This window comes from Mycobacterium kyogaense (assembly GCF_003254575.1).
In the GTDB taxonomy this organism is placed as follows: domain Bacteria; phylum Actinomycetota; class Actinomycetes; order Mycobacteriales; family Mycobacteriaceae; genus Mycobacterium; species Mycobacterium kyogaense.
Genome location: NZ_QJUA01000013.1, coordinates 1 through 57,671 on the forward strand (window position 1 = coordinate 1; position 57,671 = coordinate 57,671).

A 57,671-nucleotide genomic window follows, 5' to 3' on the forward strand; every position below is an offset into this window, starting at 1 on the left:
TCGGTGAGCTGGTCGAGGCGATCGAGGGGATAGCCGCCGGGTGCCGGCGGCAGGTACGTGACGGGTCCGCAGAGCAGTGCCGGCCGGTCCGTCCGTCGGTGCGCCGCGACGTATCGGCCGATCAGATCGGGACCGGGGATGCAGTCGACGTCGAGGAAGATCAGCAGCTCGGCGCCGCGGTCGAGCGCTGCTCGGGCGCCGAGATTGCGGGCGTGGGCGAGGGGGAGGGCGGCGGCGTCGGCCGCGCACGGGACGACAAGGGTGTCCGGGCCGGCCAGCGCGGCGATCACCGGGTCGGCCATCGCGACCACGATGCGGTCGTGCGGGCCCGGCCGACACTGCGCGAGCCCCGCCTGCTGGGTCTCGAAGTGTGCGTGCCGACCGTGGACGACCGTGATCACCGCCGTCCGCGGGGTCACGCGGCGATCACCTCTGCGGCACGGGCGGCAGCACCGCGGACCTGCAGTCGTGACCATTCCGACCGGTCCAGCGCCAGCGTTCCGGTGAGTAGACCCGGCCAGCGGTCGACGGACGGCCAGTCGGTCAGCTCAACGGTCAGCCCGGCGTGGGCCAGGGCTGCCGCGGTGGCGTGTTGTTCGGCGAAGGGGCGGTGCTGGGGGATGACGATCACCGCGGCATCGGTGAGTGCGACGTCGGCGACGGCGTTCTGGCCGGCGTGGGTGACCACGACGGCGGCGGTCTGCAGAACCGGCCATGGATCGTCGACCCATCCTGACGCGCCCAGCGCGATCCACGTGTACTGCGGAAGGGCGGCGCGGAGCTGTTCGAGGGCGTCCGCGGGCAGGTCGTTGCCGCCGGCTCCGCCGAGCAGGACGGCCAGCGGCTGGGCGTCCTGCGGTGTGGTGCGGGACCGGTGTTCGAACTGGCTGATGGAGCCGACGTAGTGGGTCCGATCTGCGTGCTCGCCGAGCCAGGGTGGCCGGTAGACGTCGGCGGACCACGGCGCGACGATCTGGTCGGCGATGTCGTAGGCCAGCCGGTGTGCGGGATCGGTGCGGTCGCCGGGCATCGCCATCACGGTGATCGGCAGGCCCGCCAGCCGGCCGAGCATCGCGATCTCGACCGAGACGTCGACGACCAGGCGGCGCAGCCCGGCGTCCGCGGCAACCCGTAGCAGCTCCGCGGAGCGCCGCGCGAGTCCTTCGACATGCGTTGGCGCCCAATGTAAGCGGCCGTGACTGTCCGGGTCGACGGGTGTCTCGCCGTCGGGCGGAACATCGAGGGGCAGCTGCACCCAGTTGTCCTGGCCGCGCATCTGGGCAGGGCGGGGCAGCGAGGAGAGGAACGTGACGGACTCGTCGAGGCGGGCGCAGATGGACCGGGCCCGAGCCGCGTGGCCGCGGCCGTGGTGGTGCACGTAGTAGCCGATCACGCCGAGACATCCTCGATCGCCGACATGTCCGGTGCACACAGCAGCTGCCGGTACTGATCGAGGTACTGCGACACCATCACGTCGTGCGAGCAACAGCGCTCGGCGCGGGCACGGGCGTCGGTCCTGCGCAGCGTCATCGCCTCGACCAGAGCCAGGCTCAGCCCGTCGATGTCTCCGGGCGCGGCCAGCCGGCCGCAGGATGCGTCGAGGATCTCGGGGATGCCGCCGCGCGAGAACGCGGCGACGGGCGTACCGGCGGCGAGCGCTTCGGCGACGACGCGGCCGTACGGCTCGTCCCAGTGCGGAGTCACCAACGCCACGGCGGCGCCGCCGACCAGGGTGTTCAAGTCCTCGCGATGCAGGTGGCCCTCGTAGACGGCGCCGTCGCCCAGCACGGGACGCACCGCCGCCTCGAAGTAGGCCCGGTCCCCGATCGGTCCGGCGAGGCGTAACGGGATACCCGCGGCGCGTGCGGCGGCGATCGCCGACGTGACGCCCTTCTCCGGCACCAACCGTCCCGTCCAGACGGCGTAGCGGCCGCCGGGTCCCATCGGCCGGTGCGCGATGTCCACGCCGTTGAGGATCACCGGGATGGGTCCACTGATCGGATTCCACTGTCGCGCAGTGAATTCACTGACCGCGACGAAGCGGCTGGCCACCCCGCCGGGCAGAGCCACCGCCTGTTCTTGCCACTTCAGCGGCGGGGTGTGCAGCGTGGTCAGCATCGGCGCGTCGACGGTGTGGGCCATGGCCAGCGGCAGGTAGTGCGGGCTGTGGTTGTGGATCACGTCGAATGCGCCGAGTTCCGCCCGGCCCAGGCTCACCATCACCGACAGGTAGGCGTGGGTCTCGGCCACCACCCACTCGGGCGTGGTGGGATCCAAGCGTCGGGTTGTCTCGCTCATGTCCAGGGTGCGCAGCGGCACCACGTTCCACGGCAACCCCATGTCGGAGTCCGGCGCGGCGAACACGGTCACATGGTGACCCGCGGCGGTGAGGCCGTGGGCGAGCTCGAACACGAACGCTTCCAGTCCGCCGGCGAACGGTTGCCGTACCGGGTAGCGCGACGAGCCGAGCAGTGCGATGCGTAGAGGGCGCGAGGTCATGCGGTTCTCGCGGTCTCGCGTAGGCGCCGATACAGCTCTGTGGTGTCCCGCCGCACCAGGTCGCGTTGCCGAGCACGTGCGCGCCGCCGGGCCAGATCGTCGTCGGGCCGCGCATCGATCTGCCGTGTCGCACCGTCGACGGCCGCGAGCAGGCTGGCGTCGTCGAACCGTCCGACGCCGAATCCGAAGGTGCGACAGGGCTGTTGGTGGTGAAACTGGCCACAGTCCGGGACGATCGGGACGACCCCGCTGTCGTGGCATATCTCGACCCAGCCCGAGTGCGTGCCGAAGCGGTACGGCAGCACCAGGATGTCGATGTCGCGGAGGTAGCTGACGAGTTGGTCGTCGGTGAACGGCGGATGAATCCGGACGTCGACACCGCGATCCCGGTAAGCGGCGAGCCGCCCGGGCAGATGAGCGCCGGCACGAGGAGAGCTCGGCGCGTTGTCGTCGAGGTCCAGGCGTAGTGAAACATGCTGCCCCGGCCGATGATTGGCAACCAGGGCATCCATCACCGGCCACGGGTCGATGTTCGCCCGCAGGGACTTCGCGTGCACGGCGACGACGGGCGAGGTGCGCTGCGTACGGGGTGGCCCGACCTCGTCGATCGGTAGGAGATGGGGGTGCGGCAACACCGTCGCGCTGACACCCCATCGGTCGCGGATCTGCCGCGCCGCACCGTCGGTGAGGGTGACGACGACATCCGCGCGGTGCACCAGCATCCCGAGTTTCTCGAGGTGGCCGGCCTGGTCATCGAGGTGCGGATTAGCCAGGTCGTGCACGGTGACCACGAGCGGCACGCCGTGCGCAGCGAGCACGTCGGTGACCCCGACGAGATCGTCGTACTCGATGCTCTCGAAGCCGAAATGCACGTGCAGCACGTCGATCTCGGTGATCCGCGCACGAACGTAGCGCGGATCGAGCCAGCGCGGTGGCCACCACTGTGCGGGCTGGCTCGCGCCCGGCGGAACCGGGTCGGGCAGCAGCGTCAGCAGCGTGGTGTCCACGGTGGCGGTGATGTACGGGTGTGCAGCCGGAACGGAGGCAACACGAATCAGATTCACACAATCCCTTCGACAGGGCGGATTTTCTCGCCGCTGTCTCGACGAATTGCTGTGACAGGTATACCACGCGGGGACGACACGTAACCTCGCGGAGTGGACTTCCTCAGCTCGCGCGACGAGCCGTCGGCGCACGACGAACGGCCCCTGTGGTTGGTGGTCGGCAATTGTCAAGCCGAAGCGCTGCGCCGAGTGCTCGACAGTGTACCGGCGCGGCCATATCGAACGGTGCGGATTCCGCCGGTTCACGAACTGACGCAACAGGATCTACCGCAGCTCGATGAGCTTCTCGGGCAGGCTGAAGTGCTGTTGAGCCAGCCGATCCGGCAGGACTACCGGGATCTGCCGGTGGGCACTCGTCAGCTCGCGGAGCGACTCAATTCGGCTGCGCGAGTAGTTCGTTGGCCGGTGATCCGGTATGCCGGGCTGTATCCGTTCCAGGTCATCGTGCGCAGGCCCGCGGACCGGTCGCTGACTCCGCCCGTGGTGCCGTATCACGACCTGCGGACCATCGCGGCGGCCCGGGCGGGCCGGTCACCGAACGATCCGTGGGATGTCGAGGTCAGTGCCGAGCAGATCCGGGCGGTGGCGGCCATCAGCCGCGACGAACTGGCGATGCGCGAGGCCAGGGACTGCGACGTCGGCATCTCGGATCTGTTGGCAGGCTTGGGTGCAGAGGCAGCGCACACGATCAACCACCCCGGCAATCCGGTGTTGATCGCCCTGGCTCAGCGCATCCTCGACCACCTGGGAGCGGGCCTGACGGCCGGCTCCGTCGACACCGTCCTGCTGTCGTCGGTGACCGCACCGCTGGAGGCTCGGGTACTCGACGCGCTGGGGCTGGCGGGGACACCGCGGCCTGACTGGTGTCAGCACGGCGCCCGCATCGCCGCCGACGATGTCCACACCGCACAGCTGCGGTGGTACGGCAGCAATCGCGACTTCCTCGAGCTGGCCGTGCAGCGTCACGGAAACGTCATGGATTCTCTCGGGCTGCTGACGAGCTCGAGATCGGTGTGACGCCGGCTGTGACGGTGACCCAGGCGCTCGTGGGCCCACGCCATCACGGCGTGGTCCGCTTCGGCCTCGCGCTGCACGACGCGATGCACGCGATCGGACTGCCTCTCGAGCACGCCTGGTCGCCCGATGTCGCTGGGACGGCGAGCGCCGGCGGGGCGGGTGGCGTGCACCTGCAGTTCACCGACCGGCTGTTCGGGGGCAGCCCCGGCGCTGCGGCCCGTGCTGTCGCAGACATCGCGAGTCGAATCCGCGTCACGGTCACGCTGCACGACCTGCCCCAAGCCTCCGATGGGCGCAGCGCGGACCAGCGTGCCGCGGCCTACGCCGACGTGGCCGCACGGTCAGCCGGGGTGGCGGTGAGCAGCGACCACGAGCGAGAACTGTTGCGCGACATAGGTGTCGACGTGGCCACCGTGACGGTGATTCCGCTGTCGATCGGGCCGCCCGCGCCCGTTCGCTGCCGACGCGCGGGGGTGCCCAGCATCGGTGTGTTCGGATTCCTCTACCCCGGCAAGGGGCACGAGGCGGTGATCGCGGCGAGTGCGGCGCTGCCGCCCGATGTCGAGATCCACGCCATCGGTGAACCCTCAGCCGGGCACGACGCCCTGGTGGACGACCTGACGGCCCGCGCCGGCGCGCAGGGCCGTCGCTTCCACGTGACAGGCCACGTCAGCGACGAGGCGCTGGTCGAGGTGCTGCAGCGGATCACGGTGCCGGTCGTCGCGCACACCCACGTCTCGGCGTCCGGGTCCCTCGGCTCGTGGCTGTCGGCAGGGCGCCGCCCGCTGGTGGTGGCGAACCGGTACAGCCGCGAGGTCGACGGCCGCAATCCCGGCATGCTCACGCTGTACTCGCCGCCGGACTTGCCGCAGGCCATCCGCGGCGCCTTCAATGACCCGCAATCCACCTGGCTGGCAAAGGGATTGGTGCCCCGGCCGACGCCGACCGACACCGCGAACGCCTACCACGCCTTCTTCGAGAGGTGGCACCGATGATCCCGGCCGCCTTCCCCCTGGGCGACGGGAGGTTCTGCGTACCCGGCAACCGGTGGGACGCGCTGGACGGTGTGCCCGGACGGGACGCGACCGTCGCCGTTGTCGTGCCGTTCTACGACCAGCAGGAGGAGCTCGACCGGCTGCTCGCCGCGCTGGAGCTGCAGGACTATCCGGCCCACCTCATCGCCGTCGCCGTGGCCGACGACGGCTCGCCGACACCGCCCGACATCTCGTCATCGGCGCTGCGATGCACCGTGGTGCGGCAGCCCGACCGCGGGTTCCGCGCGGCCGCGGCGCGCAACCTCGGTGCCGCCGCCACCGCCGGGGAGATCCTCTGCTTCCTCGACGCCGATACGGTGCCCGAACCCGGCTATCTGCGACACATCTCACGGCTGCCGTCGTTGCTGCCCGATGCGTTGGTCGTCGGGCGGCGCCGGCACGCCGATCTCGCCGGCTGGCAGGCGGCCGACGTGGCGCTCTGGTGGGCGGGGGAGTGCCGCCCCACAGTGCTCGACGAACCGCAGTGGCTCACCGATGCCTATGCCCGCACGGGCGATCTCGCGGTCGCCGACCACACCGCGTACCGCTATGTGATCAGCTCCGTGATGTGTTGCAGCCGAGAGCTGTTCGACTACTGCGGGGGCTTCGACGAGTCGTTCGACCAGTACGGCGGCGAGGACTGGGAGTTCGCGCACCGGGCGGCGGTCTGCGGTGCGGTGTTCCATCACGCCCGTGAGGCGGTGGCGTGGCACGACGGCCCGGACTGGGCGGGGCGAGAAGTGCAGGACCGGGTGGCGGTCAAGAACGCCGAGGCTCTCGCGTTGGCGCGGCTGATCACCGATCCGGCAGCACGCACACACGGCCTGCGCTACGACATCCCCCATGTGGCAGTCGAACTCGACGCCGAGGGACATGACTTGGGGTCGTTCGTCTCGACTGTCGGCGGCTTCCTCGCGCACGACGTGGGCGTCTGGGTCGTCGGAGCGGACGCGGAGTCTCTGTGTGCCCGAGCGCACCTGCAGGATGGCCGCATCCGCGTCGGCCCGGTGCCCCACCACATCCGGCGCCGGACCCCGTTCGTGGTCACCGTGACGGGGCGGGCGGTGCTGCCCGCACAGGGCGTCGCCGACCTCGTCCACGCCTGTGCGCAGCCCGACGTCGCCGAGGTGCGACTGAGCGGACACACCGCCGAGGTGGTGTGCCGCGCCTCGTGGGCCCTGCATCGGCAGGCGCGGTGGCCACACTCGATGACGTTCGGTGCCACGCAGTGCTTCTCGGGTGCCGAGTTCGGGATGAGCGAGAGCGACGCCGAACCCGACCTGTCCTGGTGACCGCCTGTCCGGGGGCGGGCGTAGCTTGGGGGAATGGCCGACATCGACGCCGCCCGCGAGCTCCTGCGTGATTCGTTCACCCGCCTGATCGAGCACGCTGACGATCTGACCGACGGGCTCACCGACGAGGTGGCCTACTACCGGCCGACGCCGGAGGCCAACACGATCACGTGGCTGCTCTGGCACAGCGCCCGCATCCAGGACGCGCAGCTGTGTGACATCGCCGGCATCGAGCAGGTGTGGTTCCGCGAGGGCTGGGTGGACCGGTTCGCGCTCGACCTGCCGCGCGACGCCCACGGCTACGGCCACACCGCCGAGGACGTCGCCAAGGTGCGTGCGTCGGCGGACCTGCTCGCCGGCTACTACCACGCCGTGCACCGCGAGAGCCTGTCCTACGTCGCGTCGGTGTCGGACGGGGACCTGGGCCGGGTGATCGACAAGCGCTGGACACCGCCGGTGACGGCAAGCGCACGTCTGGTCAGCATCATCGACGATGCTGCCCAGCATCTCGGGCAGGCGGCCTACATCCGGGGCATCGTCCCGCAAAGTTGACACCTGTCAACCCCGCGTGCGACGTGCGTCACACCGCTCGTTAGAGTGGGGGTCATGACTGCGACTTCCGACGTCACGCCCTTCACCGGCACCGGCACGATCACCAACCCCGCCACCGGCGCTCTCGCTGGTCAGGTGCGGTGGACCGACGCCGCCGACGTACCCCGCATCGCCGGCGCACTGCGCGAGGCGCAGCGCGAATGGGAAGCCCGCGGCGCTGCCGGCCGGGCCAAGGTGCTGGCCCGCTACGGCGTGTGGCTGGGCCGCCACCGCGCCGAGATCGAAGAGCTGCTGATCGCCGAGACCGGCAAATCCGCGACGGACGCGGCGCAGGAGGTGCCGCTGATCCTGATGATCCTGTCCTACTACGTGCGCACCATGGAGAAGGCCCTCGCGCCGGACCCCCGCCCGGCGGCCCTGCCGTTCCTGTCGATCAAGAAGATCGAGGTGCACTACCGGCCCCGCGCGGTCGTCGGCATCATCGCGCCGTGGAACTACCCCGTCGCCAACGCGCTGATGGACGCCATCGGTGCGCTCGCCGCCGGCTGCGCCGTGCTGCTCAAGCCCTCGGAGCGCACCCCGCTGACCGCCGAACTGCTGTTGCGCGGCTGGCTCGACTCCGGCGCCCCTGACGTGCTGGCCCTGGCGCAGGGCGCCCGTGAGGTGTCCGAGGCCGTCATCGACAATTCCGACTACGTCCAGTTCACCGGCTCCAGTGCCACCGGCGCCAAGGTGGCCGAGCGGGCCGCCCGCCGGCTGATCCCCGTCAGCCTGGAGCTCGGCGGCAAGGACCCGATGATCGTGCTCGAGGACGCCGACGTCGAGCTCGCCGCCCACGCCGCGGTGTGGGGTGCGATGTTCAACGCCGGGCAGACCTGCGTGTCGGTCGAGCGCGTGTACGTGCTCGAGCCGGTCTACGACCAATTCGTCGACGCCGTGGTCCGCGACGTGAAGAACCTGCAGATGGGTGCCGGCGACGGCCATCACTTCGGCGCGATGATCGACGACAGCCAGGTCGCGGTCACCGAACGGCACGTCGCCGACGCGCTGGCCAAGGGTGCGCGGGCGTTGACCGGCGGCACGCGCCGGCCCGGTCCCGGAAGCTTCTACGAGCCCACCGTGCTGGTCGACGTCGACCACTCGATGGCGGCCATGACCGAGGAGACGTTCGGTCCGACACTGCCGATCATGAAGGTCTCGTCGGTGGCCGAGGCGGTCCGGCTGGCCAACGACAGCCCGTACGGCCTGTCCGCGGCGGTGTTCTCCCGCGATGTCGAACGAGCCAAAGAGGTTGCCCTGCAACTGGATTGCGGCGGGGTCAACATCAACGACGTGATCTCGAACCTGATGTGCACCACCGCGCCGATGGGCGGCTGGAAGACCTCGGGCATCGGCGCCCGCTTCGGTGGACCCGAGGGGCTGCGCAAGTACTGCCGCATCGAGACCGTGGTCAGCCCGCGCACCGCGGTCGGCGCCGGCGGCAACTACTACAACAACTCTGCGCGCGCGCTCAAGCGGATGAACACGATGATGACCAAGCTGGCACTCATCCGGCCCAAGCGCATCGCCAAATAGTCCACCGGGCGTTCACCCCGCCGTCACCGTCCCGACGGCGGGGCTGGTTAGCGTCGCCCGGTGACTCTGGACAGCTCTGGCTACCACGTGATCGACGATGACGACGACGATCCTGTGCTGGTTCTCCAACCCAGCGGCGAACCCGTCGACACGTGGCGGGAGAACTACCCGTACGACGACCGCATGTCGCGCGCGGAGTACGAAGAGCAGAAGCGGCTGCTGCAGATCGAGCTGCTGAAGTTGCAGAAGTGGAGCCAGGCCCACGGCCATCGGCACGTGATCGTCTTCGAGGGTCGCGACGCCGCGGGCAAGGGCGGCACGATCAAGCGCTTCATGGAGCATCTCAACCCGCGCGGCGCTCGCGTGGTCGCGCTGGAGAAGCCCACCGAGAAGGAACAGACGCAGTGGTACTTCCAGCGCTACGTCACCCACCTGCCCGCCGCCGGGGAGATCGTGCTGTTCGACCGGTCCTGGTACAACCGTGCCGGCGTCGAACGCGTCATGGGCTACTGCTCACCCAAGCAGCATGCCGAGTTCATCCGGCAGGCCCCGCTGTTCGAGCAGATGCTGGTCAACGACGGTGTCAGCCTGACCAAGCTGTGGTTCTCGGTGACACAGTCCGAGCAGCGCACCCGGTTCACGATCCGGCAGGTCGATCCGGTGCGGCAGTGGAAGCTCTCGCCGACGGACCTGGCCTCGCTGGACAAGTGGGACGACTACACCGCGGCCAAAGAGGACATGTTCGCCTGGACCGACACCGAGATCGCGCCGTGGATGGTGGTCAAGAGCAACGACAAGAAGCGCGCCCGCATCAACGCGATGCGCTACGTGCTGAGTAAATTCGACTACGACAACAAGGACCACGAGGTGGTCGGCCGGCCCGACCCGCTGATCGTGGGACGCGCGCTGGGCGACTAGTTTTCCGGGCGTCCCGACAGGAAGGACGCCGGAGTGCGTTTTCTCGCCACGCTGATGCTGTGGCTGCTGACCACGCTCGCGCTGGCGGTCGCGGTCCCCGCCGGGTGGGCGCAGCGCGACATCGTCGACGAGGACGGGTACGCCGCGCTGGCCGCTCGCGCGGCCGGTGACTCCCGGCTCCAGGACGCGATGGCCGGTGAGCTGACGACGCAGCTCGTCGCCCTCGGCGGTGACAACGGCTACCAGCTCAACCCGCAGCTGGTCCGCACGGTCGCCGATTCCTACACCCGCAACGACGGATTCCCCGGACAGTTCGCCCAGGCCAACCGCATCGCGCACCGCTGGATGTTCACCGGCGCGGTGCCCGAGGGCAACTCGACCGACCGGTGGCTGATCGACATCGCGCCGATGCTGTCGGACCCGTCGTTTCGCGCCACACTGGGCAACCTCGACCTCGCGGTTCCGCCGACGCTGACCGTGCCCATCACCGTCGAATCACCCGATCTGCGCCCCGGCAAGCTGCGACCGCTGGCCACCTGGGGCCCGTGGGCGAGCATCGGAGCGGCGGTGCTGACCGGCCTGCTGGTGCTGCTCACCCTGGCCGCTGCCCGGTCGAAAGGCCGTGCGTTCTGCGCGCTCGGGGTGTCGGCACTGCTGGTCGGTGCCGCCGGCTGGGCGGGCATCGAAATGGGCCGGCGCTTCGTCGACGCGGCGGTGGACCGCACCACCGGAGACATCCGCACCGTGGCCGAGGTGATGGTGCGCACCGCCGAGAACAGCGCGCACCACTGGCTCAACATCACGCTGGTCAGCGGCATCGGCCTCGTCGTGGTCGGCGTGCTGGGCGCGACTGCGGGTGCGGCGCTGCGCAGACCTAGAGGTGGTCCATCATCCGCGACATCGACGCCGTCTCGATGAACGCCTGATGGTGCGGGTGCAGGTGCACGTCCCAGTCTGACTTGACGCGTTTCGGGTGCTTGCCCCGCCAGCTCTTCAGTGCCGTCGCCGGGTGTGGCAAGTGGATTGTCATCAGAGTCCCCCTTCGTTCGATGAACTAGGGGAAATCGTCGCCCGCGTCAACGATCTCACTCTCAGTGGTGCGGTACTGATTTCTGCGACGCCCCGAGATGCTATTCCTGAGTACGTGGACGAGCGCACGATGCGAGCCCTCATTGATCGGCATATCGAGGCCGAGGGCCGCGGTGACATCGATGCGGCACTCGCGGTCTATACCGACGACGTCGAGCACGACGTCGTTGGGTTCCCCGACGGTGTGCACCACGGCCGGGACGGGGCCCGGAAGTTCTATGTCGAGTTGACGGCAAACTTTCGGTCCGAGACATGGACAGAGCGGCGCACCTTCGTCACCGATAACGCGATGATTCTCGAACAGGACATGACCGGAACCGTGATCGGTTCGATGTTCGGATTCGCCGGACGAGGACGGCGCATCACCTTTCGCATGCTGCACGTCTTCGAGTTCCGGGACGGGTTGATCAGCCGGGAGAACGTGTGGATCGACGATACGGCGGTCATTGCTCAGTTGAGCTGACCGCACCGTCGTCTAGGAGCATCCCAAGCTCCTCCCGGCTCGTCGCGCCGGTCTTCGCCATCGCGTTGTAGATGTGGCTCTCGACCGTACGCACAGATACCCCGAGCCGGGAAGCGATGTCGCGGTTGGAGTTCGAAGCGCCGAGAAGTTTGACGATCTCACGCTCACGAGACGTCAACGGAAGCGTGTCGGCGCACCGCAGCAGAGCAGGCGTCCGAGCCCCCCCGCAGGCGGACGCCAACGCTTCGGCCCGTCGGGAACACCGCAGCGCGGAACCGCGTAAACCCTTGGCGCGATAGCACAGCGCGGCCTGTGCGGCCACATCGATCGCGGCGACGAGGTCCCCTATCTGCTCGAAACACAATGAGCTGGCTTCGAGTTGGCTGCCGTCCGAGGACTGCAGCGCATCGGCATATCGTGCGGCGATCCCCGCGCGCGGCCCGTCGACGCGGCCGTGCAGCTGATGTAACCGTGCGGCGGTGCAGGTGTCACCGAACTGTGTGGCCGTCTGCAGGCACATCACCTCGGCGGCGTATTGGCCACGCTCACCGGCATTCTCGGCTGCCTCGCGGACGACCGTGATCGCTTCGCTGACGGCCCCCTGAGCCGCGGCCACCCAGCCGCGGGCGATCGCGCGAGAGTAATCCAGATGACGCAAGCCGGGATGTCGATCCGCCTCCATCGAGGCCTGGGCGCGGCATGCCTCGTGACTGCGGCCGCGGATGGCGAGCGCGGTGGTCATCAGGATCTCGTACCGGTACCGGAATCCGGTGGCGGTGTTCCAGGCCGTGACGCGCTGTAGGGCCGTGGAAAGATGGGCGCACGCCTTGTCTAGGTGACCCGCGCCCAGTTCGGCCTGCCCGGTCACGGCGATGGCAATCTGTCCGAACGGCGCACCGCGCGATGCCATGGCGCGGCCGCGCATCATCTCCGCGACCTCGAGGGCTCTCGCTGTCTCGCCGGCCAGCAGCAGGGCGTTGGTATGCGCGTCCGCGATGACGATGTAAGCCCGCAGAGGTATCGGATAGCCGGCGTGGGCGGCGGCGGAGGCCTCTGCTGCAGCGCCGGATTCACCGCACGCGACCGTCACCGCCCATGCCGCCAGTCGCCGCTCGAGATGGTCGGGAAGTGTGGTCGGATCGAACGACCGCGCCAGCGTCCGTGCTGTGTCGGGCGCGCCGAGGGCGGCGGCGGCGACACACCGAAAAGCGTCCATGCAGTGACGCTCGGGTGACCCGGTGACGTCTGCCTGATCGACAACCGACTGAGCAGCCTCGGGATCGGCCAGCATGAAGAACAGGTTGGTTGCGCGCAGAAAGGTCAGTCGAGCCTGGTCGATCGGTGACAGAGATCCGAAGTCGACGTCGGCGAGCAGGGCCTCGGCGGCGCCCCCGTCGCCTAGCCAGGACAGCACGAACGCGCGAATCAGGCTTGCCTCGACCTGCGCACCCGCCGCGATTGCGGCCTCGGCCAGCCGGTTGGCGAGCGGTAGGTCGAGCATCCACGCCGCCCCACGCGCCGCGTCGAGCAGCAGTTCCACTTCCGGAGCGACATCAGAGTCCAGGCTGAGTGCAGCCCGGCGAACGACAGCGTGGACGTCTTTACGGTGATCGCTCGTCGCAAGCTCGGTGGCGACGACGCCTCTGAGTCGGCGTAGCGTCGTGACTGGTGCGCGCCGGCGACGGACTTCGCCGTACAGCGGATGTGCCAGGCGCACGAATACGTAACCGTCCGTGGACTCGCAGGTGATCAATCCCCGGCGGTCCGCCTCCTCGACAGCCGTGCTGCCGGTAATACGGGACAGGGACCGTAGGTCGAGGGGTTCCCCGACTGCGAGCACGTCGATGACATCACTGACCGGCTCGGGCAACCCACCGGTGCGGGACTCGACGAGCTCGATCAAACCGGGAGGGACCACCGGATCGCCAGTCCACTTCCACACCTCGTCTCGGCGGGCGAGCCGGCCGTCGGCGACCTCCTTCTCCACAATCAGGCGGAGGTACAGCGGATTACCCTCTGTCAAGTTCCACAGTTGTTGCGCAGCAGCGGAATCGATCGGACCACCGACGACACGACACACCAGCTCCTCGGCGTCTTCCGGTGTCAACGGTTGGACATCGAGCCGGTCGAAGTCGCCGGCCTTCCACAGCTCCCGTGTCGCCTCCGCCAGTGGTTCGCCACTCCGTAGTGTCAGCACCACTTTTGCGAGCCGGCGTTGGATGATCTGGAGCACGACAACAGTCGAAAGATCGTCGAGCAACGGGACATCGTCAACCGCCACCACCACCGGTGTGCCGTCCCGGGACACCGTCAACGTGTGGATGATCGTGTGGACCAGCTCCAGACTGTCGTCGCCACCGGTGGACGTCCACGGTGTCAGGGCGCCGAAGGGAAGATTCCGTGCAGCCGAGGTGCCCGCGACCCACCGGAGCTGCCATCCGCGTGAGGTGAACGTGTTCAACGTCTCCCGGACGATTCGGCTCTTTCCCACGCCCGCTTGGCCGCTGACGACGATTCCTGCGGAACCAGGATCGAGCAGCGCGGCCTCTATGAGCCGTGTCTCCTGGGTGCGACCGGTGAGCGGCCACGTCAACCGCACTCCTCAAGACTAGGAGTGGAGCAGCGCCAGGGGAACACTTGCGCCGAAGGTCGTGGGCTTCCTGTGTGGCGTTTGCTCGATTCGCACTGTCGGACCATGGAAGTCACGACACCTGCAGCTAACGACCACGGCGTGACGGTTTTTCACTGTCGCTGTCGCATCGCTGCCTCATCACCCGTGTAGCGGATCTGCATCGCCTTGCGTACGTCCATGTCAGCGCTTCGCCCGACGGATAGTGCGAGATGGTTTGTGCGCGAGCACCCTCGTCTGCTCGCGGTCGGAACTGGCTACATCGTGCTGCGTAGCTATGACTTGATCCGTTCCGCGCGAGGGGATCTGCGGTGTCGCGCATCTGCACGGAATGTCCTTGCGATCGCCAGCAGTGACAACCGATCCTGGTCATCGAGTTACTTTCCGTGGCCTGAGTGTCGGGTCCCGATCACCGATCCGGCAGTCTGGTGTCACCATGACAACTGCCCGACCGCTCCCGACGCCCGCCGCGGGCGCCGACCCCGACGAGCTGTTCACCTCATTCGCGGCGTGGGCCGAGGGCAGCGGGACCCCGCTCTACCCCGCGCAGGAAGAGGCGCTGATCGAGTTCGTCAGCGGTGCCAACGTCGTGCTGGCGACCCCCACCGGGTCGGGGAAGTCACTCGTCGCGACCGGGGCGCAGTTCGCCGCGCTGGCGGCAGGACGGCGCAGCTACTACACCGCGCCGATCAAGGCGCTGGTGAGCGAGAAGTTCTTCGCGCTGTGCGGGGTTTTCGGGGCCGAGAACGTCGGCATGCTCACCGGCGACGCGGCGGTCAACGCGCAGGCACCGATCATCGTGTGCACGGCGGAGGTGTTGGCGAACACGGCCCTGCGTGAAGGCGCAGGCTCCGACATCGGCGTGGTCGTCATGGATGAGTTCCACTTCTACGGCGACCCCGACCGCGGCTGGGCCTGGCAGGTACCGCTGCTGGAACTGCCTGCCGCACAGTTCCTCCTGATGTCGGCGACGCTGGGCGACGTCACGTTCCTGCGCGAGGATCTGACCCGGCGCACGGGCCGGCCGACGGCTCTGGTCGCGCACGCCGAACGCCCGGTGCCCCTGTTCTATTCGTACGCGACGACGCCGATACACGAGACCGTCGGTGACTTGCTCGACACTCGCCAGGCGCCGATCTACATCGTGCACTTCACCCAGGCGTCGGCGCTGGAACGGGCGCAGGCACTGATGAGCGTCAACGTCAGTACCAAAGCCGAAAAGGCGGCCATAGCAGAGCATCTCGGCGCATTCCGCTTCTCCACCGCTTTCGGTTCGACGCTGTCGCGGCTGGTCCGCCACGGCATCGGGGTGCACCACGCGGGCATGTTGCCCAAGTATCGGCGGCTGGTCGAACAGCTCGCCCAGGCCGGCCTGCTGAAGATCATCTGCGGCACCGACACGCTGGGCGTCGGCATCAACGTGCCAATCCGCACCGTGGTGTTCACCGCGCTGTCCAAGTATGACGGCATCCGCACCCGGCTGCTCACCGCGCGGGAGTTCCACCAGATTGCCGGGCGTGCGGGCCGGGCCGGTTACGACACCGCGGGCACCGTGGTGGTGCAGGCGCCCGACCACGAAGTGGAGAACCTCAAGCAGTTCGCCAAAGTCGCCGACGACCCGAAGAAGCGGCGAAAGCTGGTGCGGCGCAAAGTGCCAGAAGGCATGGTGCCGTGGAGCGAGAAGACGATGACGCGGCTGGTCGAGGCTGCGCCCGAGCCGCTGACCAGCAACATGCGGGTGTCCACCGCGATGATCCTCGACGTCGTCGACCGCCCGGGCAACCCGTTCGAGGCGATGCGCCGCCTGCTCACCGACAATCACGAGCCACGCAAGCGGCAGCTCCGGCTGATCCGGGAAGCGGTGGGCATCGCCCGCTCGCTGCTGCAGGCAGGGGTGATCGAACGACTTCCGGTGCCCGAGGCCGACGGCCGCCGCTATCGGCTGACCGTCGACCTGCCCCGCGACTTCGCGCTGAACCAGCCGCTGTCCACGTTCGCGCTGGCCGCCATCGACGTGTTGGATTCATCCGCGGAAAGTTATGCACGCGATGTGGTTTCGGTGATCGAGGCGACGCTGGAAGACCCTCGGCAGATCCTGGCGGCCCAGCTGAAGAAGGCCAGGGGCGAGGCGGTGGCGGCGATGAAGGCCGAGGGCATCGAGTACGAGGAACGCATCGAACTGCTCGACGATGTCACCTACCCCAAGCCGCTCGACGAACTGCTGCACGGGGTGTTCGAGATCTATCTGCAGACCAATCCGTGGGCCGCCGACGGAGCACTCTCGCCGAAGTCGGTGGTGCGCGAGATGTGGGAGGGCGCGTTCACGTTCCGGGAGTACGTCAGCGTCTACGGGCTGACCCGGTCGGAGGGCGCCGTGCTGCGTTACCTCTCCGACGCCGTCAAGGCGCTGCGCTCCGGTGTGCCCGCCGCGGCCCGCACCGACGAGCTGACCGACATCACCGAGTGGCTCGCCGAGCTCGTGCGGCAGGTGGATTCGAGCCTGCTCGACGAGTGGGAGCAGCTCACCAGTCCCGACCAGCCGCTGGACGCGCCGGTGGCGGTGCCGGTGCGGCCGCGGCCGGTCACCGGAAACGAGCGGGCGTTCACCGCGATGGTGCGCAACGCGCTGTTCCGCCGCGTCGAGCTGTTCGCCCGGGAACGCTGGGATGAGTTGGGCGCGTTGGACAGTGGCTCAGGCTGGCCGGCACACCGCTGGCGCGACGCCGGCGACGACTACTACGCCGAGCACGACGACGTCGGGATCGGGCCGAACGCGCGGGGCCCCGCGATGCTGATCATCGAGCGCGGCGTCGACGTGTGGCGGGTGCGTCAGATCCTCGACGACCCCGCCGGCGACCACGACTGGGGTATCGACGGGGAAGTGGATCTGGGGATGAGTGACGACGAGGGCGTGGCCGTGCTGCGCGTGGTGAGCGTGGGAAGGATGGATTAGGGCTCGATCACGTTGTCGGGATTCGGCCGTCGCTCTGTCGGTGCCTGGCTGTAGTCGCCCCAGGGGCCGTCGCGCTGCTCGACGGCGGCGCGTACCCCGTCCCGCTCGGCAGTCGCGACGAAGCGCAATGCGTCGGGGGTGTTGCGCATCAGCCCGTCGAGAATGCCGCCGAGGGTCTGCGTCGACGCCAGCCCCATGTTCTCGTACGCCTGGTTGACGATCAGCTTCTGCGCCTGCAGTTGCGACAGCGGGATCGTCGCGAGCTTGGCTGCGATCTCGGCCACCCGCGCCTCGAGCCGCTCGAACGGCACCGACTCGTTGATCAATTCGACTGCCGCAGCTTCCTTTCCGGTCAGCGGCTCGCCGGTCAGCGAATGCCACTTCACCTTCGCGAGACTGAGCCGGTACAGCCACATGCCGGTCAGGTAGGCACCCCACATGCGCGCATACGGCGTTCCGATCACCGCGTCGTCGCTGGCGATCACCAGATCGGCACACAACGCATAATCGCTGGCCCCGCCGACACACCAGCCGTGCACCTGCGCGATCACCGGCTTGGACGCCCGCCAGATCGCCATGAACTTCTGCGTCGGGCCGGTCTCGCGTGCGCTCACCATCGCGAAATCCTTGCCCGGGTCCCAGCGCCCGTCGGTGTTCATCGCCTCGCCCCAGTGCTCGAAGCCTCCGCCGAAGTCGTAGCCGCCCGAGAACGCGCGTCCGGCTCCGCGCAGCACGATCACCTTCACCGACGCGTCGCGTTCGGCGAGCCCGATCGCGGCCTCGATCTCGTCGGGCATCGGCGGCACGATCGTGTTGAGCCGATCGGGGCGGTTGAGCGTGATGGTGGCGACGGGCGGTTCGGCGCGGTAGAGGATCGTCTGGAACTGGCTCATCTGAGCAGTTCTAGTGCCAGTCGCGGAAGGCGTCCAGCAACCGGTCGCGCAGCTGCGGCGCCACGTCGTCGTCGCACAGAGCGCTCAGGGTGCGCACCGTGGTGCGGAACTGCTGCAGGTAGGTCATGCAGCCGTCACAGCCGATCAGGTGCTGTTCGAATCGCTGGTGCGTGACTGTGTCGAGTGCGCCGTCGAAGTAGGCGGTGATCAACTCGACGAGCTCGTAACAGTCCATCGGTCGGCGCTCGGTCACGTCACGTCCCTCACGTAATCCTCGAGGACCTGCCGGATCGCCGTCCGTCCGCGGTGCAACAGCACGCGCTGATTGGCCAGTGTGATGCCGAGCAGCCGGCTCACTTCGGCGGAGTCGACGTCGAGCACGTCGCGCAACGTGACGACGAGGCGCTGGCGCTCGGGCAGCGTGTCGAGCGCCTTGCGGGTGAGGTCCAGCAACTCCGAACTCAGCGCGGAACCCTCGGGGGACTCCGGGAACGGCACCGGTTCTTCACCGTCTCGCCAATGACCCGCCCAACGTTCGTCGCCGTCGTGGAACCGCGCCGGGTGTACGGCGCCACCGGTGTAGGCGGCGATCTGGGCATCGGACTCGCGGCGATCCCGTATACCGCGCTTCTTGGCGATGTTGATCAGCACGGTGAACAGCCAGGTGCGCAGCGAGGACCGGCCCTCGAAACCGTCGATGCCCTTGAGCAGCGCGATCCAGGCTTCCTGCACGACGTCCTCGGCGACCTCCCGGGACGACACGTAACCCTGGGCGATCCGCAGCATGGCCGGGGTGTGCCTGTCGACCAGCGCGGCGAATGCGGCCTCGTCGCGGGCCCGCAGCGCCGCGACGATGGCGGCCTCGTCCGCGGAAGTGGCGGTCATGTCCGCGAGATCGTAACCCAGCACGTCACACCGCGGCGGCTCGAAGCACACCCGCTCCTCTCGTCTTTCGGGTAGTGCCTGCCGATGCCACCGGCGTTACGTCCGGACCTTCACGGACCCTGGTCTCGCAGTGTCGGGTCGGCCGACCGCACCCGGCCGCCGATCACGATGTTCGGCGTCCGGAAGTAGGCCCAGCCCAGCGTCAACACCGATGCGGCCGCGGCCAGGGCCAGCGCGCTCTGCAGGTCGGGCAGGCCAGAGAGGAACAGCACGACGATGCCCGCACCGGTGCCCGCCCAGTAGATGCGGCGTTTGACCGCCCGCCGATCCAGACGTGCGGTGTCCCAGCCGGGTGCCGCGATTCCTGCCAGCACCAGTGCCGCACCGACGATCAGCAGGATCTCCGAGAACGTCATGGCAGCAGCAACTGGAAGCCGTCCACGATCTCCTTCGAATCGCGCACGTAGGTGGGATTCGCCGGGTCGGTGGTCTGCACCGTCAGCGTCGCGAGGTAGGTGGCCGACGGGCCCTGCGCCACCACGGCGTGCATGATGATGGGCCGCTCCGGTGCCGGACCCATCGCCGGCGCAGTGTATGTCGTTGTCTCCGAGGGCAATCCGCAGGTGGTGTTGCTTTCGGTCTGCAGGTCGAAGGCGCCCATCATCGAGGTCAGGTTGGACCGGTTCTGCTCGAACACGGTGTCGGGATCGGCGCTGCCGCGCACGGACTCGAGGGTGACCACCGCGTTGGGGGCGAACTGGTTGGCGATCAGATCCTGCGCGACGATCGCGAACCGGATGATCTGGTTGTCCATCATCGTGTTGCGCTCCCAGCCCGAGGGCTGCGGGACGCGCAACTGCGGCTCGCGGGGATTCTTCTGCGGGATGTCGATTAACGGCGCGGACACGCTGGCGCACTGCGAATCGTCACCGCCGGGACCTCCACCGGAGCCACCGGCGCTGGGAGCGGGTCCGGCGGCCGTCACCGCGGTGCCGCTGATCTCCCGGCCGCAGCCGGTCAGCAGCCCCGGGATTGCCAAGGCCGCCAGCACCACCGCACCAGCCGATCGGGCGATCGTCACGTCACTTCCCTCTCAGGTTCGTCAACAGGAACTCGTAGACCAGTGCGGCACGGAACGCGATCTGCGGATTGTCCGACGCCCCCGCGTGTCCGCCCTCGATGTTCTCGTAGTACCGGACCGGATGGCCCGCCTCCTCCAGTGCCGCCGTCATCTTCCTGGCGTGGCCCGGATGTACGCGGTCGTCGCGTGTCGAGGTGGTGATCAGCACCGGCGGATAGCTGCGCTCGGCCGAGATGTTCTGGTACGGCGAGTATTTCGAGATGAACTGCCAATCGTCCGGATCGTCTGGGTCGCCGTACTCGGCCACCCAGGAGGCGCCGGCGAGGAGTAGGTGGAAGCGCTTCATGTCGAGCAGCGGCACACTGCACACGAGTGCGCCGAACAGTTCCGGATACTGCGTCAGCATGATGCCCATCAGCAGTCCGCCGTTGCTGCCTCCCTGGGCGCCCAGCTGATCCACCGTGGTGATGCCGCGGGACACGAGATCGGCTGCCACGGCCGCGAAATCCTTGGCGACCAGATGTCTTCCCTCGCGCATCGCCTGGGTGTGCCATGTCGGCCCGTACTCGCCACCGCCGCGAATGTTGGCCAGCACGTAGGTGCCACCGCGGGAGAGCCAGAGCCTGCCGAGCACGCCGTCGTAGTACGGGGTACGTGCCACCTCGAACCCGCCGTACCCGCCGAGCAGTGTCGGGCCGGCGCTCTGCACGTGCCGATGACGGACCACGAAATACGGTACGGCGGTGCCGTCGTCGGACGTCGCGAAATACTGCTGAACCTCGAGATCAGCCGCGTCGAAGAACGACGGTGCCCGCTTGATCTCGGTGAGGGCGCCGCCCGCCGGCCCGTGCAGCAGCCGCGACGGTGTGACGAAACCCGAACAATCACAGAAGATCTCGTCGCCCAGCGGATCGACCGCGACCAGCGACACGGTGGTGTTGTCCGGCAGCCCGGCGACCGGTTCGCTGGTCCATGAGCCGGGGGTGACCACCTCGACGTGGCTGGCGACGTCGGCGAGTGTGACGATCACCAGTCGATCGCGGGTCCAGGCGTAGTGGTGCAGGCTGGTGTGCCGGTCCGGAGTGAACACGGCAGTCAGTTCGGCGCTGCCGGAGAGGAACTCGTCGTAGTCGGCGGCCAACAGCGCTCCGGCGGGGTAGTGCTGGGTGCCCGTCCCGTAGCTGTAGTGCCAGTCGCTGCGCAACTCGATCACCAGCCAGTTGCGGTGAATCGAGACGCCTGCGTCGGTCGGTGCGTCGATGCGGACGAGTTCCGGTCCGCGCAGTTCGTAGACGTCGTCGTTGAAGAAGTCGAGGGCACGGCTGATCAGCGTGCGCTCGAAGCCCGGGGTGCGGTCCACCGACGCCGCGACGAGGACGTCGGCGGCGTCGCCCTCGAAGATCGTCTCCGCCTCCGCCAGGGGCGTGCCGCGCGACCAGCGCTTCACCACCCGCGGATATCCCGACTCGGTGAGCGATCCCTCCCCGAAATCGGTGCCGACGAGCAGGGTGTCCTCGTCGAGCCAGGTGACCTGAGACTTCGCCTCCGCCAGCTCGAAGCCGCCGTCGACGAAGGAGCGCGTCGTCATGTCGAATTCCCGCACCACCGCGGCATCGGACCCGCCGCGGGAGAGGCTGATCAGGGCGCGCTCGTGGCCGGGTTCGATCACGTCGGCGCCGGCCCACACCCAGTTCTCGCCTTCGGTGCGCGCCAACTCGTCGACGTCGACGACGACGTCCCACTCGGGCGTCTCGGTCCGGTAGCTCTCGAGCGTGGTGCGCCGCCACAGGCCCTTGGGATTCGTCGCGTCTCGCCAGAAGTTGTAGAGGAACTCGCCGCGCCGGCGCACATACGGGATCCGGGTGTCGGTGTCGAGGACCTCGAGAGCGTCGGCGCGCATCTGCTCGAAGCGCTCGCCGCCGAGCTCGGCGATCGTCGGATCGTTGTGCGCGCGCACCCAGGCCAGCGCGTCGTCGCCGGTGATGTCCTCGAGCCAGAGGAACGGATCGTCCGCCTGCGGGGGGTTCGTCACGCCCCCATTCTGCGCATCGGTGCGCGCGGTGTTCGAATCGGCTGCGGGAACGGGGGTGGTCGGTACGATCACCCCAGCTGAGCATCGGGGGCCGCGGTGGACCACATTCGAGGGTGGTGGCAACAGCCGGACCGCTACGACTGGCTGGCGCGCTACCTGGCGAAGCGCCGGCTGCTGCGCATCTCCTCAGCGGCGATGGCCACGATCATGGCGGTGCTCGCCGTTGCCGTGGCGTTGACGACCATGAGCCCCGCGGGACCCGAGGGCAGCGCCCGCCCCGTGGTGTGGGTGATCGCGGCGGGATTCGTCGGCGTCGCCGCGGCGTACGCGCGGCGGTGGCCGACCCGGCGCCAGTCCGCGGTGTTCTCGATCTGCGGCTGTGCCGCTCTGGCCGTCGTCGCGGTGCTCCAGTCCGATCCCCACGCCGGCCTGCTGACCTGCTGGGCCTTCGTCGGGCTGGCGGCCTACGTCGCGTCGACGCACAGCCCGCGTCTGCTCGTCCTCACCGTCACCATCGCGCTCGGCACCGCGGCCGCGTGCGCGGTGCGGATGGGGGTGGACGGTGACGTGCCCCTGGGCGTGGCCACCCTGCTGATGTCGATCGGAGGGTTGTTGACGGTGCCGTTCGGCGGACACATCCTGACGCGGTTGCTGTGGAACGACGCCGTGTCGACCGACCCGCTGACCGGGTTGACCAACCGGCGGGGGTTCCGGCGATCGGCGCACGCTCTGATCACCGAGGCCGCCCGGCGCGGTTCCGGGAGCTTCAGCGTCGTGATGATCGACCTCGACGGTTTCAAGCGCCTCAACGACACATTGGGCCACGCGGTCGGGGATCGGGTCCTCGTCGACGTGGCAGGCAGGCTGCGCGCCGCGTGTGGCTCAGGCATGATCTCGGCGCGCGTGGGCGGCGAGGAGTTCGTGGTCGCCCAGGCGTGCCCGCCGCGGGAGATGGAGATGGTGGCGCGGCGGCTGTGCGCGGCGATTGCCTCGAATCCGTGGCACGTCACCGCGAGCCTGGGGGTCGCCGGTGTCGCCGTGCAGGATCTGGCCGCCGGTACCCGCACGCTGATCGACCGGGCCATCGCCGCCGCCGACATGGCCATGTACGAAGCGAAACGGGCCGGCGGCAATCAGATCCGGCAGTCCGACGCCGCCTGACTCAGCTCAGGTGGTGAACCTCCTGTAGGCCGTACACCGGGGTGGGCATGCCCTCGTACCGGGCCTTGAGTTGCAGCGCCAGATACAGCGAGTAGTGCCGGGACTGGTGCAGGTTGCCGCCGTGGAACCACAGGTTGGGCTGCTGCGTGGGCTTCCACATGTTGCGCTGCTCGCCCTCCCACGGCCCGGGATCCTTGGGGGTGTCGCTGCCCAGGCCCCACACCTTGCCGACCTTGTCGGCGACGTCCTGGCCGATCAAGTCGGCGGCCCAGCCGTTCATCGAGCCGTACCCGGTCGCGTAGACCACGACGTCGGCGGGCAGCTCGGTTCCGTCGGCGAGCACCACCGAGTCCTCGGTCAGACGGTCGACCTGGCCGTGGGCAAGCTTGATCCGGCCGTCGGCGACCATGTCGCAGGCACCGACGTCGATGTAGTAGCCCGAGCCGCGGCGCAGGTACTTCATGAACAGTCCGGAACCGTCGGCGCCCCAATCCAATTCGAATCCGGCAGCTTCGAGCCGGTCGTAGAACTCCTTGTCGCGCTCCCGCATCTGGTCGTACAGCGGGATCTGGAATTCGTGCATGATCCGGTACGGCAGGGAGGCGAACGTCAGGTCGGCCTTCTCGGTCGTCATCCCCGCGGCCAGCGCCCGCTCCGAGTACAGGTCGCCCAGGCCGATGTCCATCAGGGTGTCGGATTTGACGATGTGGGTGGAGGACCGCTGCACCATCGTGACGTCGACGCCGTTCTCGTAGAGCGCCTTGCAGATGTCGTGGGCGGAGTTGTTCGAGCCGATGACGACCGCCTTCTTGCCGGCGTAGGCGTCCGGGCCGGGATGCTGCGACGAGTGGTGCTGGTCGCCGCGGAACACGTCCTGGCCGGGCAGCGTGGGCACGTAGGGCTTGCCCGACATGCCGGTGGCGAGCACCAGCTGCGTCGGGTGCAGCGTGAGGCGTTCCCCGTCGCGGTCCACCTCGACGGTCCAGCGGCCCTGGGCCTCGTCAAAGGTGGCGGACAGGCACGTCGTCTTCGACCAGTACGGCACCTCCATCACGCGGGTGTAGAACTCCAGCCAGTCGCCGATCTTGTCCTTGGGGGCGAACACCGGCCAGTTCTGCGGGAACGGCAGGTAGGGCAGGTGGTCGTACCAGACCGGGTCGTGCAGGCACAGCGACTTGTACCGCTTGCGCCACTGGTCGCCGGGACGCTCGTGCTTGTCGACGACGATGGCCGGTACGCCGAGCTGGCGCAGCCGCGCGCCGAGCGCGATGCCGCCCTGACCGCCGCCGATGATCAGCGTGTACGGCTGGGTGCTGCGCCCCAGTTCGGCGTCTTCGGCGGCCTTGCGCTCGGCCCAGGAGCGCGGGTCCGGGTCGTTGCCGTGCACGGCGCCGAGTACCCGCGTCGCGCCCTTGCGCTCCTCGTGGCCCTTGAGTTCCTGCAGCGCGGTCAGCATGGTCCAGGCCCGATCGGTGCCGTCCTCGCTGCGGATCCGCAGGTGCCCGGTGCCGCGGCCCGCGGCGGTCTCGAACTGGATGAACGCCGAGACGACGTCCCCGTCCTGGGTGGGTTCCTCGCGCGTGGAAAAGCCCGACGGGTCGGTCTCGGCGAGGCGCGTGGTCAGCATGTCGGTGATCTGGTCGCGGCCCTCCAATGTCTTGAGGTTCCAGGTGAAGGACACCAGGTCACGCCAGAAGCCGTCGACGGCGAACATGGCGACGGCGCGCTCGATGTCGCGGACGGCCAGCGCCGCCTCGAAGTCGGCCAGCCAGGCGTCGACGCGCTGCTGCGGGGTCAGGGTGGTGGTTAGGGGGTCGAGAGTGGAAGTCATGTGAGCCAGACCACACCGCGGTGCGCAGGGCTGACAAGAGTTGCGAAGCGTTGCAACCCCCGAGACTGTCGGCCTGCAACCCCCTGCAACTCTTTCGTCGTGTGGCCGCCGTCACATAGAACTGGCCGCATGAGAGCAGCTGTCTACTACGGCCCGAACAAACTCGAGATCGACGACGTCGCCGAGCCGGAGGTCCGCCCCGGCACCGTCAAGCTGCAGGTCGGCTTCAACGGCATCTGCGGCACCGATCTGCACGAGTACTACGCCGGCCCGATCTTCGTGCCGACCTCGCCGCACCCGCTGACCGGGGCGCAGCTGCCGCTGACGATGGGCCACGAGTTCTCCGGCACCATCACCGCCGTCGGCGAGGGCGTGACCGGCTGGAGTGAAGGCGACCGCGTCGCCGTCGAGCCGATCTACAAATGCGACCACTGCGGACCGTGTCGGGCCGGCAACTACAACGTCTGCCAGCAGATCGGCTTCCACGGGTTGATGTCCGACGGCGGCATGGCCGAGTCGACCGTGGTGCCGACGTCGATGCTGCACCGGCTGCCCGACAGCGTCTCGCTGGAATTGGGCGCCCTCGTCGAGCCCATGTCGGTGGCCTATCACGCCGCCACCCTCGGCGACGTCACAGACGGTGACACCGCGATGGTGTTCGGTGCCGGACCGATCGGCATCGGGCTGTGGTTCGCGTTGCGCGGCAAGGGACTCGAGGATGTCTTCGTCGTGGAGCCATCGCCCACCCGGCGCGCGGCCATCGAGGCGCTCGGCGCGCAGACCCTCGATCCGACGGCCACCGACGTGCCCGCGTTCATCGCCGAGCACACCTCCGGCGCGGGTGCCGACGCGGTGTTCGACGCGGCAGGCGTGGCACCCGCGGTCAGCACGGCGCTGGCTTGCATCGGCTCCCGCCGGCCGATGGTCAGCGTGGCGATCTATGAAAAGCCGCTGGAGACACCACTTCTCAACCTGGTGATGAACGAGTCTCGCATCCAGGGCTCGCTCTGCTACACCGGTGCGGATTTCGAGGCGGTGATCGCGCTGATGGCCGACGGCCGCTACGACACCACCGGCTGGGTGACCCGCATCCCGCTCGACGACGTCGTCGACGAGGGATTCGAGGCACTGCACGCCGGAACCAAGATGAAGGTACTCGTCGACCCGAACGGAGCGAACTGACATGGCAATCAACGGAAAAGTCGCCCTGGTGACCGGGGCCGGGCGCGGTATCGGGCGCGGTATCGCACTGCGGCTGGCGCGCGACGGCGCCGATGTGGCGCTGGTCGACGTGACGGCCGACGGTATCGAGACGGTCGCCGACGAGATGGCCGAGATCGGCTCGAAATCAACCACATTCGTCGCCGACGTCAGCGATCGCGACCAGGTGTTCGCGGCCGTCGACCACACCGCGAGTGCGCTCGGCGGCCTGGACATCATGGTCAACAACGCCGGCATCGCACTGGTCGGACCGCTCGTCGACGTCACGCCCGACGAGCTGAAGAAACTCTGGGCCATCAACGTCGACGGCGTGCTGTGGGGCATCCAAGCCGCGGTAGCGCAGTTCAAGAAAGCCGGCACCAAAGGCAAGATCATTAATGCCTCGTCGATCGCCGGCCACGACGGCTTCGCGATGCTCGGCCCCTACAGCGCGACCAAATTCGCGGTCCGGGCGCTGACCCAGGCTGCGGCCAAGGAGCACGCCGCCGACGGCATCACCGTCAACGCGTACTGCCCCGGGGTGGTCGGCACCGACATGTGGGTGGAGATCGACAAGCGCTTCGCCGAGCTGACCGGCGCCGCCGAGGGCGAGACCTACGACAAGTTCGTCGGCGGGATCGCGCTCGGACGTGCCGAGACACCCGACGATGTCGCCGGTTTCGTGTCCTACCTCGCCGGCCCCGACGCCGACTACATGACCGGCCAGGCCGGGCTGATCGACGGCGGCCTGGTCTACCGCTGAGATGGGGAGCACAATCGCAGGTGATGCCAGGGTCGTCCGTGCCTGAACCCGCCGTCGCCGTCGGGGAGGATCCGCGCAGCTATGCGCGGCTGATGTCGGCTGTCTACGACGCGACCATGGCCGGGCATCGCGCACCGGCCCGTCCCCGGGAGGTGATCGGCGACTCCTGGCAGCGCCTGCTGGCCAGCGGCGTCGAACCGAGTGACACCCCGGTGGTCGAAACCGGCGGGCTCGAGTCGCTGCGCCGCGCGTCGGGCCTGATGGACGTGCTCGACGAGATCTCCCACGGCCTCGAGTCGCTGGTCGCCGACGGCGAGAACATCCTCGTCGTCGCCGACGCGACCGGGCGGGTGCTGTGGCGCTCGGGCTCACCGTCGGTGCTCAGCAACGCCGACAGGCTCGGCTTCGTCGAGGGCGCGCACTGGGGTGAAGGCGCCGTCGGCACCAACGCGATCGGCACCGCACTCGCCGCGCAGCGCGCCGTCCAGGTGTTCTCCGCCGAGCACTTCCTGCGCAGCCATCACGCGTGGACGTGCGCCGGTGCCCCGATCCGGGACCCGCGGACCGGCCAGGTGCTGGGCGTCGTCGACGTCTCCGGACCAGCAGCCACCGTGCACCCGACCACCATCGCGCTCGTCGACGCCGTCGCCCGGCTCGCCGAATCGCACCTGCGCTCCGAGCACGACCGCACTCTGAACCGGCTGCGCACCGTGGCGGCGCCGATCCTGGCGCGCATGGGTACTCCGGCGTTGGCCGTCGACACCGAGGGCTGGGTCGCTGCGGTCGACGCGATGCCGCTGCACAACCGCATCCTGCTGCCCGACCAGATGGGGCCGGGTCGGGTGTGGTTTGCGACGTTGGGACTGTGCGCGGTCGAGCCGCTCCCCGGCGGCTGGCTGGTGCGGCTGGCCGGCAGCGATGACGACGGGGCTGCCAAGGTCTCGCAGGTGACGCTGGACTTCGCCGATGCCGACAAGCCCGCGCTGCGGCTGGTCGGGGAGTTCGGCAGCTGGTGTCATGACCTGTCGCTGCGGCACGCCGAGATCCTCTGTGCGCTGGCGCGCTCCCCGCAGGGCCGCACCGCGCCGGAACTCGCCGAGGATCTCTATGGCGACCGCACCCGCGTGGTCACCGTGCGGGCCGAGATGTCACGGCTGCGCAAACAGTTCTCCGGACTGCTCGCCGCCCAGCCGTACCGCTTCGCATCGTCGGTCGGGCTGACGGTCCGCTACCCGACGGACCGGCGCACGCTGCTGCCGCCGTCGACCGCGCCGGCCATCCGGGCCGCGCGACTGGGGCAGGATGGTTGACGTGCCCGCACCGAACAGAGCCCTGATCACCGCCGCCGCGGCCGACCTGCTGCGCACCCTGCAGGAACGCCACGGCGCGCTGATGTTCCACCAGTCCGGCGGCTGCTGCGACGGGTCGTCGCCGATGTGCTACCCCGACGGCGATTTCGTCGTCGGCGACCGCGATGTGCTGCTCGCGGTGTTCGATGTCGGCGACGGGGTCCCGGTGTGGATCTCGGGGCCGCAGTTCGACGTCTGGAAACACACCCAGCTGGTGATCGACGTGGTGCCCGGCCGCGGCGGCGGGTTCAGCCTCGAAGCACCCGAAGGCAAGCGGTTCCTCAGTCGCGGCAGAGCCTTCACCGACGACGAGAACGGCGCGCTGGCCGACGAGCCGGTGATCACCGGGGCGGCCTACGAACGCGGCGAACGACCCGCGGTGAACGGCACGCACATCGTCGCCGCAGCCGTCGACGCGTGCCCGGTGCCGCAGCGCTAACCGGACGCGGACGCCACGATCTCGCGCAGCTCCTTCGCGAAGCCGTAGACCACGTCGTCGGTGGTTTCATGTGAGCACATCCACCGCACCTCGCGGGTCGCCGGATTCCAGGTCTGGAAGTCGGCGATCGCCCGCACCTCGTCCTCGACGCCCGGCGGCAGGATGGCGAACACAGCGTTGGCCTGGGTCGGCTGGGTGAGTGTCAGGCCCGGGATGTCCTCCACCAGCGAACGCAGCAGCGTCGCCTGCTCGTTGGCGTGACGCGCACCGTGGCGCCACAGCTCACCCTCCAACAGTGCGATGAACTGCGCCGAGATGTACCGCATCTTCGATGCCAGCTGCATCGTGTACTTACGGATGTACTCGATCCCCGTCACCCGATCGGGCTCGAGCACCACCACGAGTTCGCCGAACATCAGTCCGCTCTTGGTGCCGCCCAACGAGATCACGTCGACACCGACATCGGTCGCCAGCGCACCCAGCGGCACGTCCAGCGCCGCCGCGGCATTGGTCAGGCGCGCACCGTCGAGATGCACACCCATGCCGTAGCCGTGCGCCACCTCGGCGACGGCCGCGATCTCCTCGGGGGTGTACAGCGTGCCCAGCTCGGTGCTCTGCGTCAACGACACCACTGACGGTTGCGCGTGGTGGACGATTCCGAAGTTGTGCGCCAGCGCCGTCACGTGATCGACGGTGAGCTTGCCGTCGATACTGTTGGCCTGCAGCATCTTCAGGCCGGCCACTCGCTCCGGCGCCCCGCCCTCATCGGTGTTGATGTGTGCCGTGTGCGCGCAGATCACTCCACCCCAGGTCGGCTGCATCGCCTGCAGTGCGACCACATTCGCGCCCGTCCCGTTGAACACCGGGTAGGCGGTGGCTCGACCGCCGAACTCGTCGCGGACGATGTCCTGCAGCCGTGCCGTGTATCGGTCACGGCCGTAACTCATCTCGTCGCCGGTGTTGGCCGCCATCACCGCCTCGAGCACGGCTGGCAGCGCCGGCGCCCAGTTGTCGGAGGCTAGGTGATAGCGCATGGCGTCACCGAGGACGGCGTCGGGGGAGGCGATGTCGGACTCACTCTCGGTCGGGTTGGACGGGGATCGGCCCACTGCAGGCCCAGGGAGGCCAGGGTGATCGAGGTCGGGACGCCCTCGGCGTCCCAGCCGGCCAGCGCGTAGTACTGCGCCAGCGCGCCGGAGAACGCGTCACGGTCGAGAACCGCACCGGCGTGCCGCCCACTGTCGACGGGCTCGATGAAGAACCGCTCAGGCAGCGTGTCCTGCTCGGGGCCGATACCTTCGCGAATGTTGTAGAGCCGCAGCAGGTTCCATCGGCGCCTGCCCCACAGCATGATCTCGTGATCGCTGGTCAGCCACCCCGTGACCGCCGCTACGATCTCGGCGACGCGCGCCTGGGTGAGCAGCCTCATCGGCGGCCCCGCGAACAGGCACACCCCGAGCGCGTCCAGACCGCTCCACAGATCCAGCAGCACGGCCGTGCGAGCCACTCGTGCCGCATCGAGGTGCGTCATGTCGGCCCATTCGTCCACGCCCAGCGTCCGCATCTGCGCCAGCCCGTGCGCCGGACCGTCATCGGGGTCGAAGTCGAGGTCGTGTTCGACGATCTCGTAGCGTGGCCCCAGCGGGCTCACCGCATAGGCGAGCGCCTGACCGGCCGAGGTCCTCGGGTCGTACCGGCAGAACTCGAGTCCTTTGACGTGCATCGCCGGCTCGGGCCGGCCCCGCGCCTCGGCGAGGAGGCGCACACCCTCGCCCAGGAACCAGTCGTCGCCGTGACGCGCGGCGACGTCGTCGATCATGGCTGCGGGCGGCCGCTCCGCGCGGTCGATCTCGGTGAGGTACGCCCACACCGCGGCGAACGACACGGGGTCCAGGCCCACGGCGTGGCATCGTGCGACCAGATCGAGCGCGTCGCCGACGTCGGTGACGCCGCAGCCGAGAACGAACGCCGCCAGATTCTCCTCGTCGAGTCCGCCGAGGCGGGGGTCGATCCCGTTGTCGTAGCTCGTGATGCAGTCGTTCGGACACCCCGGACACGCTCCGGAGCCGTCTCGTCGGCGGTCGGCGAGCAGCTGAGCGGACTCCGCCGGCACCGACGGCACGGCGGCCGTCTGGAAGTTCCCGACGCCGGCGTAGCCGGTCAGACCCGGGTCCAGGAACCAGCCGCCGAAGCCAGTTGCCGAGGCTTGTGCCGAGGTGAGCGGGTTCGCGCCGATGTGGTCGCGGTAGTGCGCGGTGAGGCGCTCGAGCGTCGCGTCGTCGTGTGCCGCGGGCATGGCGCCCGGCACCACGACGACGGCCTTGAGATTCTTCGCCCCCATCACCGCGCCGAGCCCCATCCGCGCTGCTGCATGGGTGAACTCGGTGACGATTCCCGCGTACCGCACCAGGTTCTCGCCCGCGGGGCCGATGACCGCGACTGCCGTGTCGTCGCCGTGACGTGCTTTGAGAACATCAGTGGCGCAATGAGTCTCGAGGCCCCAGAGGTCAGCGGCGTCCTCGAGGCGCAGCGCTCCGCCCTGGATGACCACGTAGCACGGCGCGGCGGCTCGGCCGGTCACCAGCACCCCGTCGCACCCCGACGCCTTGAGCGCCGTGCCGAACGGGCCCCGCCCGCGGGCCTCCCCGACGCCGCCGGTCAGCGGTGACTTGCCGACGACGGTGAACGTGGGCAACCCGACGGCGCGGTGACCGGCGACCACACTCGACATCAGCATCAACACCGACGCCGGCGCGAAGGGGTCCAGGCCGGCGGCGGTGTCCGTCAGCAGCCGACGCACGCCGAGCAGACCGCCACCGGGGTAGCGCCGCCACTCCTGCGCGGTGGGTTCCTCGACGTGGCTGCGGCCCGCGCCGAGGTCGAGATGCAGCAAGCACCCGGAGTGACCGGTGGGCAGCGTGGTCACGGCGAGACGAGCCCGATACCGCACTCTGCGGCCAGCTCCGCCCAGAGTTCCTCGGGCACCGGTGTGTCGAACAGGGCGACGTTCTCACTGATCTCCGCTGCGGTGCGGGCGCCGGTGACCACGGCGGCCACCGCAGGGCCGCGAAACGGGAACTGCAGGGCAGCGGCGCGCAGGGGGACGCCGTGGCGCGCGCACACCCCGGCGATCGTTCTCGCCCGGACGACGACGTCGTGCGGGCTGGGCACGTAGTCGTAGGTGGCGGTCGCCGCACCGGGGTTGGCGAGCACGCCGCTGTTGTAGACCCCCGCCGCGATCACGGCGACGCCGCGCTCGGCGGCCAGCGGCAGCAGCTCCCGGCCCGCAGCCTGGTCCAGCAATGTCCACCGTCCCGCGATCAGGACGCAGTCGAGGTCGACGGCCCGCAGGATCTCGACCGCCGGTTCGGCGTAATCGATTCCGAGTCCGACCGCCCCGATCACCCCTTCGTCGCGTAGCCGAACGAGAGCCCGGTATGCGCCGTCGACCGCCTGCCGCACATGCCGTTCGGGATCGTGGACGTGCACGATGTCCACGCGATCGAGGCCGAGCCGGGTCAGGCTCTCCTCCAGGGACCGCATCGCACCGTCGTAGGAGAAATCGAAGACCGGCACGGCGGGCCCGGTGTCTTTGTAGAACGGTTGACCCGCGTGCTCCTGGGTGGTGTCGAGCTCCCACGCGGCGCCCGGCGATGGTTCGCGCAGCAGCCGCCCGACCTTTGTCGCGACGGCGAACTCGGCCCGCGGCCGGGTGCACAACCCGCCGCCGAGGCGCTGCTCCGCGCGGCCGTAGCCGTACAGCGGGGCGGTGTCGAACAGCCGCAGCCCGAGATCCCACGCCGCCTCGACCGTCGCGGCCGCATCCTCGTCGCGGACCGGTCGGAACAGCCCGCCGAGCGGAGCGGTCCCGAGCCCGAGGCGCGTGACGGTGACGTCGCGAATGCCGACGGTGTCGGTGGCTCTCACGGCGTCGGTCCGGGACCAGACGAATCGGCGATGGCAATCACCCGGGCGGGACTGCCGTCACCTCCGACGATGCGCAGCGGGCTGACGATCAGCTCGAACACGTCGGGCAACGCCGCGGTGTTGGCGAGATTCTCGACGATGATCACGCCGTGGCCCAGCAGGACCTGGTGCACGGCGTCGACACCGGGTGCGTCGACCGAGGGGCTGTCGATGCCGACCAGGCGAACACCGTTGCGCACCAATTGCTGTGCGGCCTCGACGTCGAGGTGGGTGTAGTCGGTGATGTAGGAGGGACGGTCGCTGTGCTCGCTGCAGCCGGTGTGGACGACGACGCGCGCGGCCTGTGTGCCGGCCACCTGCTCGGCGCTCACGACGGGCCCACGAACGTCGATCCTTTGCGCGGTTCCGACGAGGGTCTCGAGCGGGATCTCGTCGACGCCGATCTCCCCGGCCACGAAGTGCGACGGCGCATCGACGTGGGTGCCGCAGTGCGAGTCGATCGTGATCGTGCTGCCGGCCCAGCCCTGGGAGGCGATGTCGGCGTACGGGGTGATCCGCGGGGGGAAGTGATCGGGCTCGTTGGTCGGCATCGCCGGGGAGATCGGCATGCTCAGATCGATGTAGCGGCTCATCGGCCGGCGGCCTCCGGCGCGATGAACGTGTCGGCGTCCGGGCGCATCACCTCGGGGCGCGTGCGACGTACGACCATCACCCAGCACACGCCGAGCAGCAGCCAGATCAGGACGGCGATCTGGACACTGCGGCCGAACGTCCAGCCCGCGTTCCACAGTGATGCGAGATACGACTTGTAGATCACGAAGCACACCACCGCGATGCCGACGACCGGCACCACGCCGTGCATGAAGACATGGAACTTCGTGGCGCGGTTGCGGACGTGGTAGACGATGTTCGCGATGTTGACCGCCAGATAGGTCAGCAGCGCCAGCGACGAGGACATGGTGGCCGACCAGTTGTACTGGCTCGCCGTCCCCAGGAGCGCGCCCAGCAGCAGCGTCACGAGCACCGTCACCACCAGCCCGAGGGTCATCGCGTTGCCGGGCACCCGGGCGCCCGGCTTGAGGCGGGCGAGGAACGCCGGGGCGGTACCCGCGCGGCCCATGGCGTAGAGCGCGCGACTGCTCGCGACGTTCTGTGCGAGGTAGATCGCGGTGATCGAGGTGAAGGCGATCACCGAGATGAGCAGTTGGCCTGCGCCACCCCAGAACTGGTGCGCCATCGCAGACACCGGGGTGCCGCCGTCGGCGGCCACCGTGGCGACCTGCTCGACGGGGAAGGCGGCGACGAAGCCGATGGCGGTGATCACCCAGAAGGCGCCGACGGCCAGCACTGCGACCACGGTGGCGATGGGGATGTACTTGCGCGGCGTGTGGGTCTCCTCGGCCAGGGTGGAGACCGCGTCGAAGCCGACGTTGGCCTGGATGCCGAAGACCAGCGCCGCGAAGATCGACGCCGTGCCGCCGAGGGCGGCCGACGGGGTGAAGGTCTGGCCGACGTCGGCGACGGTGAACGAGCCGTTGCTGGACTGGACGATGAAGATGGTGAGCATCAACGCGAAGACGACGACGGACTCGAGCACCATGAAGATGACGGTGCCTTTGAGGCTGAGGTCGATGCCGCGGAAGTTGATGGCGGCCACCACGACCGTCATCAGCAGGACGCCGATGGCCCAGGTGAGGTAGCCCGTGGGGACGCCGACCTGATTGAGGATGTCGTTGAAGAACAGCGCGCCGATGCCGGGGAGCACGATCTGGGCCAGCAGGTAGAAGCCCGTTGAGGATCCAGCCCGCGAAGACGCCGGCGCCTGGGCCCATGGCTTCGCGAACCCAGGTGTAGGCGCTGCCGGCGCTGGGCAGCGACCGCGAGAGGGCGGCGTAGGACAGCGCCGTCGGCAGGGTCACGACGATGGCGATGAGGAAGATCAGCGGGACGACGCTACCGGCGGTGGCTTCGGTCGGCGTGAAGTTGAAGTAGAGACCGCTCGCGGGCGACATGATGATCGCGCCGAGCAGTGCCGCCCCGACCCACGTCATGGAGTTGCGCCGGAGTCCGCCCGCCGCGACGTCGTCGGCCTGTTCAACAGTGCGCGGTTCGGTGTTCATCGGGGTCTGCCCTTCCTCGTTCAGATGCCGGGTCGTCCGGTGCTGGATTGCGACAGACGTTAGGGACCCGGCGGCCAGGGCGCTCACCAACTAGCATGATGATTTGTGAAGCAATCCTTCACCAAACATGAACTCTCCGATCCTCGCCTGCTGGTCAGCTTTGCCAAGGTGGCGCGGCTGGGCTCGATAACCAGGGCGGCCGAGGAACTCGGTTACGTGCCGTCGGCCGTGTCGCAACACATCACCACGCTGGAGCACCGGCTCGGTGGCGTGCTGCTGTTCACCCGCAAACCCGGCAGTCGCATCGTGCTCACGGCTGCCGGCCGCGCGCTGGCCGCCGCGGCCGACGACATGCTCTCGGCCGCAGCCACATTCGGTGATGTCGCGCGGGGTATCTCTCGTGGCGACGGCGTCGTCCTGCGGATCGGCGCCTACGGCACGGCACTGAGCTTCCTGCTGCCCGCTGCGTTGGCTTCCCTGCGTGAGACCGATCCCACCGCTCGAGTCGACACAGTCGAGATCGAACCGATCGAAGGGGTGACTCTGATCGACACCGGAGAGCTCGACATCCTGATAGCTCACCGCTACCTCGCCGAAGAGCAACCGCCCTCGGGGGACAACCTCGATGCCCGGCTCGTCGGCCGCGAACCGCTGGTGGCGGTGACCGCCGCCGCGCATCCGCGCGCTCTCACCGAGTGCCTCGACGCCGACTGGGTCGCGGGGTCGCCGCGCGACGTCGACCGCCAGCAACTCATCCGGTGGGCGGCGGACGTCGGGTTCGCGCCCCGAGTCAGCCACGTGACCCGCGACTACCTCACCGCCGTGGAACTGATCGTCAGCGACCTGGCGGTCGGGATGCTGCCCGCCTCGGTGGTCAACGCGCCGCACAACCGGCACCGGCTGGCACTGGTCGACAACGACGCGGCGACGCCCTATCCGTTCCGCGATGTGCTGACCGTGACCCGGGCGGGGTTCCGGACTGTGCTCGGCAACGCCCTGCTGTCCGAGATCGCCGCCGCGGGCCGCGAATCGTTCGATGCGGCGGCCGCGAGGGTGCAGGACCCGTCCTGATCGGCCGGGCGCGCCTGCCCCGCGGCGCCACCCGCCGGCGTTACCGTCGCAGGCGTGATCCCGCTGCCCCGCGCGTCGGTGCTGGCCGGGGTGATGCTCGTCGGCGTCACCCTCGGGATGACCGGCGCCCTGCTGGCCGCCGGCGAGATCACCACCGCGCTCAAGCCCGCTGCCGTCATCGCACTCGCGGTCGGCATCCCCAGCGTGCTCGGCACCCTGGTGATCCTGCTGTCCGGCCGGCGCTGGACCACTGCCGTCGGCGCGCTGGTGGTCGCCATCGGACCCGGCTGCCTCGGTGCGCTGACCGCGCTGCAGGTGGCCGCCGGTGTCTGAGCAGCTCGTCGCCGAACACCTCAGCCGGTGGAAGTTCGCGCTGGTCACGGTCTCGGTGTGGATCGTCGCCGGCGCGGCCGGAGCGGGGCTCTATCACTGGTGGGCCGCATCGCCCGACAAGGCCGTCCCGGTGTTCGCCGTGCTGGTCTATCTGGTCGCGAGCATCGTCGGAAGCCTCCTCACGGCGCTGGTGCAGGACCGCCCGGCGGTCACCGCGCTGGCGATCGCGTTCATGTCGGCGCCGTTGGCCGCGGCCATGGGTGCTGCGCTGCTCCGCGGCCACTAGGGTGGTAAGGCGTGACCCACTATGACGTCGTCGTTCTCGGAGCCGGCCCCGGCGGGTACGTCGCGGCTATCCGCGCTGCTCAGCTCGGACTCAACACAGCCATCATCGAACCCAAGTACTGGGGCGGCGTCTGCCTGAACGTCGGGTGCATCCCGTCGAAGGCGCTGCTGCGCAACGCCGAGCTGGCGCACATGTTCACCAAGGAAGCCAAGACGTTCGGCATCAGCGGTGACGTCAGCTTCGACTACGGCGCCGCGTTCGACCGCAGCCGTAAGGTCGCCGACGGCCGCGTCGCCGGTGTGCACTTCCTGATGAAGAAGAACAAGATCACCGAGATCCACGGGTACGGCAAGTTCACCGACGACCACACGATCGTCGTCGAACCGACCGGGGATGACGTAAAAGACCCTGTGACGGTCACGTTCGACAACGCGATCATCGCGACCGGCGCGCACACCAAGCTGGTGCCCGGCACCAAGCTCTCCAAGAATGTCATCACCTACGAAGAGCAGATCATGGAGCGCGAGCTGCCCGGCTCGATCGTCATCGCCGGCGCCGGCGCGATCGGCATGGAGTTCGCGTACGTGATGAAGAACTACGGCGTCGACGTCACGATCGTGGAGTTCCTGCCGCGCGCCCTGCCCAACGAGGACGCCGAGGTCTCCAAGGAGATCGAGAAGCAGTACAAGAAGCTGGGCGTCAAGATCCTCACCGGCACCAAGGTCGAGTCGATCAACGATGATGGCTCGTCGGTGACCGTCAAGATCAGCAAGGACGGCAAAGAGGACGAGATCAAGACCGACAAGGTCATGCAGGCCATCGGCTTCGTCCCCAACGTCGACGGCTACGACCTGAAGAAGGCCGGCGTCGAGCTGACCGACCGCGGCGGCATCGGCATCGACGACTACATGCGCACCAACAAGCCGCACATCTACGCGATCGGCGACGTCACCGGCAAGCTGCAGCTCGCCCATGTCGCCGAGGCGATGGGCGTCGTCGCCGCCGAGACCATCGCCGGGGCCGAGACGCTGGCCCTCGGTGACTACCGCATGATGCCGCGCGCCACGTTCTGTCAGCCGCAGGTCGCCAGCTTCGGGTTGACCGAGCAGCAGGCCAAGGACGAGGGCCACGACATCGTCGTGGCGAAGTTCCCGTTCACCGCCAACGGCAAGGCGCACGGGCTGGCCGATCCCACCGGCTTCGTCAAGCTGATCGCCGACAAGAAGTACGGCGAACTGCTCGGTGGCCACCTGATCGGTCCCGACGTCTCCGAACTGCTGCCGGAGCTGACCCTGGCGCAGAAGTGGGACCTGACCGCCAACGAGCTGGCCCGCAACGTGCACACCCACCCGACCCTGTCCGAGGCGCTGCAAGAGTGCTTCCACGGACTGGTCGGCCACATGATCAACTTCTAATTGAGGGCGATCTGGGTCGCCGGTATCGGCGGTGTGGTGATCGGCCACATGCTGTGGCTGGCCGGAATCTCTGCAGCCATCGGCTCGACTGATGTCCCGGTGTGGGTGCTCGTCGTCGCGGCGGTGTCGTTCCTCGTCGCGATCGCGTCGGGTTACCTCGGGTGGCGGCAGTGGCAGAAGAAGTCGCCGAAGGCCGAGGCGTGGGCGGTGTTCTGCTGGGCGCTGCCGGTGTCGCCGGTGCTGTTCTCCCTGGCTGTATTGGGTGTGACGTACCTGTAGCGGTGCCATGATGTGCCGGTGGGGGATGGCGGCGTCAGGGGTTTGCTGCGCCAGTGGTGGCATCAGCGCGATGACTACGACTGGCGCATCGACTTCCTGCGCACCCGGGGCCTGCTGCCCATCCTGCGATACCTGATTGCCGGCATAGGCGCGGTGCTCGGAGTTCTCGGCGCGATCAACGCGGTGGCGCCGCCGATGGCCGACAGCGCGCTGGTGCGCGTGGGCTGGGCGGTGGTGTCGGTCGGTTCTCTGGTGTGGGCGGCGCGCTGGGCGCTGCGACCCTGGCCGACCATGCGCGAGTCGACGGCGCTGCTGATCTACGTCGACATCCTGATCACGCTGTCTACGCTGCTGTTCGGCGATCCGAACCTGGCGGTGTCGGGGATGCCGCTGCTGCTGTGCGCCGGCGCCTATGTGGTGTTCTTCCACGGCCCGCGGCTGCACCTCGTGCACATCGGCTGGTGTGTGCTGGCCGTCGGCGGGGTGGCGGTGTGGCTGGCTGCGACGACGCCGGTCGGCGGGCTGCAGGTGGCGGTGTCGCGGGCCGTCATCGCGCTGGTCGTGACCGCGTGCATCCTGCCTGCGCTGCAGTTCGGGTTCTGGTTGCTGCAGGGCAGTTCCCAGCAGTCCCTGACCGATCCGCTGACCGAGTTGACGAACCGGCGCGGGTTGTCGGTGTCGATGAAGAGGCTCAACGAGAGGGCGCCGGCCACCGCGGACCTGTGTGCGTTGCTGATCGACGTCGACGGGTTCAAGGCGGTCAACGACACGCTCGGTCACGCCGTGGGGGACGAGGTGCTGATCCGCACCGCCCGCAGGATCCGCGAGAGCGTGCGCGGCGACGCGGTGGTCGTCCGGTGGGGCGGTGAGGAGTTCCTCGTGGTGGACCGGATACCGGCGGCTCAGGCGAGTGCAGTGGCCGAGCGCGTTCGCGCGGCCGTGGCGGCGCCCGCGCAGCCCACGGTGACGGCGAGCATCGGCGTCGCAGCCCGGGCGCCGTCCGGAACCGACCTCTACGACGTGATCACGGCCGCTGACGCAGCGATGTACGAGGCGAAGGCCCGCGGCGGTGACCGGGTCGCTTCGGCGGGAGTTCTCACGGACTTGTGAACGCGTGCGGTGTGTCGCCGTCCGTCGACCGGCCGGACGGTACGTTGCACGAGAACAGAAAGACAGGCAGTACCTTCGTGGCAACACTGCCGATGGCCCCGCGGGGAGGCTGGCGCGGTGTCGTTGGCACCGGGGGTGGATTCATCAACGTGTCCTCCTGCAGCGCCCTATCCCCAACAGTGAGGCGACGAGCACCATGGCCGATCAACTCCAACATGCCACGGAAGCGCTGCGCAAAGCGCTGCTTCAGATCGAGCGGCTGAAGACCAAGAACCGTGAGCTGATGCAGCGGTCCGGGGAGCCCATCGCCATCGTCGGCATGTCCTGCCGCTACCCCGGGGGCGTCCATTCGCCGGAAGACCTGTGGGCGATGGTGGCCGACGGGCGGGACGTCATCTCCGACTTCCCGACCGATCGCGGCTGGGACCTGCCCGGTCTCTACGATGCCGACCCTGATGCGCCGGGCAAGGCGTACGCCCGCACGGGTGGTTTCGTCGACGGCGCGGCCGACTTCGACGCCGCGTTCTTCGGCATCGCCCCGAGCGAGGCACTCGCGATGGATCCGCAGCAGCGCATGCTGCTCGAGCTGTCCTGGGAGGCGCTGGAACGCGCCGGCCTGGACCCGAACTCGTTGCGGGGCAGCGCGACCGGTGTGTTCGCCGGGGTCATCGCGGGGGGCTACGGCATGGCCGCCGACAGCATCGAGGGATACCGCTTGACCGGCATGACCTCCAGCGTCACCTCGGGCCGCGTCTCCTATGTGCTGGGGCTGGAGGGGCCTGCCGTCTCCGTCGACACCGCCTGCTCGTCGTCACTGGTCGCGCTGCACATGGCGGTTCAGTCACTGCGGTCCGGGGAGTGCGACCTCGCGCTGGCGGGCGGGGTCACCGTCAACGCGTCGCCGACGATCTTCGTCGAGTTCAGCCGGCACCGGGGCCTGGCGCCCGACGGCCGGTGCAAGCCCTACGCGGGTGCGGCCGACGGTGTCGGATGGGCCGAGGGAGGCGGCGTGCTGACGCTGGAGCGGCTCTCCGATGCACAGCGGCTCGGGCATCCCGTCCTCGCTGTGGTGCGAGGCATCGCCGTCAACCAGGACGGTGCGTCCAACGGTTTGACCGCGCCCAACGGCCCGTCCCAACAGCGGGTGGTGCTGGCTGCGCTCGCCAACGCGGGCGTCGGAGCGGCCGACGTGGACGCCGTCGAGGGACACGGCACCGGCACCATGCTGGGAGACCCGATCGAAGCTCAGGCGTTGCTTGCCACCTACGGCCAGGGCCGCGAGTCCGGCAGGCCGCTGTGGCTCGGGTCGGTCAAGTCGAACATGGGGCACACCCAGGCCGCCGCCGGCGTGGCCGGCGTCATCAAGATGGTGATGGCGATGCGGCACGGCGTGCTGCCCGCCTCGCTGCACGTCGACGCGCCCAGTCCGCACGTCGACTGGACGGCCGGTGAGGTCGCACTCCTGACCGACAGCCACGAGTGGCCCGACATGGGGCGACCCCGCCGTGCCGGGGTGTCCTCGTTCGGCATCAGTGGCACCAACTCGCACGTCATCATCGAGGAGGCACCGGAGTCTTCCGCGGCTGCCGCGGAGCCCGTGCCTGCGTCCGGTCCCCTCCCGTGGGTGCTGTCGGGACGCACGGCCGCGACGGTGTCGGCGCAGGCGGCTCGCCTGGTGGACTACCTGGAAAGCCATCCCGACCTCCATCCGGTCGACATCGCGTGGACGCTGGCCGGCCGTGCCACATTCGCTCATCGCGCCGTGGCGCTCGGTGCCGATCGCGACAGCCTGCTCACCGAACTGGTCGCGTTGGCGTCCGGCGAGCAGGGCGCGGCGACCGTCCGCGGCGAGCTCGCCGCGGCGGGCAAGACCGCCTTCGTGTTCCCGGGGCAGGGTTCGCAGTGGATCGGCATGGGCATCGAAATGCTCGACGCCTCAGCGGTTTTCGCGGAGTCGATCGCCGCGTGCGAGGCCGCGCTGTCGGAGTTCGTGGACTGGTCGCTCACCGACGTCCTGCGCGGCGCCCCGGGTGCGCCCGGATACGACCGGGTGGACGTGGTCCAGCCCGTGCTGTTCGCGGTGATGGTGTCGCTGGCCGCGGTGTGGCGCTCGGTGGGTGTCCATCCGGATGCCGTGATCGGACACTCACAGGGTGAGATCGCCGCCGCGCACGTGGCCGGCGCGCTGCCCCTGCGCGACGCGGCACGCATCGTGGCGCTGCGCAGCCGGATGCTGGTGGCGCTGACCGGACCTGCCGGCATGGTCTCGGTGGCCGCGAGCGCCGAGACCGTGCGAGAGTTGCTGGCGCACTACGGTGATCAGCTCGGTGTCGCGGTGGTGAACGGTCCTGCCGCAGTGGTCATCTCAGGTGATCGCGGCGCCCTGTCCGAATTCGTCCAGCAGGCCGAATCGACGGGTCTGCGTACCCGGTGGATCGATGTCGACTACGCCTCGCACTCGGCGCAGGTGGAGGTGATCCGCGCCGAACTGCTCGACGCACTCGCCGACATCGCGCCGCAACGCACCCGTACCGCCTTCTTCTCCACCGTCACCGGAAGCCTGTTCGACACAACATCTCTGGACGCCGACTACTGGTTCCGCAACATCCGGCAGACCGTCGAGTTCGAGCAGGCCGTGCGCAGCGCACACGCCGCGGGCTACCGCTTCTTCGTCGAGTCCAGTCCGCATCCGGCCCTGATCGCAGCGGTCGAGAGCACGGTGGCCGCCGCTGACACGTCGAGCACGTCCGTGCCGGCGGTGATTCCGTCCCTCGGCCGCGACGACGGCGGGATCGACCGGTTCCGGACGTCGGCCGCCTACGCCTACGTCTGCGGCGCGGCGGTCGACTGGCGCACGATGTGTGCCGGTGGCCGGCTGGTCGACCTGCCGACCTACGCCTTCGACCGGCGCCGCTTCTGGCTGACCGACGAGAGCGCCCCGTCGTCAGATGCGCTGGGACTCGGCGACACCGGCCATGCGCTGCTGCGCGCCGTCGTGGACCTGCCAGACTCCGGCGGCGTGGTGCTGACGGGCCGCCTCGCGCTGTCCGACCAGCCCTGGCTCGCCGACCACGCCGTCGCCGGCACCGTGCTGTTCCCGGGCACGGGTTTCGTCGAATTGGCGGTCCGCGCAGGTGATCACGTCGACTGCACCACCGTCGACGAACTGACTCTGCATGCACCCCTGGTGCTGACCCCGGGCGTCCCGGTGCGTCTGCAGGTCGTGGTCGACAGCGCACCCTCGGCGGGCGGGGGACGCGCCGTGTCCGTCTTCTCCAAGCCCTGCTCCGACGACGCCACCGTGTGGACCCCGCACGCCGACGGTGTGCTCAGCCCGCAGGCCGTCGAGCCCTCGGCAGATCTGACGCAGTGGCCACCCGCCGGGGCCCGCCCGATCGAGATCTCAGAAGCCTACGAGGACATGGCGTCCCGTGGCTTCGAGTACGGCCCGGCGTTCCGGGGTCTGACGGCGGTCTGGCGCCGCGGTGACGAGGTGTTCGCCGAAGTCGTTGCGCCCCAGGAGCTGAAGACCGAAGACTTCGGTGTGCACCCGGCGCTGCTCGACAGCGCGCTCCACGCACTGCTCGCGGCCGCCGATGACAGCGACCTCGCACTGCCGTTCGCGTGGCGCGGTGTCGCGCTGCACGCCGCGGGAGCCTCGGCGGCCCGGGTCCGGATCGCCCCGGCGGGCCCACGTGCGGTGTCGATCGAACTGGCGGACACGCTGGGTCTGCCGGTGCTGTCGGTGGCGTCGATGAGCGTGCGCCCCGTCACCGCCGAGCAGTTGCAGGCGGCTCGGGGTGCCGACAGCGGCGGGGAACTGTTCACGCTGGAGTGGGCGCCGGTGACGGCCCCGGAAGGTGCGGCCGCCGGATCAGCTGACATTCTCGACATCCGTTCTGCAGCAACGGTATCCGACACCATCGGGCAGGCGCATACGACGGTGCACAACGTGCTGGATCGGCTGCAGTCGCACCTGGCCGACCCGTCACCTAACCCGCTGATCGTCGTCACCCGCGGCGCAGTGCCTCTTCCGGGCGAGGACGTCACGGACATGGCGGGGGCGGCTGCCTGGGGTTTGGTCCGTTCGGCGCAGACAGAGAATCCCGGCCGGATCGTGCTGCTGGACACCGACACCGACGATATCGACACGGCAGCGCTGCTGGCGCTCGGCGAGTCGCAGGTCGTGCTCCGCGGCGGTGTGCTGCATCGGGCACGGGTGGTTCCCAGCGCGGTGAACCGCGGACTGCTGACCCCGCCCACCGACGGTCCGTGGCGGTTGGGCATCGCGGAGGCGGGCACCTTCGACAACCTTCGCCTCGAACCGGTGCCGCTGGCTGGAGAACCCCTGGCGCCCGGCTACATTCGCGTACAGGTCCGCGCTGTGGCCGCCAACTTCCGCGATGTCATGATCACGCTCGGGATGTTCACCCACGACGCGCTGCTCGGCAGCGAAGCGGCCGGCGTCGTCACCGAGGTGGGCCCCGGCGTCACCCGCTTCGCCGTCGGCGACCGCGTGATGGGACTCTTCCCGGACGGCACCGGCACCCTCGTGCACGCCGACGAGAGGCTCGTCGCGCCGCTACCCGCGGGCTGGACCGACGCCCAGGGCGCGGCGGTACTGGTCGTCTTCACCACCGCCTTCTATGGGTTGCGGGAGTTGGCGCAGGTGCGGCCGGGGCAGTCGGTGTTGATTCATGCCGCGACCGGTGGGGTGGGGTTGGCTGCGGTGCAGTTGGCTCGGTATTGGGGGTTGGAGGTGTTTGCGACGGCGTCTCGGGGGAAGTGGGAGACGTTGCGGGCGTTGGGTTTCGATGATGATCACATCGGTGATTCGCGGTCGTTGGAGTTCGAGGGGCGGTTCTTGGCGGCCACGGGTGGTCGTGGTGTGGATGTGGTGTTGGATTCGTTGGCCGGGGATTTCGTGGATGCGTCGTTGCGGTTGTTGCCGCGTGGCGGGGTGTTCTTGGAGATGGGGAAGACCGACATCCGGGATGCCGATGCGGTGGCTGCGGCCCATCCGGGGGTGACCTACCGCGCCTTCGACCTCTTCGAGCCCGGCCGCCCCCGCATGGCCGAATACCTCGTCGAGCTCTCCGCGCTGTTCGACGCCGGTGTGCTGCAACCACTTCCGGTGACCACGTTCGACATCCGCCGGGCGCCGGCGGCCCTGCGCTACCTCAGCCAGGCTCGCCAGATCGGCAAGGTCGTCATGACGATGCCCGACGCGTGGGCGGCGGGCACCGTGCTGATCACGGGCGGTACCGGGATGGCCGGTGCGACGGTGGCACGGCATGTGGTGGCGCACCACGGGGTTCGCGATCTTCTGCTGGTGTCTCGGCGCGGCCCGGCGGCGCCGGGCGCCGACGGGCTGGTGGCAGACCTGGAGGCGGTGGGTGCGCACGTGCGCGTCGTGGCCGCCGACGTCGCCGACCGCGAGCAGCTCGCAGGTCTGCTGGCGGGTGTGGACGGACCACTGACCGCGGTGATCCACGCCGGCGGCGTGCTCGACGACGCGGTGATCGGCTCCCTGACCCCCGAGCGCGTCGACACCGTGCTGCGTGCCAAGGTCGACGCCGCTTGGAATCTGCACGAGCTGACGCTCGGCTCTGATGTCGCTGCGTTCGTGCTGTTCTCGTCGCTGGCCGGTGTGGTGGGGTCTCCCGGGCAGGGCAACTACGCAGCGGGCAACACGTTCTGCGACGCGCTGGCCGCGCACCGGCGCGCCTCTGGCCTGCCGGCGATCTCCCTTGCCTGGGGGCTCTGGGACCAGGCCAGCGACATGACCGGGCACCTCGAGACCGCCGCACTGGAGCGGCTCGGTCGCGACGGCGTGCTCGCCCTGAGCGCCGCGGACGCGATGGCGCTGTTCGACGCGGCGCTCACCGCCGAGGAGGCACTTCTGGCCCCGGCGCGGCTGGACCGCGCCGCGCTGCGGGCACGGTCCGCGCAGGGGCTGCTCCCGCCCATGTTCGCCGAACTGGCCAGCGTCCGCTCCCGCCGCCGCGTCGACGACTCGGTGGCGGCCGCCACCTCGCAGTCGGCCCTGGCGAAACGGCTGACCGGTAAGTCCGAGGCGGAGCAGCAGGCGCTAGTGCTCGACGTGCTCCGCAACCACATGGCCACGGTGCTCGGCACCACCGAGCCGGAAAGGATCGACGGCGCACTGGCCTTCGCCGAGCACGGCTTCGACTCGCTGACCGCCGTCGAGTTGCGCAACCGGCTCAAGGCCGCAACGGGATTGGCGCTCTCACCCACGCTCATCTTCGACTACCCCACCCCGGACGCGCTGGCCGGCTACATCCGGACCGAGCTGGCCGGGGCCGCGCCGACGGTATCTGTCGAGGCGCCCACGGTGAGATCCGTGATCGACGAGCCCATCGCCGTCGTCGGGATGGCCTGCCGCTACCCCGGCGGGGTGGCCTCACCGGAAGACCTGTGGCGGATGGTCGCCGACGGGCGCGACGTGCTCTCGGACTTCCCCGCCGACCGCGGGTGGGACATCGCCGAGCTGTTCGACGCGGACCCCGACGCACCCGGCAAGACGTATTCGCGCACGGGTGGCTTCCTGGCCGAGGCAGCGGATTTCGACGCCGGCTTCTTCGGTGTCTCTCCCAGCGAGGCGCTGGCAATGGACCCGCAGCAGCGGCTGTTCCTCGAATTGTCCTGGGAGGCATTGGAACGCGGCGGCTTCGATCCGGCGGCTCTGCGCGGCAGCGCCACCGGAGTGTTCACCGGCATCATCGCCCAGGGCTACGGCGTGGTCGCCGGCGCGGCCGCTGCGGACACCGAGGGGTTCCGCCTGACCGGCCAGGCGGCCAGCGTCGCCTCCGGACGTGTCGCCTACGTGCTCGGCCTCGAGGGTCCGGCCGTCTCGGTCGACACCGCCTGCTCCTCGTCGCTGACCGCGTTGCACATGGCGGTGCAGGCGCTCCGGCTCGGCGAGTGCGAGCTCGCGCTGGCCGGCGGCGTCACGATCAACGCCACGCCGGACATCTTCGTCGAGTTCAGCAGGCAGCGCGGACTGTCGCCCGACGGCCGCTGCAAAGCCTTCGCCGGTGCAGCCGACGGCACCGGATTCGCCGACGGCGGTGGCGTTCTCGTCGTCGAACGGCTCTCGGACGCGCAGCGCCTCGGACATCCGGTGCTCGCGGTGGTCGCCGGTTCGGCGGTCAATCAGGACGGTGCGTCGAACGGGCTGACCGCACCCAACGGTCCCTCGCAGCAACGCGTGGTGCGCGCCGCGCTCGCCAACGCGGGCCTGGGAGCGGCGGACGTCGACGTCATCGAGGGCCACGGCACCGGCACGACGCTGGGCGATCCCATCGAGGCGCAGGCCCTGCTGGCCACCTACGGGCAGGGCCGCCCTGTCGACTCGCCGGTCTGGCTGGGCTCGATCAAGTCGAACATGGGCCACACGCAGGCCGCGGCCGGCGTGGCCGGGGTCATCAAGATGATCATGGCGATGCGGAACGAGACGATGCCGCCCACGCTGCACGTCGATGCTCCGAGCCCTCACGTCGACTGGTCGACGGGTGCGGTCGCACTCCTCACCGAGCCGCGGCCCTGGCCCGCCGATCACGTTCGCCGTGCCGGGGTGTCGTCGTTCGGTATCAGCGGCACCAACGCCCACGTCATCGTCGAATCGGCACCCGACGCGAGCACAGACCGAGCACCCCAGTCCGAGCCGTCCCGGCCGCCTGTCGTGCCCTGGGTGCTCTCCGGGAAAACCTCTGAGGCGCTGACCTGCCAGGCCACCCGGCTGGCCGACTTCCTGCGCGCGCATCCCGACGCCGATCCGCTCGACGTGAGCTGGACCCTCGGCGGGCGCACCGCGTTCGGCCAGCGTGCCGTCGTCGTGGGTGCCGACCGCGACGAGCTGCTCAGCGCCCTCTCCGACCTGGGCACATGCGGCTCGGCGCGGCCAGGGGCCAAGACGGCGTTCGTCTTTCCGGGGCAAGGTGCCCAGGTACTGGGCATGGGGCGCGAGCTGCACGCGGCCTATCCGGTGTTCGCCGCGGCGCTGGACGCCGTGATCGTGGAGCTCGATCGGCATCTGCTGCGGCCGCTGCGTGAGGTCATGTGGGGTACCAACGACGAGCTGCTGCACAGCACCGAATATGCGCAACCCGCGCTCTTCGCCGTCGAGGTCGCACTGTATCGGCTCCTGGCGAGCTGGGGCATGACTCCCGATGCGGTGCTGGGACATTCGGTCGGAGAGATCTCGGCGGCGCACGTCGCCGGCGTGCTCTCCCTGGAGAACGCGGCGGTCCTCGTCGTCGCCCGAGGGCGGCTCATGCAACGGCTGCCCGCGGGTGGCGCGATGGTCGCCGTCGCCGCCAGCGAGGCTGAGATCGGGGCTGTGCTGCCCGATGGGGTGGACATCGCCGCGGTGAACGGTCCGGACTCGGTGGTGCTGTCCGGACCCGAGGATTCGGTGACTGCGCTGGCCGAACGCCTGCGTGCCGATGGCAGGCGGGTGCACCGACTGGCCGTCTCACATGCCTTCCACTCGGCGCTGATGGAGCCGATGCTGCCCGAATTCGCCACCGTTGCACAGGGAATACCGGTGTCGGCACCGAACATCGACATCATCTCCAATCTCACCGGAATGCTGGCCGAGGACGACTTCGGCACGAGCGCGTACTGGCTGCGGCACGTCCGCCAACCCGTCCGATTCGCCGACAGCGTGCGTTCCCTCGCCGAGTCCGGGGTCGTCCACTTCCTGGAGGTGGGGCCTGCCAGCGGGCTCACCGCGTCGATCGTCGCGACCCTCGCCGACAGCGAGCCCGTCACGGCCTCGGTGATGCGCAAGGACCGCGCCGAAGCGAGGTCGCTGATGCACGCATTGGCCGAGGTGTTCGTCTCCGGCACCGCCGTCGACTGGCGTGCCGTCTGCGACGGAGGACAGTTGACCGAGCTACCGACGTATGCGTTCCAGCGTCGCCGGTTCTGGCTGTCCGGCAGCGGAAGTGCCTCCGACGCTGTGGGTCTGGGCCAGACCCGAGCCGACCACGCCCTGCTGGGCGCAGTGGTCGAGCTACCCGACAGCGGTGGCGTGGTGTTGACCGGCCGGCTGGCGGTGTCCACCCACCCGTGGCTGGCCGACCACGCTGTCGGGGGCACGGTGCTGTTCCCCGGCGCCGGCTTCGTCGAACTCGCCATCCGCGCCGGTGACGAGGTCGGGTGCACCGTCGTCGACGAGCTGACGCTGCACGCGCCGTTGATGCTGCCGGCCGCGGGCGCGGCGGTGCGGGTGGTGGTCGGCAGCGACACCGACGGCGTTTGTGAGGTGTCGCTGTACTCCCATGACGGCGTCGAGGGTGCCGACTGGATGCTGCATGCCGAGGGCATCCTGAGCTCGGGGACCGTCGAACCGGCCGTCGAGCTGTCGGCCTGGCCGCCACCGGCGGCCACGAGTGTCGACGTCGCGCAGACATATCCGGATCTCGCCGAACGCGGATACCAGTACGGACCGGCGTTCCACGGGCTGCGGGCGATGTGGCGCCGGGGCGAGGAGATCTTCGCCGAGGTCGCACTGCCGAACGAGCTGTCCGCCACCGGGTTCGGCGTACACCCCGTGCTGCTGGACAGTGCGCTCCACGCGGTGCTGGTGGCCGCCGATCGTGATGAGTTGGCACTGCCCTTCTCCTGGCAGAAGGTGAGACTGTTCGCCTCGGGTGCCTCCGCACTGCGAGTGCGGATCGCGCCGAGCGGCCCCAACGCCGTGTCGATCGACCTCGCGGACGGCCTCGGTCTGCCGGTGCTGTCGGTGCAGTCGATGGTGGCGCGGCCCGTCACCGCCGAGCAATTGGCCGCCGCGGTCGGCGGCAGTCGCGGCGCTGAACTGTTCGAGGTCGTCTGGTCGCCCGTGCCCGACGCGGGACAGTCCGCGCCGGAAACGGATGTGATCCTCTACGACGCAACAGCGACGGCAACAGATCTCGCGTTCTCCCCGATCGCCACCCACCGCGCGCTCGAGCGTCTCAAGAGCTTCTTGACCGACGCTTCGACGGCCGTCCTGATGGTGCACACCCGCGGTGCGATCGCGCTGCCGGGGGAGAATGTCGCCGACCTGTCCGGCGCGGCGGTGTGGGGTCTGGTGCGCGCCGCACAGACCGAACATCCGGGACGCATCGTGCTCGTCGACAGTGACAGTGACAGTGACGGTGAAACACTGGACGCCGCAGCGATTGTGGCCACGGGTGAACCGCAGGTGGTGCTCCGCGACGGTGTGCTGCATCGGGCCAGGGTGCTGCCGACGCGAGCAGCCGTGCTGACCCCGCCCACTGACGGACCGTGGCGGCTGGGCGTCTCCGAGGCCGGCACCTTCGAGAACCTGGTGCTCGAATCGTCCGCTGCGCAACCCCTTGAGGCCGGCCAGGTTCGGGTGGCCGTCCGGGCGATCGCGGCGAACTTCCGCGACGTCATGATGACGCTCGGGGTCTACCCGGGAGACGGTGCGATCGGTATCGAGGCATCGGGCGTCGTCACCGAGATCGGCACTGGCGTCGCAGGAGTGGCCGTCGGCGACCGGGTGATGGGCCTGTTCCCCGAGGGCACCGCGACGCTTGCGGTCACCGATGAGCGGCTGCTACTCCCGATGCCGGAGGGCTGGGGCTACCCGCAGGCCGCCGGCTTCCCGGTGGGCTTCGCGACCGCGTTCTTCGGGCTGCGGGAGCTGGCGCAGGTGCGGCCGGGGCAGTCGGTGTTGATTCATGCCGCGACCGGTGGGGTGGGTTTGGCTGCGGTGCAGTTGGCGCGGTACTGGGGGTTGGAGGTGTTCGCGACGGCGTCTCGGGGGAAGTGGGAGACGTTGCGGGCGCTGGGTTTCGACGATGATCACATCGGTGATTCGCGGTCGTTGGAATTCGAGGGGCGGTTCTTGGCGGCCACGGGTGGTCGTGGTGTCGATGTGGTGTTGGATTCGTTGGCCGGGGATTTCGTGGATGCGTCGTTGCGGTTGTTGCCGCGTGGCGGGGTGTTCTTGGAGATGGGGAAGACCGACATCCGGGATGCCGATGCGGTGGCTGCGGCCCATCCGGGGGTGACCTACCGCGCCTTCGACCTCTTCGAGGCCGGCGCGCCCGGCGTGCAGCGCATCCTCGACGGCCTGCAGGTCCTCGTCGACGAGGGGGTGTGCAGCCCGCTGCCCGTGACACCCTTCGACATCCGCCGCGCTCCGGCGGCCCTGCGCCATCTGGGCCAGGCGCGCCACATCGGCAAGGTCGTCATGACGATGCCCGACGCATGGGCGACCGGCACCGTGCTGATCACCGGTGGCACGGGCATGGCGGGGGCCGCGGTCGCCCGTCACGTCGTGGATCGGCACGGGGCACGCGACCTGCTGCTGGTGTCGCGCCGCGGTGTGGCCGCACCCGGCGCCGACGACCTGGTGGCAGACCTGGAAGCGGCGGGCGCGCGGGTGCGGGTGGTGGCCGCAGACGTGTCCGACCGCGATGCCCTGGCGAAGGTGCTGGCCGACATCGACCACCGCAGGCCGCTGTCCGCGGTCTTCCACACTGCGGCGGTGCTCGACGATGCGGTGGTCACATCCCTGACTCCGGAGCGCATCGACACCGTGCTGCGGGCGAAATCCGATGCGGCACTGCATCTGCACGAGCTGACCAAGGGATACGACCTGTCGGCGTTCGTGATGTTCTCGTCGATGGCGGGTCTGGTGGGTGCCTCCGGTCAGGCCAACTACTCGGCGGCCAACGCCACCCTCGACGCGCTGGCTGCGCGCCGCCGCGCCTCGGGGCTGCCGGCGATCTCGCTGGGCTGGGGGTTGTGGGATCAGACCAGCGGTTTGACCGGTCACCTCGAGAATGCCGACATCGCACGCCTAGGCCGCGACGGCATCCTGGCGATGACGGTGGCCGACGCCCTGGCACTGCTCGACACCGCGCTGGTGGTGAACGAACCGTATCTGGTGCCGGCCCTCATCGACCGCGCCGCACTGCGCACCAAGGCTGCCGCCGGCACGCTGCCGCCGATGTTCACCACACTCATCGCGGGGCCGGCACGCCGTCAGGTCGGGGATGCACTCGCCGCTGCACAGTCCAGATCTGCTCTGGCGCAGCGCCTGTCGGGCCTCCCCGTCGAGGAGCAGCAGGGTGTGCTGTTGGATCTGGTGCGCTCCCACATGGCCACGGTGCTCGGCCTGCCGACCCCGGAGTCGATCGCGCCCGACCTGGCGTTCCACGACCACGGGTTCGATTCTCTGACCGCGGTGGAACTGCGCAACCGACTGAAGGCCGCGACGGGCCTGACGTTGTCGCCGACCCTGATCTTCGACTATCCGACCCCGGCCGCCATCGCCGGCTTCTTCCACAGCCAATTGGTCGAGGAGGTCGAGGATTCCGCTCCCGCCGTCGAGCTCGACGACCAGGAGATCCGCGAGGCGGTGGCGTCGATCCCGGTGAAACGGCTACGGCAGGCAGGCCTTCTGGACCTGCTGCTGGGAATGGCGAACGAAGACGGTTCCTCGACGGGTGCCACGCGTGAAGAGGCCATCGCCGACATGGATCTCGATGATCTGCTCAACGCCTTCGACGACGATGCCTTCGACGACGATGATGAATAGCACGCGCAGATGAGGATCGTCATCTCGGGATCGGACACGGTGGTGGGCCGGCTGCTCGCGGCCCGCCTGCGCACCGTCGGCCATGAGGTCGACGGTGACGCCGACCTGCGCGGCGCCGACGTCGTGGTGCACTGCACGGGGCTCGACGGCCCGGACGACGCGTCGCTCGCCCAGGCTGTCGACGCGGCTGTCGGTGTCGGGCGTTTCGTGTTCGCCTACAGCGGTCCCCGGCGTCGACGAGACGAGGAGCTTCTGCGGGCGCGGATTCCCGATGCGGTGGTCTGCCGGTCGGGCCTGGTGCTCGGGCGGGATCTTGGAGACGGCCTCGTCCCGCTGTTGGCTCGGCGAGCGCTGCCTGCCGGCGGTGGGTCGCCGCTGTCGGTCGTCCACGTCGATGACGTGCTACGCATTCTCGTCCAGGCGGCGGTGGGCCCGGAAAAAGTCAGTGGGACAATCGAACTCGCCGCGCCTGATCCCGTGACACCCGCCGAGATCGCCGGAGCGCTCGGCCGCTCGACCACCCGGACCACTGGCCGCGACACTCTCGCGCAGTGGTTTCTCGGCTGCCCGGTGCTCGACGGCGCGCAGCGCCCGATCGCGTGGTCGGCGCCGGCATGCCTCGCCGACACCGCGCTGGCCGTGCGCGGTCGCATCGCCATCGGAGGCCGTGTCTGGAACGCGCCGTGGCGGTTGCCGCGGGTGCGCACGGCCGACATTCCGGCCGTCGACTGCCCCGCCTCTGACGGGGTGCTGCCGGTGTTCACCGGCCCTGTGGGCGGCAACGGTGAATTCGACACCCCGATCGACCCTCGTTTTCCCGCGTTCGTCGCGACCAACCTGTCCGAGGCCCTGCCGGGTCCGTTCACCCCGTCGTCGGCCTCGGTGACGGTCCTCGGCGCCCGTGCCGGGGGCGTCACCATCGCCCGGCAGTTGCGCCCCGGCGGTGTGGTGGAACGCGAGATCGCCGCCCGCACAGTCGGTGTGTTCGGTCACCGCCTGTACGCCGCGGTCACGTCGGCACACTTCATGGCCCAGACGGTGCCGTTCACCGATCCGATGCTGGTGCTCGGCCAGTTCTTCGGCCGCACCGTGCACCAGTTGCCGATCTTCGGGTCCGAAGCACCCCCTGCCGGTCGTGCCGGGATCCTCGCGCAGTTACGCAATGTCGGGGTGTTCGGCGGCAACCTCGTCGGGCTCTCTGCCGGCTCCGTGCGCGACACCCGTGACTTCGTCGCCGATGTCGATGCCTTCGAAGCCGAAGTGCAGCACGATCTTTCGGTTGCGACAGAGCCGCAGCTGGCCGACCTGATCCGTCGCGGCCGAGACCTCGTGGTGTACGGCTGGGTGCTGGCGTCGGCGTCGATCATGCTGTGCTCGGCCTACAGTGTGCTGTTGCGGTTGCTCACCGGCCGCGACACCACACCGCCCGCCGGCCCTGAGGTGGCCAGCGCGCGGTCGGTCGACGCCATCCGCCGGCTCGCCGCGATCGCCCGGCGCGACCCCGAGGTGGCAGATCTGCTGCACGGCCCCGTCCTCGATCTCGCTGAGATCGAGCGCCGCGCACCGGCTTTCCACCGTGCGCTCACCGACGAGCTGCATCGCATCGGCCACCGCGGTCCGGCAGAGGTCGAGATGAGCTCACCGACCTACGCCGACGATCCCGCGCTTCTGCTGCGTATCGTGACCCGCACGCTGGACACCGAACACGACGTCCCTCCGGAACCCACAGCGGTGGCGCCGTATGTCCGTCCGGTCGCTGCGTTGGCGGCGCGGCAATTACGTGACCGTGAAGATCGACGGGACAAGATGGTGCGCGCCATCTGGCTGCTGCGCCGACTGCTCCGGGAGAAGGGTCGCCGTATGACGGCTGCCGGAGTGCTGGCCGACCCCGAAGACGTCTTCTACCTGCTGGTCGACGAGCTCGACACCCCCCTGCCCGACGCCGCGACGTCCGTGGCTCGGCGCCGGGCCGAGCAGGCCCGGCTCACCGCGATCGTGCCGCCGCCGGCCTTCAGCGGACGGTGGGACGCCCAGCCGACCGCGCCGGAGTCACTGACAGCGGGGACAGAACTGCAGGGTCTGGGGATCTGTGGTGGACGCGTCCGAGGCCGGGTGCGCGTGGTGCGACCCGACACCATCGACGACCTCCAGCCCGGCGAGGTGCTGGTCGCCGAGGTCACCGACGTCGGCTACACCCCGGCGTTCGGATACGCCGCTGCGGTGGTGACCGAGCTCGGCGGCCCGATGTCGCACGCCGCCGTCGTCGCTCGCGAGTTCGGCTTCCCGTGCGTCGTCGATGCGCGCGGCGCCACCCGCCTGTCGACCGGCACGCTCATCGAAGTCGACGGAGCCACGGGCGCCATCTACGTTCTCGACGCGTGACGGACCGGCCTAGGGCCCGATCAGCTTGGCCGGCATCCGATGTCGGCCTGCGGTCTTGACGACTCTGGTCTCGCTGAGACCGAAGCGGCTGTGCAGCCGCACCATCCACCGCGGTGCCCACCAGTTCACATCACCGAGGATGTGCATGAACGCCGGCAACAGCAGCATGCGCACCAGCGTGGCGTCGACGACCACCGCCAGCGTCAGCCCGAGACCGAACATGCGCATGATCGAGACGTCCGAAGCGATCAGTGCGGCAAAGGAAATCGACATCAAGAGGGCGGCGGCGGTCACGACGCGACCGGTCTTGGCCAACCCCAGCGCCACCGCTTCGTCATTGCCCGCAGTCGCATAGGCGAGCCGCTGCTCCCGGATGCGGGAGATCAGGAACACCTCGTAGTCCATCGACAGACCGAACGCGATGCAGAACAGCAGCACGGGCACGTTGGCCACCAGCGTGCCCGTCGACGTCGTCCCCAGCGCGCCGAGATAGCCGTCCTGGAAGATCCAGACCAGAGCACCGAACGTCGCTGTCAGTGACAGTGCGTTCAGCACAAGGGCTTTGATCGGGATCACCACGCTGCCGGTGAGCAGGAACAGCAGGATGAACGTGATGGCGGCCATCACCGTCAGCACCAGAGGCAGCCGCGACATGATGGCCGCGGCGTTGTCGTGGTTGACCTGCGCGGTGCCGGTCAGCAGAGTCTCGCGGCCGCCCGGGCCCGGCACGGCCGACAGCTGCGCCAACTGGAGCTCGGAGTCCGCGGAGAACAGAGGGGCAGAGCTGTTGACGGTCAGGAAGGCGCGATCCCCGGCCACCCCGGCCGGTCCCGACGGCCCGAGCACGTTCAAGCCCTGCGCGAAGGCGCCGACCGGCGAGGACACCGACGTCACCCGGAACACCCGTGACAGCTCGGCGGCGTAGCGGGCCATCTCCGCGGGGGGCACTGCCGCGGTGTCGGGCACGACGATGGTGACCGCTTGTGTGGTGTCCTCGGCGAAATCGTTGCGCAGCTGATCGCCGATCTGCCGGGCCGAGGCAGTCTCGGGAAGGATGCGGTCGTCCGGGAAGCCCCACTTGATGCCGAGGAACGGCGCGCCGAGCACCAGCAGCAGCGTGACCGCGGCGATCGCGACCGGGACGGCCCGGCGGGTGCCGAAGCGCCCCGCGCGATACCAGAAGTTGCGCTCGACGGGCTGGGGCTGCGGCGGCGGCCGCCGCAGGATCCGGCGTGCTCCCCGCCGGATGTCCAGCGCGTCGATGCGGTCGCCGAGCAGCACGATCACCGCCGGCGTGACGAGCAGCGCCGCCAGCGCGGTGAGAGTCACCACCCCGATGCCGGCGTAGGCGAACGACCTCAGGAAGTACATGGGGAACAGCGCGAGCGCTAGCATCGAACAGCCGACGGTGACGGCCGAGAACAGCACGGTGCGGCCCGCGGTCGCCATGGTGACGACGAGCGCGTCGTCGACACCCGATCCGGCGCGCCGTTCATCGCGGTAGCGGCTGACGATGAGCAGCGTGTAGTCGATCGCCAGCGCCATCCCCATCGCCGCGGTCAGATTCAGCGCGAAGGTCGACACCTCGGTCGCCAGGGTGATCACCCGCAGCAACGCCAGGCAGCCGACGATCGCCATGATCCCGACTGTCAGCGGCACCGCCGCGGCGAGCAGACCACCGAACACCCAGACCAGCACCAGGAAGCTCAGCGGTATGACGATGCCCTCGACCAGCAGCAGGTCGTGCTTGGACTGGTGGTTGATCTGCACGTAGGTCATCGCAGGCCCGCCGGCCGACACGGTGACGCCTTCCCGCGTGCCGACCAGGCCCTGGGCGAGCTCGTCGGCCCGCCGCTGGGCGTCGGTGCCTCCGCCGTCGATGCCGGCCACGACGAGGCCGGTCTTGCCATCGGTGCTGATCAGCCCGCGGGCAGCCGGCGGCGGCGCGGTCCACGGCGATGTCACCGCCGCGACGTCGGCCGCCCCGTCGAGCGTGTCGACGATCTCCATACCCACCCGGCGTGCGTCCGCGCTGCTCGCACCCTGCTCGGAGCGCACGGTGAAGACGAGCTGCAGGTCACCCTGCTCGAATTCCTGCGACAACAGGTCGGCCGCGCGCGACGACTGCGCGGCCGGATCGCGAAAGCCTGCGGCTGACAGTGACTTGAAGACAGGTAGGCCGATCACCGCGGCGCAGCAGACGATCAGGACCGCGACGGCGATGATCCGCTTCGGGGCCGCAAGGGCCAGCAGGGCAATGCGTTGCAGAGGGCAATCCTTTGCGCCGGCGGTCGAGGTCACCGCCCAGCGTGCGCGTTGATCATGGCCTTCGTCATGGAACCGGCGAATATGTCGGCTGTGTCACGTCTTGTTCAGTCAGCGCGCCCGGCGCGTGCCTCGTCGGTGCGGGTCAGGCCGGCTGCGACGAGGAGCTCCTCGTGCAGCGCGAACCACACCGAGTGATAGGAGTCGATCAGCGGATGGGTGAACCACTGCCGATCGCCGGCGTGGATGTGCCGCAGTGCGTCCTCGAGTGCGACGCGATAGGACGCCAGACGAGGGAGTTGTGCCGCCGCGCGGTCGACGACCGGGAGGACCCGGCCGTGGATCCGATCGAGCCGGGCGATCACCGCGGCGTCGTACCCGGTGTCCGTGTGATCGTTGGGTCGCCCGTCGCGCAGCTGCCAGTCGGTGACGACCGCCTTGAAGTCGGCGTTGACGGCGCAGAAACCGCGGTAGACGTCGGCCAGCACCGCAGAGTCGGCGCCCGCCCGCTCGGCCGTGAGCAGGTCCCCCAGCCGGGCACGGCCCTGCGGGGTCAGGCGGACGGTCGTCGTCCCGGTCACCAGTGCGGCCGCGGCCAGCTCGTCGTGACGGGACGGATCGAGCTCGTCGCGCGCCACGCCGCCGGTCATCCGAAGGCGCTGCAGGGTCTCCAGCTCGGTGTCCGGGAGCTGCCCGGCCCCGGCGGTGCGACGATCCGCCCCGGCCGCGATGTCCTGATACGCCCGCACGTCGGCGTCGACGTCGGCGTCGAGCCAGGATTCGACGTCGAGCGTGCCGGCGAAGATCTCGCCGGTCGACCCGTCCACGGTGACCTGCAGGCCCTCGAGCGCCGTGGCCGTGCCGGGGCCGCAGCCGACGACAGCGGGCCGGCCGATGTCGCGACAGATCACCGCGGCGTGGCTGGCAGGACCGCCGACCTCGGTGATCACCGCGGCGCATGCCAGCATCCCGGCGATGTCAGCCGGGCTGGTCGTCGTGCGGACCAGGACGATGGGTTCGCGGTCGGCCGCGTCGACGGCGTCGTCCAGGTCGCTGACCGCCCGGCCGGTGGCCACCCCCGGTGCCGCGGGCAGTCCTGTGGCCACGCGCGGTGCGCAACGCTCCACCGGTCGTCGGGCGCTTGCCCGCACCGCGTCCACGTCCGCAGGTGTGACCCG

General features: G+C 69.4%; 41 protein-coding genes and 3 pseudogenes (1 of these 44 running past the window's edge). 22 read left to right on the forward strand and 22 right to left on the reverse strand.

Going from position 1 to position 57,671, the window contains the following annotated elements; all coding sequences use genetic code 11:
• The 4 genes from DMB80_RS28365 to DMB80_RS11535 all read right to left on the reverse strand — a co-directional run.
• Window positions 1-419, reverse strand: a 419-nt coding sequence (locus tag DMB80_RS28365) for a glycosyltransferase family 2 protein (RefSeq protein ID WP_420812172.1), incomplete at its 3' end; no start/stop codon positions are given.
• On the reverse strand, window positions 416-1,393 hold the full coding sequence (locus DMB80_RS11525; RefSeq protein WP_111509979.1) for a glycosyltransferase: 978 nt from the start codon (window positions 1,391-1,393) through the stop codon (window positions 416-418). The genes DMB80_RS11525 and DMB80_RS28365, both read right to left, overlap by 4 nt.
• A complete protein-coding gene (locus DMB80_RS11530) occupies window positions 1,390-2,499 on the reverse strand; it encodes a glycosyltransferase (protein WP_111509980.1) in 1,110 nt (369 codons plus the stop codon). The genes DMB80_RS11525 and DMB80_RS11530 overlap by 4 nt, the downstream gene beginning before the upstream one ends.
• On the reverse strand, window positions 2,496-3,563 hold the full coding sequence (locus DMB80_RS11535) for a glycosyltransferase (protein WP_162938498.1): 1,068 nt from the start codon (window positions 3,561-3,563) through the stop codon (window positions 2,496-2,498). The genes DMB80_RS11530 and DMB80_RS11535 overlap by 4 nt, the downstream gene beginning before the upstream one ends.
• Before the next feature lie 93 nt (window positions 3,564-3,656).
• Between DMB80_RS11535 and DMB80_RS11540 the strand changes: the two genes are divergently transcribed.
• From DMB80_RS11540 to DMB80_RS11570, 7 genes are read left to right on the forward strand one after another with little or no spacing between them, the layout of a single operon-like run.
• Window positions 3,657-4,580 carry a WcbI family polysaccharide biosynthesis putative acetyltransferase gene (locus DMB80_RS11540; protein ID WP_162938499.1) on the forward strand — a complete coding sequence of 308 codons (924 nt, stop codon included), beginning with the start codon at window positions 3,657-3,659 and terminating at the stop codon, window positions 4,578-4,580.
• Window positions 4,581-4,594: 14 nt separating this feature from the next.
• Window positions 4,595-5,575: a glycosyltransferase family protein gene (locus DMB80_RS11545; RefSeq protein ID WP_162938500.1), complete on the forward strand. Its 981-nt coding sequence runs from the start codon at window positions 4,595-4,597 to the stop codon at window positions 5,573-5,575.
• Window positions 5,572-6,906 (forward strand): glycosyltransferase family 2 protein, encoded by a 1,335-nt coding sequence (locus DMB80_RS11550; protein WP_111510048.1) that lies wholly within the window; start codon window positions 5,572-5,574, stop codon window positions 6,904-6,906. Before DMB80_RS11545 ends, DMB80_RS11550 begins: the two co-directional genes overlap by 4 nt.
• Window positions 6,907-6,939: 33 nt before the next feature.
• The gene (locus tag DMB80_RS11555) at window positions 6,940-7,458 is read left to right on the forward strand and encodes a mycothiol transferase (protein ID WP_111509984.1); all 519 of its coding nucleotides are present in this window, start codon (window positions 6,940-6,942) and stop codon (window positions 7,456-7,458) included.
• 54 nt (window positions 7,459-7,512) lie between these two features.
• Window positions 7,513-9,033 (forward strand): aldehyde dehydrogenase family protein, encoded by a 1,521-nt coding sequence (locus DMB80_RS11560; RefSeq protein ID WP_111509985.1) that lies wholly within the window; start codon window positions 7,513-7,515, stop codon window positions 9,031-9,033.
• Window positions 9,034-9,093: 60 nt separating this feature from the next.
• Window positions 9,094-9,951 (forward strand): polyphosphate kinase 2, encoded by an 858-nt coding sequence (ppk2, locus tag DMB80_RS11565; RefSeq protein WP_111509986.1) that lies wholly within the window; start codon window positions 9,094-9,096, stop codon window positions 9,949-9,951.
• Between the two features lie 33 nt (window positions 9,952-9,984).
• Window positions 9,985-10,869 (forward strand): hypothetical protein, encoded by an 885-nt coding sequence (locus DMB80_RS11570; RefSeq protein ID WP_111509987.1) that lies wholly within the window; start codon window positions 9,985-9,987, stop codon window positions 10,867-10,869.
• Here DMB80_RS11570 and DMB80_RS28105 read toward each other — a convergent pair.
• The gene (locus tag DMB80_RS28105) at window positions 10,826-10,981 is read right to left on the reverse strand and encodes a hypothetical protein (RefSeq protein ID WP_162938501.1); all 156 of its coding nucleotides are present in this window, start codon (window positions 10,979-10,981) and stop codon (window positions 10,826-10,828) included. The genes DMB80_RS11570 and DMB80_RS28105 overlap by 44 nt on opposite strands.
• Window positions 10,982-11,095: 114 nt before the next feature.
• Here DMB80_RS28105 and DMB80_RS11575 point away from each other — a divergent pair, with 114 nt between their 5' ends.
• The gene (locus DMB80_RS11575) at window positions 11,096-11,503 is read left to right on the forward strand and encodes a nuclear transport factor 2 family protein (RefSeq protein ID WP_240431133.1); all 408 of its coding nucleotides are present in this window, start codon (window positions 11,096-11,098) and stop codon (window positions 11,501-11,503) included.
• Here DMB80_RS11575 and DMB80_RS11580 read toward each other — a convergent pair.
• Window positions 11,484-14,102, reverse strand: coding sequence for a helix-turn-helix transcriptional regulator (locus tag DMB80_RS11580; RefSeq protein WP_111509988.1), 2,619 nt, complete (start codon window positions 14,100-14,102; stop codon window positions 11,484-11,486). The two genes, DMB80_RS11575 and DMB80_RS11580, sit on opposite strands and share 20 nt — an antisense overlap.
• Before the next feature lie 466 nt (window positions 14,103-14,568).
• On the opposite strand from DMB80_RS11580, the gene DMB80_RS11585 reads away from it, so the two are divergent.
• Entirely contained in the window at window positions 14,569-17,085 is a 2,517-nt protein-coding gene (locus DMB80_RS11585) for a DEAD/DEAH box helicase (RefSeq protein WP_111509989.1), read from the forward strand.
• Here the strand turns inward: DMB80_RS11585 and DMB80_RS11590 are convergent.
• The 6 genes from DMB80_RS11590 to DMB80_RS11615 form a co-directional block, all read right to left on the reverse strand.
• A complete protein-coding gene (locus tag DMB80_RS11590; RefSeq protein ID WP_111509990.1) occupies window positions 17,082-17,978 on the reverse strand; it encodes a crotonase/enoyl-CoA hydratase family protein in 897 nt (298 codons plus the stop codon). The genes DMB80_RS11585 and DMB80_RS11590 overlap by 4 nt on opposite strands.
• A 10-nt stretch (window positions 17,979-17,988) precedes the next feature.
• On the reverse strand, window positions 17,989-18,231 hold the full coding sequence (locus DMB80_RS11595) for an anti-sigma factor family protein (protein WP_420812173.1): 243 nt from the start codon (window positions 18,229-18,231) through the stop codon (window positions 17,989-17,991).
• Window positions 18,228-18,863 (reverse strand): RNA polymerase sigma factor, encoded by a 636-nt coding sequence (locus DMB80_RS11600; RefSeq protein WP_111510051.1) that lies wholly within the window; start codon window positions 18,861-18,863, stop codon window positions 18,228-18,230. The genes DMB80_RS11595 and DMB80_RS11600 overlap by 4 nt, the downstream gene beginning before the upstream one ends.
• A 110-nt stretch (window positions 18,864-18,973) precedes the next feature.
• Window positions 18,974-19,279 carry a hypothetical protein gene (locus DMB80_RS11605; RefSeq protein WP_048423407.1) on the reverse strand — a complete coding sequence of 102 codons (306 nt, stop codon included), beginning with the start codon at window positions 19,277-19,279 and terminating at the stop codon, window positions 18,974-18,976.
• A complete protein-coding gene (locus tag DMB80_RS11610) occupies window positions 19,276-19,944 on the reverse strand; it encodes an LpqN/LpqT family lipoprotein (RefSeq protein ID WP_240431134.1) in 669 nt (222 codons plus the stop codon). Before DMB80_RS11610 ends, DMB80_RS11605 begins: the two co-directional genes overlap by 4 nt.
• A 1-nt stretch (window position 19,945) precedes the next feature.
• The gene (locus DMB80_RS11615) at window positions 19,946-21,976 is read right to left on the reverse strand and encodes a prolyl oligopeptidase family serine peptidase (RefSeq protein WP_111510053.1); all 2,031 of its coding nucleotides are present in this window, start codon (window positions 21,974-21,976) and stop codon (window positions 19,946-19,948) included.
• A 96-nt stretch (window positions 21,977-22,072) separates the two neighbouring features.
• Between DMB80_RS11615 and DMB80_RS11620 the strand changes: the two genes are divergently transcribed.
• Window positions 22,073-23,137, forward strand: a complete 1,065-nt coding sequence (locus DMB80_RS11620) for a GGDEF domain-containing protein (protein ID WP_111509991.1) — start codon at window positions 22,073-22,075, stop codon at window positions 23,135-23,137.
• 1 nt (window position 23,138) lies between these two features.
• On the opposite strand, the gene DMB80_RS11625 is transcribed toward DMB80_RS11620, so the two are convergent.
• On the reverse strand, window positions 23,139-24,968 hold the full coding sequence (locus DMB80_RS11625) for an NAD(P)/FAD-dependent oxidoreductase (protein ID WP_111509992.1): 1,830 nt from the start codon (window positions 24,966-24,968) through the stop codon (window positions 23,139-23,141).
• Window positions 24,969-25,097: 129 nt separating this feature from the next.
• On the opposite strand from DMB80_RS11625, the gene DMB80_RS11630 reads away from it, so the two are divergent.
• From DMB80_RS11630 to DMB80_RS11645, 4 genes are read left to right on the forward strand one after another with little or no spacing between them, the layout of a single operon-like run.
• Window positions 25,098-26,150 carry a 2,3-butanediol dehydrogenase gene (locus tag DMB80_RS11630; RefSeq protein WP_111509993.1) on the forward strand — a complete coding sequence of 351 codons (1,053 nt, stop codon included), beginning with the start codon at window positions 25,098-25,100 and terminating at the stop codon, window positions 26,148-26,150.
• Window position 26,151: 1 nt separating this feature from the next.
• Window positions 26,152-26,931, forward strand: a complete 780-nt coding sequence (locus DMB80_RS11635) for an acetoin reductase (protein WP_111509994.1) — start codon at window positions 26,152-26,154, stop codon at window positions 26,929-26,931.
• A 23-nt stretch (window positions 26,932-26,954) separates the two neighbouring features.
• Entirely contained in the window at window positions 26,955-28,241 is a 1,287-nt protein-coding gene (locus DMB80_RS11640; RefSeq protein ID WP_111509995.1) for a helix-turn-helix domain-containing protein, read from the forward strand.
• A gap of 1 nt (window position 28,242) precedes the next feature.
• Window positions 28,243-28,719, forward strand: coding sequence for a DUF779 domain-containing protein (locus DMB80_RS11645; RefSeq protein ID WP_111510054.1), 477 nt, complete (start codon window positions 28,243-28,245; stop codon window positions 28,717-28,719).
• On the opposite strand, the gene DMB80_RS11650 is transcribed toward DMB80_RS11645, so the two are convergent.
• The 6 genes and pseudogenes from DMB80_RS11650 to DMB80_RS28925 form a co-directional block, all read right to left on the reverse strand.
• Entirely contained in the window at window positions 28,716-29,753 is a 1,038-nt protein-coding gene (locus DMB80_RS11650) for a threonine aldolase family protein (RefSeq protein ID WP_111510055.1), read from the reverse strand. The genes DMB80_RS11645 and DMB80_RS11650 overlap by 4 nt on opposite strands.
• Window positions 29,738-31,645, reverse strand: a complete 1,908-nt coding sequence (locus DMB80_RS11655; RefSeq protein WP_162938502.1) for an aldehyde ferredoxin oxidoreductase C-terminal domain-containing protein — start codon at window positions 31,643-31,645, stop codon at window positions 29,738-29,740. The genes DMB80_RS11650 and DMB80_RS11655 overlap by 16 nt, the downstream gene beginning before the upstream one ends.
• Complete coding sequence (locus DMB80_RS11660; protein WP_111509997.1) at window positions 31,642-32,646, reverse strand: aldo/keto reductase; 1,005 nt, start codon at window positions 32,644-32,646, stop codon at window positions 31,642-31,644. Before DMB80_RS11660 ends, DMB80_RS11655 begins: the two co-directional genes overlap by 4 nt.
• Window positions 32,643-33,278: a cyclase family protein gene (locus DMB80_RS11665; RefSeq protein WP_111510056.1), complete on the reverse strand. Its 636-nt coding sequence runs from the start codon at window positions 33,276-33,278 to the stop codon at window positions 32,643-32,645. Before DMB80_RS11665 ends, DMB80_RS11660 begins: the two co-directional genes overlap by 4 nt.
• Window positions 33,275-34,462: pseudogene (locus DMB80_RS11670) on the reverse strand (APC family permease); the annotation flags it as partial. The gene DMB80_RS11665 and the pseudogene DMB80_RS11670, both read right to left, overlap by 4 nt.
• Window positions 34,455-34,766, reverse strand: a pseudogene (locus DMB80_RS28925) (hypothetical protein); the annotation flags it as partial. The pseudogenes DMB80_RS11670 and DMB80_RS28925, both read right to left, overlap by 8 nt.
• 105 nt (window positions 34,767-34,871) lie before the next feature.
• On the opposite strand from DMB80_RS28925, the gene DMB80_RS11680 reads away from it, so the two are divergent.
• The 8 genes from DMB80_RS11680 (at window position 34,872) to DMB80_RS11715 (ending at window position 54,228) form a co-directional block, all read left to right on the forward strand.
• Window positions 34,872-35,837 (forward strand): LysR family transcriptional regulator, encoded by a 966-nt coding sequence (locus DMB80_RS11680; RefSeq protein WP_111509999.1) that lies wholly within the window; start codon window positions 34,872-34,874, stop codon window positions 35,835-35,837.
• A gap of 54 nt (window positions 35,838-35,891) precedes the next feature.
• The gene (locus DMB80_RS11685) at window positions 35,892-36,170 is read left to right on the forward strand and encodes a putative holin (RefSeq protein WP_048423396.1); all 279 of its coding nucleotides are present in this window, start codon (window positions 35,892-35,894) and stop codon (window positions 36,168-36,170) included.
• Window positions 36,163-36,456, forward strand: a complete 294-nt coding sequence (locus DMB80_RS11690) for a hypothetical protein (protein ID WP_111510000.1) — start codon at window positions 36,163-36,165, stop codon at window positions 36,454-36,456. The genes DMB80_RS11685 and DMB80_RS11690 overlap by 8 nt, the downstream gene beginning before the upstream one ends.
• 11 nt (window positions 36,457-36,467) lie before the next feature.
• Window positions 36,468-37,871, forward strand: coding sequence for a dihydrolipoyl dehydrogenase (gene lpdA / locus DMB80_RS11695; protein WP_111510001.1), 1,404 nt, complete (start codon window positions 36,468-36,470; stop codon window positions 37,869-37,871).
• Complete coding sequence (locus tag DMB80_RS11700; protein ID WP_111510002.1) at window positions 37,872-38,150, forward strand: hypothetical protein; 279 nt, start codon at window positions 37,872-37,874, stop codon at window positions 38,148-38,150. It abuts the gene before it with no gap.
• Between the two features lie 18 nt (window positions 38,151-38,168).
• Window positions 38,169-39,260, forward strand: coding sequence for a GGDEF domain-containing protein (locus DMB80_RS11705; protein WP_111510057.1), 1,092 nt, complete (start codon window positions 38,169-38,171; stop codon window positions 39,258-39,260).
• A 196-nt stretch (window positions 39,261-39,456) separates the two neighbouring features.
• The gene (locus DMB80_RS11710) at window positions 39,457-51,846 is read left to right on the forward strand and encodes a type I polyketide synthase (RefSeq protein ID WP_111510003.1); all 12,390 of its coding nucleotides are present in this window, start codon (window positions 39,457-39,459) and stop codon (window positions 51,844-51,846) included.
• Between the two features lie 9 nt (window positions 51,847-51,855).
• The gene (locus DMB80_RS11715; RefSeq protein ID WP_111510004.1) at window positions 51,856-54,228 is read left to right on the forward strand and encodes a PEP-utilizing enzyme; all 2,373 of its coding nucleotides are present in this window, start codon (window positions 51,856-51,858) and stop codon (window positions 54,226-54,228) included.
• Between the two features lie 9 nt (window positions 54,229-54,237).
• Here DMB80_RS11715 and DMB80_RS11720 read toward each other — a convergent pair whose 3' ends face one another.
• The 3 genes and pseudogenes from DMB80_RS11720 to DMB80_RS11725 form a co-directional block, all read right to left on the reverse strand.
• Window positions 54,238-56,529, reverse strand: a complete 2,292-nt coding sequence (locus DMB80_RS11720) for an MMPL family transporter (RefSeq protein WP_240431135.1) — start codon at window positions 56,527-56,529, stop codon at window positions 54,238-54,240.
• A gap of 71 nt (window positions 56,530-56,600) precedes the next feature.
• Window positions 56,601-57,143 (reverse strand): MarR family transcriptional regulator, encoded by a 543-nt coding sequence (locus tag DMB80_RS28370; RefSeq protein ID WP_205538638.1) that lies wholly within the window; start codon window positions 57,141-57,143, stop codon window positions 56,601-56,603.
• 171 nt (window positions 57,144-57,314) lie between these two features.
• A pseudogene (locus DMB80_RS11725) lies at window positions 57,315-57,671 on the reverse strand (PEP/pyruvate-binding domain-containing protein); its annotated part runs 708 nt beyond the window's last position; the annotation flags it as partial.

Bases quoted from the DNA above. Each gene is read 5' to 3' on its own strand.
- DMB80_RS11625 (WP_111509992.1), bottom strand. From the start codon at position 24,968: ATGACTTCCACTCTCGACCCCCTAACCACCACCCTGACCCCGCAGCAG.
- DMB80_RS11715 (WP_111510004.1), top strand. From the start codon at position 51,856: ATGAGGATCGTCATCTCGGGATCGGACACGGTGGTGGGCCGGCTGCTC.
- DMB80_RS11640 (WP_111509995.1), top strand. From the start codon at position 26,955: ATGCCAGGGTCGTCCGTGCCTGAACCCGCCGTCGCCGTCGGGGAGGAT.
- DMB80_RS11605 (WP_048423407.1), bottom strand. From the start codon at position 19,279: ATGACGTTCTCGGAGATCCTGCTGATCGTCGGTGCGGCACTGGTGCTG.
- DMB80_RS11650 (WP_111510055.1), bottom strand. From the start codon at position 29,753: ATGCGCTATCACCTAGCCTCCGACAACTGGGCGCCGGCGCTGCCAGCC.
- DMB80_RS11630 (WP_111509993.1), top strand. From the start codon at position 25,098: ATGAGAGCAGCTGTCTACTACGGCCCGAACAAACTCGAGATCGACGAC.
- DMB80_RS28105 (WP_162938501.1), bottom strand. From the start codon at position 10,981: ATGACAATCCACTTGCCACACCCGGCGACGGCACTGAAGAGCTGGCGG.
- DMB80_RS11550 (WP_111510048.1), top strand. From the start codon at position 5,572: ATGATCCCGGCCGCCTTCCCCCTGGGCGACGGGAGGTTCTGCGTACCC.
- DMB80_RS11710 (WP_111510003.1), top strand. From the start codon at position 39,457: ATGGCCGATCAACTCCAACATGCCACGGAAGCGCTGCGCAAAGCGCTG.
- DMB80_RS11530 (WP_111509980.1), bottom strand. From the start codon at position 2,499: ATGACCTCGCGCCCTCTACGCATCGCACTGCTCGGCTCGTCGCGCTAC.
- DMB80_RS11600 (WP_111510051.1), bottom strand. From the start codon at position 18,863: ATGACCGCCACTTCCGCGGACGAGGCCGCCATCGTCGCGGCGCTGCGG.
- DMB80_RS11560 (WP_111509985.1), top strand. From the start codon at position 7,513: ATGACTGCGACTTCCGACGTCACGCCCTTCACCGGCACCGGCACGATC.
- DMB80_RS11585 (WP_111509989.1), top strand. From the start codon at position 14,569: ATGACAACTGCCCGACCGCTCCCGACGCCCGCCGCGGGCGCCGACCCC.
- DMB80_RS28370 (WP_205538638.1), bottom strand. From the start codon at position 57,143: ATGACCGGCGGCGTGGCGCGCGACGAGCTCGATCCGTCCCGTCACGAC.
- DMB80_RS11555 (WP_111509984.1), top strand. From the start codon at position 6,940: ATGGCCGACATCGACGCCGCCCGCGAGCTCCTGCGTGATTCGTTCACC.
- DMB80_RS11635 (WP_111509994.1), top strand. From the start codon at position 26,152: ATGGCAATCAACGGAAAAGTCGCCCTGGTGACCGGGGCCGGGCGCGGT.
- DMB80_RS11590 (WP_111509990.1), bottom strand. From the start codon at position 17,978: ATGAGCCAGTTCCAGACGATCCTCTACCGCGCCGAACCGCCCGTCGCC.
- DMB80_RS11665 (WP_111510056.1), bottom strand. From the start codon at position 33,278: ATGAGCCGCTACATCGATCTGAGCATGCCGATCTCCCCGGCGATGCCG.